Below are 50,012 nucleotides of genomic sequence, written 5' to 3' on the forward strand. Positions count from 1 at the left end.
GGAAAGTGGCTTTGACTGCGGTCATGCATAAACTGGCTCGACAGATTTTTGGTGTTGTAAAATCTGGGATGGACTTTGATCCCAAATTTACAATTCAAAAAAATTGTGTCTGAAAACTTGCTTTTGATCACAGTTCATCCGTGCTGCTATTATTGTCGCTTTGGTATGGAGAAAAAGGAATAATGATTTTTTTGAGTGAATAATGGGGGCTGAGTCTTGGAGTTCGCGACTATACAAATCAGACCAAAATTGTGTCCTAATTGTAGCTCATTTAAACAAAGCACCAAAAGCAAGAATTAGCGCTCTATTTTGTAGGGCGACACCCCCTCCACCACCACGAAAGGTCGCTGCAAATCACGCTCCCCATCCGACAGCACCATCTGGTACGTTCCAGCCCTCAAAAACCGCTCATAATGCACAAAATACGGATAATCACTGCTCTGCTTGCTGAATACCAGATCCCAGCGGTATTGATTAAGACCCTTCTGACCCGCCAGGGGCATTTTCCAAAGTTCCTTACCCGTTCCATCTCGCAAGGAGAGCGTCACCGACTTGGAGCGACCCAACCAAAACGTAATGGGCGTTTTTTCCACCGTCCGGTAATCGGGTTCCCCGCCCAAAGAATTGTGCCAGGGCCTTCTGGCTGCTGGAATCTCAAAAAGGTGATCCTGCTCAGGGGACAAAGTTCCCGCCGCCAGTGCCTGTAGCGGGCGCAAATTCAGTTTATACAAACCTCTGCCATGCGTGGCTACAATCAAATCCATCGACTCCCCGTGAATTTCCAGGTCAGCTACCGCAGCGGCGGGTAGATTTTTTCCCAACAAAGACCAGGTATTGCCCCGGTCAAGCGACACATACAAGCCCCGCAGTGTGCCTACATACAAGACATTGGGCTGCAGGGGGTCCTCCAAAACCACATTCACCGGCTCATCTGGCAAACCAGCAGCGATGCTTTTCCAGTTTGCTCCGTCATCTTCGGAAACGTATAAGTAACTGTGCAAATCATCGTAGTTGAGCCCTGTCATAGCGAGGTAAACCCGCGATTGGACAAAACGAGAAGGGCAAATGCTGCGGATGTAGTTGTTGGCCAAACCCAAAGAATGTTCTTCCCAACTTGCACCATCGTTTTTGCTGACCCAAAAAGCCCCTTTGTCCGTCCCCGCGTACAACAAACCTTTGTTCAATCGTGATTCAACCAGGGCTCCTGCGGCGAAAGACTTTTTCGCGGGGATTGCCGAGAGTGCCAGATTGGGGCTGATTACTTTCCAGGTGTCACCTCTATCTTGACTTTTGAAGATGAAATTCCCACCGTGGTAAAGCGTTTGACCCTGGTGTGGCGAGATAAAATAGGGGGCGATGTAATTAAAATTCAGGGTATCCTTACTGCTTTTGGGCAAGTCCGGTTGGATGGAATGGGTGGTATCAGCGCGACGATCCAGGCGGATGGCCGCACCATGCTGCATGCTGTAGTAGACGATGTTGCCGTCACTGGGGTCTACCTGGCTCACACAACCGTCGCCGCCATCCCAGGGGTCAATCCAGACGTATTTCCAGGAGTCTGGAAAACGGGGCTTGAGTTCAGTAGGTGGACCATACACCGTGGCGTCATCCTGGGTGCCGCCATAGATGACGTAGTTCTTTTGATCGATGGTGATGTCGTAAAATTCTCCGGTCGGGATGTTGTTGTAGTGCATCCAGGTTTGCCCCTTGTCGTAACTCAGGTAAAAACCGCCGTCATTGCCCACCGCCATGTGTTGCGGGTTTTGGGGATTGATCCACAATTCGCACTGGTCAAGGTGCAGCCCTTGCGCCAGACTGGGGTTCATGTGTGTAACCTTGCCACCGATGAAATCAAAGGTTTTCCCGCCATCCAAGCTGTGCGCCAGGCGTACGCCCAAACAAAAAACTTCGTCGTCGTTTTTGGGATTGACATACACATCGGTGAAGTACCAGCCGATACCGGGAAAAATTTTGAAAGGGCCAGCATGGGTTTTGCTCCAGCTAAGGCCACCGTCGGTGGTTTTGTACAACTCGGCTGCTTCGTCGCGGGCATTGTTCAGGTTGTCCATCAGGGCATAGGCTTTGGCAGGGTTGGACTGCGAAACGGCCAGTCCGATCCGACCTACCTTTGGGCCGGATGGCAAACCTTTAGTGCAGGCCGTCCAGCTTTTACCCCCGTCGGAGCTGCGGTACACCCCACTGTTCTTACCACTAATTCCGGGATAGACCTCCCACAGGGTGGCGTACATGATGAGCGGATTGCTGGGTGAAATGACAATGTCATTGGCACCGGTTATCTCGTCTTTGTAGAGTACCTTTTCCCAGGTTTTACCCCCATTGAGGGTGCGGAACAAACCACGGTTGGGGTTTTTAGACCACAAATGCCCCAGAACTGCTACAAAAACGATGTTGGGATCCTTGGGATGGATGGCGATTTCGGCAATGGCCCAGGAATCTTCGAGCCCAATGTGTTGCCAGGTTTTGCCAGCATCAGCGGATCGGTACATGCCCGTGCCCGGCAAGGTAAAATTGCGGGGCTTTTTGAGGTTTTCCCCGGTACCCAGGTAGATGATGGAAGGATTGGAAGGGGCAAGCTCCACATCGCCGATGCTAAAAGACGAGTGCCCCTCAAAGATCGGATTCCAGTCAACTCCGTGATTGACCGTTTTCCACAAACTACCCGAGCCAAACCCTACGTACATGGTACCGGGATGGCTGGGATCCACTTGCACTACATCAGCGCGGGCGGAGTTGAGCATCGGACCGATGGGCACCCAATCGAGCCCGAAGGTGCTGGTATTTTTTAGAGATTGGTACTGGGCAAAGGAGGCCTCCAGCGGGGAACGTGCTTGTTGGGCAAACCCAGTGAGGAAACTGAGGCACAAAGGCACAAAAAAGAGTATAACTCGGCGCATGCGGTGGTGTTTTTTGTGAAAATAACACCGGATTTTGGAAATACCGCAGGATTAGGAATTGTGGGGGCAAAAAATATTCGGTGGGAGCAGGATTGCTGTTTTTCGTAGGCGTGACCTCTTACCTTTAAACAATATCGTGGATAGGGATTTTGGTCCCCTTTCCAGATGTATTTTTGTTTTTTTTAAATTAAAAGTTTAAAATAATTTTCAAATATTAATTTAATGTTTTAAATTCATGCTTTCATCAAACACCTATTTTAATTACCTATGGATTTTACCACCCTCCAACAAATACTTCTCCACCTTGAAGATGGTTTTCGACTGGAAGCGGGCAGATCTGTCAACCGCTACATGACCGTACGCAATTGGCTGATGGGCTTTTACATCGTCGAATTTGAACAAAACGGGGAAGATCGGGCGAAGTATGGGGCGAAGTTGATTCGAAGCCTTACCGACTCAATAAATCGTCCAGGGCTTTCTTTTTCGAATCTAAAACTATTCAAACAGTTTTATCTGGCATATCGTCGTATCGGCCATAAAGCATTTGAAACTTTGAATGCTTTACAAATTGGCCAGACGTCTGGCCAATTCCAACTAATTGACAATCATTTGCTTGAAATTGGGCAGACGTCTGCCCAATCTTACGAAACCGATCCTGAGCTGCTCCTCAACCGCTTGTCATTTTCCCATATTACCCTCATCCTGCAGTTTGATGAACCAGTAAAAAGGGCATTTTATGAGATCGAAAGCATCAAAGGCGGCTGGGGTGTGCGCGAGTTAAAGCGGCAGATAGATTCGGCTTTGTTTGAGCGCACGGGGCTTTCTACCGATAAAAACGCGTTATTGGACCGCGTGCATCAGGGTGCCGCACCATTTAGCCCGGAAGATTTTATCCGCTCTCCTTTTGTGTTTGAGTTTCTTGGCTTGCCCATTGGGGATAACATTCAAGAACGTGATTTGGAAAAGGCGCTACTCGACCATTTACAGCTATTTCTGCTCGAACTTGGTCGCGGTTTCTGCTTTGAGGCTAGGCAGAAGCGGATGCTCATTGGGTCGGAATGGTACAAAGTTGACCTTGTTTTTTACCATCGCTTGCTTAAATGCCATGTGTTAATTGACCTAAAAAACGAGCCTTTCAAACTTGAACATGCGGGCCAGATGAACGGGTACGTCAACTTTTATAAGGAAAATGAGCAGCAAACTGACGATAACCCACCTATCGGTATTTTGCTCTGTACTGCAAAACATGAAACAGTAGTGCGTTTCGCACTCGGCGGCTTAGATGAGTGCATTTTTGTGAGTCAATACAAACTCCATCTACCCGCCGAGCAGGAACTGGAAGCCTTTTTAGAACACGAAAAAGTACAGATGGACATGGCTAGGCGGCGTAAACCACGAAAAAGATCGGGATAATTGGGATATCCCCACCGCCTCAAGCATTCTCATCGCTTAAAATCTACTTACCAATTGGCCGAACTAAGATCAGAAATCAAAGCGTTAAAAGACCTTGTCCAGTCGAAGCCACGGACTTAGCCCCCCTTCAGCGTCACCCGTACCACCTCGCCCGGCTTCACCCTCAACTTACAATACGAATAAACCCGTCCTGACTGGTCTTTGCCTTGTCGACACACCTTTTTCACCCCATTCACCCAAGCCTGTTGGTGTACCCCTGGGAAGCCAGCTTGCCAGTTCAGCGAGGCATCTCCCGCTTGCAAGCGAAGGGTAGAAGTGTGGTTTGCTTCCTGTTTGAGGGCTAACAGCGACTGGCCGATGCGGATGTTTTCCAGGCCAAGGTAGTCGATCTCCGCTGGTAGGTGCGACAAGGTGCTCAGGGCATGCGCACTGGCCTGTGGTGTGATCCCCAACAAGTCGACGACCGTGTTGCGAATCAGCACGTACGATACTTCGGGATAATCTCCATTCCGGCCCGTTGCCGATTGGTAGCTGTGCTGCTGGTTTAAGCGGGTGATGATGTGTTTCATCCATTTCCAGGCGGTTTCATTCTGTTGGTGCAGGAAAAAGGTTTCGGGAATGTAGCTGATGGCTTCGATGTTGTCGGGAATATCGTCTTTGGATTCAAGGCGTTGGTTGATAAAATCGAGGTACAGTTGGGTGCGCGGTACATTGCCCTCGGTCAAGCCCTTCATGGGCATGAACCAGGAGTTTTCTTTGCCCCATCCATCCACTGCTTTCCCATCTGCGGTGTAGCCGCGATTGTAGGTATTTGTGTTTTTGGTGCCCCAGTTTTGGTTGAAAAACGTTTTCAGGTCTGCGGCCTTTTTTGCAAATAATTTGGCCAGTTTGGTTTCGCCCCGCAGGGCCGCCATTTGAGCATAGGCCTCAAAAGCTTTGAATTGGCAAGCGATTCCATCGCCCGATTCGATCAAAGGAGCATCCTGGGCTTCATTGTAGGAGGCGGCACCCTGAAAAATGCCCTTGCCAGTGCCCTCAGCAATGCCATTGGGCAATTGTTGATCGTGTAGAGCAATAAAATCGGTAACCGCTTTGGAGCAGTACTGCCAAATCACTTCATCTTTGAGGTAGCGCTCGTCGCCAGTCCACAAATACAATTCATACGCTTTTTCGACCAGTTCAAACGTTGCGGGCACCTCCCGTACAAAGTTCTCATTGCCCCGGTAATCCAGCAGGAATGGCGCGCCATTAAAGTTGATGGCCCACAATGGGAACCATTTTTTGCCCTCGTCAGCCGAAGCTGCAAAAGCTTTCAACATCGTAAAATTCTCCTCCTGTAAGCCCAGCAGATGGGCGCCGATGAGTTGGTGACAAAAATCGCGGGAATAAAACGCCGACCTTTTGGGGTAACCCGCCCAATAAGTGGGTAGATAAGGAACATTACCTGATCCTGCGCCCCGTTCCCAGACATCCAAGGGGCCAGTTTTTCCGGTTTGTACATAAAACCGAGCCTTTTCTTTGGCCCAATTAAAAGCATCAAGTAATTCCTGTTGGGAAGATTGGATGAGCAAATCTGGCTGAGCAAAGGGAGGCTGAGTAGTGCGATTGTAGCTGTTTTGAGCAAAACAATCCAGGGAAATCCCTAATATACACACCAGTAAAATGAGCAAACAGGCCTTATTCATGCTTTTAGGTTTGTGGCAGTTTTACCAGCCAAGATAAGCAACCTTAAACCATTTCAACCCCTACCCTGTTACCCTTAAACCACAAATCAACTTTCACCCAAAGCAAAAATCAATGAAAACGATCCATATTCTACTGTGCTTCCCCATTTTTTTGGCTCTAACCTCTTGCGGACAGAAACAAGGTTATCCAACGACGGTACGGGCCACTACCAAAGTCCCCTCCGCTGAATTGGCCAAATACCATACGGCAGTTTTTGCAGCGGGCTGTTTTTGGTGTGAAGAAGCAGTATTCGAAAGCATCAATGGGGTGGCCGAAGTCATTTCCGGTTATGCTGGCGGTACCACCCAAAATCCGACCTACGAGCAATCCAATACCGGTACAACCGGCCACGCAGAATCGGTGGAAGTGTATTACGATAGCACGGTGATCGATTACAAAACCTTACTGCGGGTGTATTTTGCCTCAGGGGATCTGACCCAGGTGAATGGCCAGGGACCGGACATGGGATCGCAATACCGTTCCATCATTTTTTACAAAAACCCGGTAGAAAAAGCCATGGTGGAAGAGTACATCGCTACGCTCAACGCTTCAAAAAAATACAAGCGACCCATTTCGGTGGAGGTCGCTGCATTTACCAAATTTTGGGTGGCGGAAGACTACCACCAAGACTATGTGCAACACCATCCTGAAAGTTCCTATGTGCAGCACGAGTCCATTCCAAGGCTGATGCGCGCACAGGCGCAGTTGAGCGACCTCCTCAAACCAGGGAAAGTGCAACATTGATTGCTTTATGGGCGGGATGAGCGCTTTGCGCCTTAGCGCATGTCTGAAATTTCACCTATCCAAGTCCTGTACCATTCGCCTTCGATACTCCCCAGGCGTCAGTCCTACGAATTTCACAAAACAATTGCTGAAATGGCTTTGGTCATAAAAGCCACTTTCCAAGGCGATTTGGACTAAAGGTAAATCTGTGCTGGTCATCAGTTCTTTGGCGTTTTGGATGCGCAGGGTAATCAGGTAATTGATCGGTGATAGTCCAGTATATTGTTTGAACTGGCGCAGGAGATTGAACTTGTCACAATTGAAACGTGTGCACAACTCATCCAGGCAGATTTTGTCTTTTACATGCTGGCCGAGGTAAATTTTGATTTGTTCAAAAATGACCTCCTGGGTGGTTTCGTTTGTAGGGCTATGCTTAGGCCTAAGCGGCTTGGTATGGTGGGCATAAAAAGCCGCTTGCTGCTTGGGCTTACCTACCAGCAAGCGACTTTGATGAGTTGATATAGAGTGTGAGTGTTGAGCCATAAGTGCTGATTTTGAGCTAATCTAGCACATCCATGTCGTGCACCAAGCCGCAAAACCAGCGATTAACAGGCACTTAACTTCCTTATTGAATCATTAACAATTTTTTGTACTTGTTGCGGGTTTCTTCCACATTGTGGTCTAATTTGAGGGCTTGTTCAAAAAAAGCGAGGGCACGTTCCTTGTTGCCATTTTTTAAATAGCCATCGCCCAAGCTGTCGTAAACATTGGCCGAATTGGGGTGTAGGGCTACATTGATTCGAAAAACGCTGAGGGCCGCTTTTTCATGGCCACTGTTCAGCAGATAATAAGCAGCTGCGTTGAGTTCAGTTTCTCCTGAAATCTTGTGCCGGATTTGATTGGCCAGGCCGAGGTAGCTGACGTTTTCATCAGCCAACAAACCTTCTTTGAGCCATTTGTTGAGGTAGGTGTAACTGTGGTAATTGGGCGTATAGGCTTCTTTGCGCAGGATTTTGAGCAAGTCTCGTTCCAGGCTCTCCACGGGTGACTCATTGATGCGGTTGAGTTCCACCCCATTTTCGTAAACGATCAAGGTGGGCACTCTGAAGGCAAACAAGCCCCGGTCTTCGCGGCCCGGACTTTGTTTGTAGGTGCTATCGGCATTGTCGACGGCAATGAGGGTGATTTTTGCAGCTGGCAAAGCAAGCTGATCCAGCACTTTCATCATTCTGGGCAATTCTCTTCTACTATCGCCACACCAGGTGCCAAAAACGATTTTGATGCTGAGGGAAGCCGTATTTTGTTGTTTGAGTTGGGTCGTGATGCCTGGATTGGGCGTATAGTTTTGGTAGCCCGGATTGTACCAGCTGGCATAAGGCGCCTGCTGTAGCGCATTGAGGCCAACAAGGCCTAACAATTTTGGCTCAGGAGCGCTTTGGGCAAAAATAGCAGTGGCAAGCAGGCAAAAAAGAGTGTGCAAAAAAATGGTTTTCATGTTTCTCGGATTGAAAAAGGCGGTGCCTGGGTGCAGTGAGCTTGCAACCCAAGATGCCAGGGTGAATGAATAATTGCTCGGCTCAAATATTCATGCACAGCATCCGGAGAGTCTTGGAAGATATTGCAGTTTTTCCTAACGAATTGTTAACCCAAAATGGAAGGAAGTCTATTACTTTAGCGGCCAATTCAAGTCAATGACCAAGAGCTACCAATCTCCCCATCCCCACTTCGACGTCATCATCATCGGCGCAGGCCCTGCTGGTGCTACCTGTGCTTTACAACTGCGTCATTCCAATTTAAATGTTCTCTTGATTGACAAAGCCAGCTTCCCCCGCTCCAAAACCTGCGGCGATGCCATCACCGGGCGTTCCATCAAGACCCTGTATCGTTGTTGCCCTGAGCTGGTGGAACAATTTCGCGCCTTCCCTCAAAAAACGGAGATCAAACAGACTCGCCTGCACATCAATTCCCACAAACCCGTCGACATCCATTGGGTCAATGAGGCCTATTGTTGTCGGAGGACTGATTTTGACTATGCCCTCTTGCAAGGAGTGCGGCAATATGCGCCCAATGTGCAGGTTTTAGAAGGATTTCAGGTAGATGACATTGTTCAGGACGATGCAGTTCCTGGAAGGTTCCTGGTTGGCAATTCCAGCCAACAACGTTATTTCAGCACCCAATTCCTGGTCGGCAGCGACGGTACTCAATCCATCGTCAGCAAAAAACTGACAAGTACCCGGTTGGATCAAAACCACCACGCTGGAGCTGTGCGTGCCTATTTCAGCGGGGTCAAGGGCTTGCATTTGAACCGTACCGAAGTATTTGTTTTGCCTGAATTTATGCCTGGTTATTTTTGGGTTTTCCCCTTGTCAGAAGATACGGCCAATGTGGGTTTTGGGATGTTGACACGCAGCATTGCCCGGCAAAAAGTCAATTTAAAAGATGCTGTATCTGCTTTCATTCAGGCTTCTCCTGAACTCAGGGGCCGTTTTGCTGGAAGCACCCAGTTGGGGAAGCTGGAGGGTTTTGGCCTGGCTTTGGGCTCGCGGCGTGTCCCCATGTCGGGGGACCATTTTTTGTTGATTGGTGATGCGGCATCGCTGATCGATCCTGCCTCTGGAGAGGGCATCAGCAATGCCATTGTGAGTGGAAAAGTGGCGGCTGAAACGATTGTTGTGGCCTTTAAAAAGCAGGACTTTAGCGCTGATTTTTTAAAAAGCTATGAAAAAAAATTGTTCAAAATCATTGGGAAGGAGTTAAAAACCAGCACCATTCTGCTGCGCAGTTTTTATTTTGCACCAATATTGTTAGATTTTGCAGCCTATTTAATGGCGAGTCCATTTTTTAAACGTTTAGCTAAAAAGTTAATGTAAAAAATGGACCAGTCCAATGCCCAAGGACAAGACACCAGTCCATTTTACTCAATCCGCGTGCTGCATCACCAAATTCACAATGCCGTTTTTGACCGATACGTACATCGCCGACATTTCGTCTCCACTCATCAGCGAGATAACACCTTTACTGATTGTTGATTTGACGTTTTCCTCATCTTCCATCCACATCGCCTTGCCAATCAGGTAAGCTTCCTCGACAGTTATACCTGGATTGAAGCGAATGGTATAAGAAGAGCCGCCTTCACCCATGTCGACTTCCACTTCAGCACCATTGGTGTACGCCACCTTATAGCGATCATAACGAGTTTCTCCTTTGGGCAGATTTACCTTAGCCCCTTTGGCCGGGGAGTGCATTTTCAGGTAGCGCTCCTGGATGGTGCCAACGTCAGAATCGTCGTCGTTGGGCAAACTACCCGGTGTTTTGTATTTAGATAGGTAGCCGTCGAACACAAAACCGGTTTTGCCATTAGCAGTTTTTACTTTCACCCAAAACCCCTTGATGGTGAATCCTGGAAATACGGTCACTGAGTGAGCAGTTTTTTTGAGGCCTTCGGCTTGGACTATCAGTAAGGAACCATACTCTACGGTCAGGATTTTTGTACCTGTTGGTGAGGCTGTTTCGCGCAGAATCAGCCCACTGGCTGCGTGTACGGTTAATTTGTCTCCTGCGGCATAAGTGCCGATGGAAAAGGCAAAAGATGGCAGCAAGATCAGTGTCAAGAACAAAAAAAGTGCATTGTTTTTCATGTGTTACACAAACTTAATTAGGTTGGCAATAGCATTTCGGATATGAATGCTTGGGGGGAAAGCAAGCGCATAAATTTACAAGCTTTTTGTAAAGTAGTAGCTAAGGTAACCCAAAATAGCTAATCACCTAAGCCCTTGACTTTGAATGATTTTTAACGTATTTTTATGCCCGATTACTCCTTGCGAAAGTCTAAATTCCTTCACCTCATTTGTTTTACATAACTTAAAAATACACCTATGAATCCATTCTTGCGTTTTTTGACTCTTGCCTTCTTGCTTTCTCCCTTGAGTCTGATGGCTCAAAGTCCTGTTGGCTCCTGGAAATTGTCCGTTCCTGATGACAAAGGCAACATGATTCCTCTTAAGGTAGACATTTCTGACCAAGGGACCTACACCCTCGATTTTGGCGCTGATGGCTCTGTTGAAACCAAAGGAAAATACACCATGGACGGGGCAAAAATGACTGTTCAGGATATCGAAGGTTCCGATTGCGCCGGAGCAGGGGTGTACACCCTCAAAGTTGAAGGTGACACTTTGACCATGACCAGAGTAAGTGACCCTTGCACCAATCGTGGCGGCCCTGAAGGAGTAATTGTAATGAAAAAGGGGTGAATCTTTTAATTGATTAATCTTTAAAGTTGAATAAAAGACAGGCCGGTTGAATGTATTCAGCTGGCCTGTTTTTTGTATAGTGAGGTTTAAGGAGAGTTAGAAAAAAGCCAGTACCTCTATTGACAAAAAGCAGGTTTTCTTCAGCTTAAAAGTCAGTGCATCACCAATTGACTCGTCGTTTTTTTACAGCATGAAAAATGGCATACTAAGTTTGTTGTTACTGGCTTGTGTTGGCCTTTGTCGAGGCCAAGAAGCTGTAGAACCTAGATTCAACGTCGGGTTTGAACTAGACGCGCTTCCCTACCTCACTGGCGGGTACTTTATCGCTGGCTGGGCTGGTCAAGGCCATTGGCGTTGCCGGGTTTTGACTGCCAATGTCAATAAGCCGGATTGGAGCACGCCTGAAGGTTTTAGCAAACATCATGTCGCGGCCTATGCTGCCGTATTTGACGTTTTTTTGAAACCAGGCTGGCAGGGCTGGTGGATTGGTGCTGGGCCAGTGTATTGGCAGAGCCGCATTCAAACCGATGCCCGGATCCAAACCGCTCATTTTAACAACTTCCTCTTGAATGGCAGTTTGGGGTATAACCTGAAAGTGGGCAAACAATTTTACCTCTCACCCTGGGCGGGTTTGAGCATGCGGATTGCTGGCAACCGCGATGTTCCTGTAGACCAACAATTGTTCACCTTGCCCCTGTTTAACCCTGAAGCTTCGCTGAAACTGGGTTTTCATTTTTAAGGGTGACTAAACTCGTGCATAGGGTAAGCGCGCAACCTGTTCTGTACGATAGTAAGTATCCAAACCACTTACCGCCACTGTGCCTGCCCCTTGCAAGTCCAGGTTGCCTTTTTCATCCAAACAATCATCCGGCAAAATCAGCTCCAACACCTTACCAATGATCAAAATGGTATTGTTCGCCTTGATGTAGTACTCTTCCACGTATCCCAAGCCCATTTTGATATTGGACTCAGCTACAAAAGGTGCTGCAATACCTTCGCGCCACTCAGGCGTAAGCCCCACTGCGCTGAACTCAGAAACACCATCGGGATAACTGGCTGAAGTTTGGTGCGCCGCCTGGACGATGTTTTCCTGCACATGATTGAGGGTAAAAAACCGAGAATGTTGGATATTTTGATAGGTGTGCCGGGTTGTTTTTAAATCGCCGTCTATCGGGCGGGTTACGATACCAATCAAAGGGGGTGCAGAACCAATGTGTACTGCTGAAGAAAAAATGGCCAGATTGGGTACCCCATCCGGGCCTACACTGCCCACCAGGTTGCCACTTTTAAAGCCAGTAATGGCATTGATTAAGGTCAAGCGAGGAATCCGGGGCAGTTTTTCGATGTCTGGTAGTGAAAGGATCATAGTCGTGAACTTAGCTTATAGCGAAGCAATGTCTGTTTGGAAACGGAGATAGGAACAAGCAATATGAATAAATGTTTTTGAAATTATAATCATTTTTTGGACCCAAACAAAATCCCATCCAAACTCCATTTTCCTCCTCCAGCAAACAAAAATAACACCCCGAACATCACGAACATAAAGGGATGTTGGTCCTCATACCAAAACTTCCCATGTCCGATAAAAAAGGTAATGTAGGCCAGGGTTCCCATACAAATCAACGCACCCACCCTGGTGAACAGTCCAAGTGTAAGCAAAATACCCGCCACAAACTCTGAACCTTTGCCGAGATAAACCAGCCAGGTTCCCGACGGGCCTTTAAAATTTTCCCATTCAAGATACCCTTGCATCAGCTTGGCATCAAAAACCTCATAGCCGTGGTAAATCAGCAGCAAACCGAGGGTGATGCGCAGGATAGCAAGTATAGTATCGAGATAGATGGGCGAAGCAGAGAAAAAAGACTGCATGATTTGAAGGATTTATTGGCAAAAGTTAATGCGTAGTTACAAGGTACAACATTGTAGAATACACTGGATTGAACCTTTGCTAAAATTAATGTACATTCCCATAAATTTCGCCAAATGACCTATAGCCAATCAACCCCGTTCAGCTTTATTATTTTTCTGTTTTTTTGTACCTGTATCCTAAGCAGTACAGAAAAATGCAACCAACCCGGTGCAACACTCAATAGTACCGACCTCGCTAAACCTGTGGATGAACTTCTCTTCAGCCACATCAAAGGACTGGGAGACATCTACGCCAAAGGCGGAATCTGGAAGGGTTATGCCTATCATACTTACCGCCAACACCTTGTCCATTTTACAGAAAAAGGACCCGACCGCGCTTTTGTGATCAATCCACCCACTCCGCCCAAAGGTGCCATCCGACTGGATGCCCAAGAAGGTAAAGGGTTGGTGGTTTACCGTTACGACCTGCGCATGAAAGAGGCATACGATCTCGTTTTTGGCCCCGAAGGCAATGGCACCTTTGAATTTACCTTCGACATCGAGGGCACCAACTATTACCTTCAGGCCTATTCCGACGACCTGGCAGAAGAATCGGGCGACACCTCGCGAGCAGTATCTTTTTCCACCCATGAACTGTTTCACCGCTATCAGGACAATTGGGAAGAGGTGCCCGGATCCAAGCAGGATTTTGACAATTTCCCCTTGACCGTTGAGTTACTGGAACTCCAAATTCTTTGCCAGGAAATCATGAAAGAGTTGCCCAGCTACCCCACTGAGATTTCCGCCTTAAAGAAGATTTTGCGCCAATACGTGGCCATCCGCAGCAAAGAAATGGAGCTGGACCCCACACCCGATCAGCTGATCCGCAACCATGAATTGTACCAGGAACAAATGGAGGGTTCACCCAAATACATCGAAACCATGGGCAACCTGCAGTTTTTTACGCAATCTACCGTGCCTGTCCATTTCAGCTATTCCATTTTTGAGTTTTCAATCGAAACCAAAGCTGAGGTAAGAGGCATGATGGGACAGTCGGTGTATTACGGCACGGGGTCTGGTGCCATTTATATCCTCGATCGCCTCGGCGTAAACATCGAAGCGATGGAACAGGGTAAAACGCCTTATGACCTCGCCAATGCCTACCTGAACATGAGCAAATGGGAGCAAGATCAAGCTTTGCGGGAAGCAAAAACGATCAAAAACTGGCCGGAGATTCAGGCGAAAGCACGAGAATGGATGGCTTTGAAATAGGCATATAAAAATTTGGCAAATTGGGATTAACACATCCTTTTTATGTCCCAGAATTGAACTTTTTGTAATTTTCCCCGGCGAATCAGCACTTTGATCACCCGACACCAGGCTGATTCCTTTTTCAACCATGTTCCTATTACGATCAAAATCAACACCATGAAAAGACGTGCTGCAATGAAAAGCCTGGGGGTTGCCCTCGGTGGCCTGGTTGCACTCCCCGCCTGGGCCAACAATTGGACGCCCGAATCCGTTGGTTCTGCCCATTTTTCGGCTGCAGCCGATGAAGCCTTGCTGGCCGAGATTGTGGAAACCTTCATTCCCGAAACCAACACCCCTGGCGCCAAATCGCTCAAAGTACAGCAGTTTGTACAACGGATGATTCAGGACTGTTACGATGACAAAGCCAAGGCCACTTTTCAGCAGGGTTTGACCCAAACCGATACCCTGGCGCAACAAACCTACAGCAAAACTTTTGTACAATGTGATGGCAAACAACGCATTGAGTTGTTGAAAAAAATGAGCAATGATGCGAGCAGCAAAGCTTTCATTGGTCTGGTCAAAAATCTAACCATTCGCGGCTACACCAATTCGGAGTACTATTTGGTGAACATTGCCAAATTCACCTTGGTACCTGGTTTTTACCACGGCTGTGTACCAGTTAAGCAGTAGGCACCAGTCATTTTTATTTTTTGTTAACACCCAAATCAGACGCAAACAATGTCTAACCTCACCATAGATTCCATCAAAAAACGCAGCTTCGATGCCATTGTCGTTGGTTCGGGCATCAGCGGCGGCTGGTCGGCCAAGGAGCTGACTGGCAAGGGCCTGAAAACCCTACTCCTGGAGCGCGGCCCCAATGTGGAGCACATTGTGGATTACCCTACCACCAATATGAACCCCTGGGAATTTGAGCACGGCGGCCAGATTACCAAGGAGATGCGCGATGCCAATCCCATTGCCAGCCGTTGTTATGCGTTTACTGAGAGCGCGGCTCACTTTTTTGTCAAAGATGCTGAGCATCCCTATATCCAGGAAAAGCCCTTCGACTGGATTCGGGGTTATCAGGTGGGCGGAAAATCGCTGATGTGGGCTAGAGGTACGCAGCGCTGGTCTCAATACGATTTTGATGGCCCAGCCCGTGACGGATTTGCGGTGGAATGGCCGATTACCTACGCGGAACTGGCACCTTGGTACAGCTATGTAGAGATTTTTGCGGGCATTTCCGGCAACAAAGATGGCTTAGCCCAATTGCCAGACGGGGAGTTTTTGCCGCCACACGAGCAATCCTGCGTGGAAAAACACTTCACCCAAACGATGGCCAAAAAATACAACGGCACCCGCCCCATCATCATTGGCCGCTGTGCACACCTGACTCAGCCACAACCCATCCACCTGCAACAAGGTCGGGGCAAATGCCAGCACCGCAACATCTGTGAGCGCGGGTGCCCCTTTGGTGGCTATTTCAGCAGCAACTCTTCGACCATCCCTTGGGCGAAAAAAACCGGAAAATTGACCTTGCAGCCCAATTCGGTAGTGCATTCCATCATTTTTGATGAAAAGAAAAACAAGGCAACCGGCGTGCGGGTAGTGGATGCCAACACCAAAGAGATGACGGAATACTATGCCAAAATCATCTTCGTGAATGCGGCTACGCTGAATACCAACCTGATTTTGTTGAACTCCAAATCCAATCGTTTCCCCAATGGTTTAGGCAACGACAATGGCTTGTTGGGCAAATACATCGCCTTCCACAATTTCCGCACCACCATCTCGGGTGAATACGAAGGTATGCTGGACAGCACTACGGCGGGCAGTCGCCCCAATGGCAGCTACATTCCGCGTTTCCGCAACGTGTTCAAGCAGGAAACTGACTTCTTGCGGGGTTACGCCGCTGGTTTCAGCGCCAGCCGCATGACCTACAATGATACCTCTGGAATCGGTGAAGACTTGAAAAACAGTTTGTCGGTCAAAAAATACGGCAATTGGCGAGTAGGCTCCCACATGATGGGCGAAACCATTCCAAAGGAAAGCAACTACGTGGCCCTGGATGGCAAACAGACCGACGCCTGGGGTGTGCCGTTGCTGAAAGTATCGGTGGCCTACGACGACAACGACGAAAAAATGATCAAAGACTTCCACGAACAACTCACGGAGATGTACACGACAGCTGGGTTTACCAACATCCGTACCCACGATGTGCCCAGCAAGGCACCTGGCCTGGATATTCACGAGATGGGTGGTGTACGCATGGGCAAAGACCCCAAAACCTCCCTGCTCAACAAGTGGAACCAGCTACACGAATGCAAAAACGTGTTCGTAACGGATGGTGCCTGCATGACTACGAACTCGACGCAGAACCCTTCGCTGACCTTTATGGCGATTACAGCAAGAGCGGCGAATAATGCGGTGGAGGAGTTGAAGAAGCGGAATTTGTAGGAGAATTTCTCACGGTCAGGTATAACTAACCTGGATTACCCAGGGATTGAACAGAAGTTCAATCCCTGTTGTTTGATAAGTTTGAAATTTAAAGGTAAACCCTTATTTTTGTAGGAAGGTGTACTTGAATGGCTAGAGATAAAATTCACAACGCGGTCAAAAATTCGCTGATCAAAGATGGTTGGACAATAACAGACGACCCACTTGTTCTATTGCCTAATGAAGAAAACATCAGTATCGACCTGGGAGCCGAAAAAATCTTACTGGCCGAAAAAGGGCTCGAAAAAATTGCAGTAGAAATTAAGACCTTTGATCAACCATCTTTAATGTACGAATTTCATCGGGCAATTGGCCAGTACATTGATTATGAAAGTGCACTTATTGAGGCAAATGAAGAACGTTTGCTATTCATGGCCGTATCGAAATTGATTTACCCGCGGCTTTTAAATAGCAAAGTCATTAAACGATCAATTAAACGCATGGGGATGCGGGTAATTGTCGTGGATATTGAAAATGAAACCATTGAATCATGGGAACAATAAATCAGCATCAAAAGGCTGTACTTGAAGTACTTGAGGAGTATCGTCAACAGTTTCATTTGAGCAGCCAGAATATTCGGAACCAAATTCTTGTTGACGAGAAAAATCACCATTATCAATTTTTGTGGATGGGTTGGAAAGGAACTGACCACGTATTTAATGTGGCATTTCATATCGACCTGATCGATGATAAGATATGGATTCAACAGGATAATACTGAAATAGGGGTTGCAAATTTATTGGTGGAAAAAGGTATTCCCAAGTCAAAAATTGTTTTGGCTTATTTCCCTGAAGGACATCGGGTATATACAGAATACGCGGTTGCATAAAGTTATTATTGTAATCCAAACCTATTATTGGATAATCCAATCTAGTGGAGTAATTTGTAGGTTAAAAATTCACCTACACCACTTATGAGATACTCTACGCTACTCATTTTTTTGTTGTTTTGGTTTTGTGCCCAATCCCAAAACGCCACCCGACAAAAAGTCATCTTCGACTGCGACCTCGGCGATGACATCGACGACGCCTTCGCCCTGGCCATGCTCCTGACCAACCAGGACAAGGTGGACATCCTGGGTATCACCACCTGTTACGGCCGCACCAATGACCGGGCCACCCTGGCCCTCAAGTTTTTGTATGAAATGGGTCAGGAAAAAATTCCCGTGTACATGGGCCGCAACACATCTGCTACGAGCGAACGCGCCAATTGGTACGCAGAGCAGTTTTATTGGGCGCAAGGTTTTTCCAAACTCCAACCCAACAAACAAGGTGCAGCTGATTTCATCCTGGAAAGCCTTAAAAAGTACCCCAATGAAGTGGTGATCATTTCGGTGGGGCCCGTTACCAATCTGGGAGATGTGTTGCAAAAAGACCCCAACGCGCTGAAGATGGCCAAAAAAATCTACGCCATGTTCGGTTCTTTTTACGTGAGTTATAGTGGGTATCCCACTCCGGAAGCGGAATGGAACGTCAAATGCGACATTGAAGCCGCTAAAAAATTTGTCAACTCGGGGGCCGATATAGCCTACGCCGGGCTGGACATTACCGCCTTTGTCAAACTCGACAAAACCAAACGCGACCTCCTCCTGATGCGCCAATCCCCGCTGACCAATGCGCTTTCGGGTTTATACGTCCTGTGGGGCAATGAGACCCCTACCCTATTCGATCCGGTCGCCATTGGGATGTTGTTGTATCCTGATTTATTTAAAACCAAAAAAGTCAATGTGAGTGTGGACGACAAAGGCTTCACGAAGGTAGATGAAAGCAAAACGCCAAATGCCGAGGTAGGCGTCTACATCAATACGAATGAGTTCGTTAGTCGGGTGATGAAAGGGTATTTGTTGCAGAATATGGGGCGGAATTGAGTGGGAGTTTTTTTGAGTGAAGAGTTAAGAATACATGACTTTAGAATTTAGAAGTGGGCTACCGCAGCGACCTTGACCATGACTGTGTCTAAATCGCTGCGGCAGCCCACTTCTAAATTCTAAAGTCATGTATTCGGAAATCTTAACTCAAAAGAGTCAACATACTCTAATAAACCATCAACGACCCCGACCCTGCCACTTCAGCATAGTACAGGCGCACTCGAATGATGTATTCCCGGCCCTGAATGAGCCGCAGTTGAATTTTGGAATTTAACCCTGTGCCGCTGTCGTCATCTCCAGCGAGGTAAACTTCTTCCGTAGCCGTTTTTTCAAAAAGCACCATCAAAGTGTCCATTTTCCCAAAGGTCTCAATGGTGTATTTGCGGGAAGCGCTGGGTTTGAAGCGGAAGTTTTTTTGCTCGCCTTCTCCGATGTTAAACGACTGTGAGGCCGAAACTTTGAGTTCAGTGTAATCACTGGTCGTAAGCGGAGGATAGAATTTTTTCATAAACTCCTTGTCCTTGCTGGACAACCCACCCGCTGGATTGATGCCATTTCTGTAAGCAGCAGGCTCCAGAATCAGGCCCGCTTCAAAAGGGTAATGCATGATGGAGTTGGGGTCATGCGTAGAACCCGTCACTTCATCGGCTGGAATTTTCCGGATGATGTTGAAAAAGGTGGTCTGCCGATCCCATTGGTTGGGTGGTGCAGCAAGGGCATCGTAAACGGCCTCTTCATCCCACACAATGCCCGCATTGGGGTTTTGGTGTTCGTGTGGCGCCCCCAGGGTATGACCGATTTCGTGCAAGGCCGTATCGAGGTCATTGCTGATGTCCCAACCAAAATTCATGGTTCTTTCATTGGGCGAGCTGGCAATGTCAATGACGTCCCTGCCCACGTATGACCAGGCACCATCGCCTCTTTTGAAGCCGATCCTTACCTGAGCCTGGTTTTTGTCGTTGGTTTCTTCAAATTCCAGGCCGATACCTAAATCTTTCCAGATTTTGAAGGCTTGTTTTACGGTGTTTTTCTGCGCTGTTGAGCCTTTCCAGGAACTTGGAGAGCCATCACTCGGTCCATTGAAAAAGTAGTACTTTAATTTGGTGCCATTGACCCATTTTCGGTCCGTAACCAGAATCATCCGCTGCCGGTTAGGGCTTACATCTGGTTCGAATTTACGTTCCGGGAGAGGAATCATGGAGCAATAGTGAGGATGGGTGCCTCCTTCATTGGAGGATGTGGGTTTTGATGTTTTTTTTGCCATGAGAAAAAGAAGATTTAACTGTGGCGAAAGGTGGGAATTCACCCGGTTTAAAAAGTGATTTGGATAGGTTGCAAATGTAGGGGGTTTAAGGGAGGGAGTCAATAGAAGAAGGGATTCGGTTTCAATTATTTAATGAGATGCCTATCTCTCACAATTTGAAGCCACTAGCTGTGTAGGCATTACTATTTTTAATAAAAAAACTGAACTCGGTGAGATTTTTTTTAAAACTCATCCTTAATTACTATCTTTTCCTGATCATTTGAAACCTCATACCAACTTCACCCTAAACGTATGTCATATTTGAAGCGAATTTTACTAGCAAGCGCTCAGGTCAATAACAACAAAGAATACTTAGATCATCTGAAAAATGAGCGAGATGGGATTGGAAGGGTGTTGAACGACTCTATCAAAAAGGGAAAAGTAGCCCTACAGCAAGAGAAAGAATGTACTTTTGAAGGGTTGTTCGATAGTTTTAATGCTCCAGACACAAAAGATAAAGAAATCAATGTTTTCCATTACTGTGGACACTCCGATGGTGAGCAATTGTATTTGCAGCAAAATGGAGCAGGGAACCGAATGCTCAGCAACCAGAACTTGGTCAACTTTTTCAACTATCAAAAAAAGCTTGAACTGGTTTTTTTGAATAGTTGCAGTTCAGAAACATTGGGGGAAATGTTGCTTGCAGAATGTGATCATATACAAGCTGTTATAGAAACTACGAGTAAAATCAGTGATTTAACCGCAGCAAAATTTGCCGAGAAATTTTATCAAAGCTTGCATGCTGGCAAAAATCTTAAACTTGCCTTTGATCAAACAGTAGATTCTTTTGCTGACATCAAAAGTGTAGGTTATCGAAGTGTAGAAAAAGGACGTTCGATTGTTAAATGGGATGACCATGGAGAATCAACCTGGACTTTGTCTTTTAAGGAAGATGCATTTGTAGACAATTGGTATCTGATCGAGCGACCCATTCAGCGGTATTTCGAACCTACCATCAAAACCAAAATTCTGGTTATTGTTGAGGACAACCACGAAAATGACAAATATTACCGACTCATCGAAAACCTTTTTTACCAAGATCAAGGCGTTCTGGTTTTTCCGTTTGCAGATATTCTTTTAGAAGACAAGAAAGAGGAGTTCGTGGCCAATGTAGAACAGGTGATCATATTATTGACCGAGGAAACGCCTACTTTTTTCAAAAAATTTGAATGGTTAACCCCCTTATTAACCAAGGTGCCTTTACTATTTTTGGGCTGTACTGGTGACACGGCTAAAACTTTCACCCAAATAGCCAGCCAACTGGAAAGAGAAGACGCTCCAATATTTCCCGGCCCACGTTCCAGCTTGATGAAACTTGCTGCACTCGAAAGCCTTGAATTTGCCTTCAATGAATTTTGTGCTGAAGCTATTTCCAAAAAAATTACCAGCACCAAGGCTATTTTAGCCGATGAATTAGATGATCTTAATTTCACCAAGCAGCGTTTGCCTTTTGAATCCAAAGATGAGGAACTGGCTTTTCGCTTCGGAAAGCACAACCTAATGTTGATTGAAGGCTCTCCTTATTGTGCTCAAGAACTCTTGGTGAAAAAACTGCTACGCTATGCAAACCCAAGGATTGCAGGCAACATTAAACCTAACGTTGTTTCGGTTAAAAGCTACCTTCCTGGAAAATTGACCAAGGAGGATTTATGTAAAATACTAACCTACACTCTATTGTCAGTGGATTTGGATTTAGGTGTAGAGATGATTGGAAAAACAATCCTGCAAAAAACGATGCAACAGGATTTAATCATTGTATTGAACGATGTTTCAAAAAATCAAGGAGATTGTTTAAGCGCGATTAAAGGCTTTTGGAATGAACTAACCTTGCACCTTCAGGAAACTAAACATCGCCTTTTCTTATTCTTCATCCACAAGGAATGCCATGACAGCCAAAAAAATTGGACTACCCAGGGTTTTGTCAATCAGCCCCCCTTGTTTAATGTGCGATCACTAGACCTGATTGAACCACTAAATGAGCAAATCTGGAATGGTTGGCATGCCAGCACTGGGAAACGGTTTCCGAAGGAAGACCTGTTCCATTCGCTCATTCAAGAGGAGAAATCGCAGCAAATTCTGAAAGACCCTTACATGGCCAAAGCCATTGCAGAAATATGTGACTTAATGAAATGTCCGGAAATTTATCCTGCATTGCTTACCATTTAATTGACCGTAAATGAAAGAAAAAAAATACACACCTTATGATGGTCAGGCTTTGGCTACTTTGGTTCAAAATCATAGTTATACCGTTGACGACAGTCGATTCAGAACCGTAGTGCAAGCCCCCAAAAAGGAACTAGTAGAAGACATTGCACCTTATTTTCCCAGCAAAGAGCTCATCGACGCCATTGAATACGCCCGTATTTTGCAGCGCCCACTTTTGTTGCGTGGGGAACCTGGTTGTGGAAAAACCAGGGTAGCCCAGGCACTGGCGTATGAACTCTACCATCAACAGAAAGGTGACAATTACCGCAATCACTACTTTGAATGGTTCATCAAGTCATCCACCAAAGCCAAAGAAGGATTGTACCAATATGATCATTTGGGCCGCTTGAGAGACATTCAGACTTATAACAAGCAAGAACCCATTGCTTACCGCAGTTTCGGGCCTTTAGGTAAAGCATTTCTAGCGTCCAAGCCCGATGCACCAGCCATACTGCTGATTGATGAAATTGATAAAGCCGATCTGGATTTCCCCAATGATTTATTGCTGGAACTGGATGAAAAGCGCTTTTTCATTGAAGAAACTCAGGAGGAAATTCATGCAGAATACCCGCCCATTGTGATCATCACCAGCAATGACGAAAAGGAATTGCCTAATGCCTTCTTACGCCGCTGCGTTTTCCATTACATTGAATTCCCAAAGCTGGAGGAATTGTACCAGATCGCCAAAGCGCGGGTGCTGAGCCAGGAGCAAGAAATGAAAAAATCTATGCCGGATACGCTGGTGGAAAAATTGGTAGATCAATTTTACGAGTTGCATCAATCCATGAAAGCCAGTCCGAATACCGATAAACGGGTTTCTACCAGCGAACTACTCGACTGGCTCAGGCTCGTTCACTACTATTATTTGACGGATAAGTTGCCGCTTGAAAAAGAACAACTTCCCGCCAACGGCCTGCTCTATCCCGAAGTGCTGCTCAAAAGCCTGGATGATTACAAACAATACGCCAAAAAGAAATGAGTTCATCCAAGCCTGGCTTCATCTTGCTACCTTTTTTTAACCGACTACGCGAGTCGGCTGGAATGGAATTGGACATGAACCAGTATTTTTTGTTTCTTGAACTCTTTATGCAAGGTCATGCCAAGGATGAACCTGCATTGTTGAATTTGTGCAAAACCCTTTGGTTGACCAAATTAGAGTACAAAGATATTTTTGAACACTGGTTTAAAGAAGCGGTGAAGGATCTGCGTGAGCAATGGCTTCCTTCCGCAGGCATTGAAAGTGATCCGGAGATCGAAGCGAATATAAACAAGGCTGATCAAAAAGGAAAGCAAGAGGAGACGGATGCTGCTGCTGAACGCAAGGAGGAACAGAAGGCTCAAGGACCAAATCGAGACAATGAACCAAGCAACGAACCAATAACTGGGGGTGAAAAATCAGAACCCTCTTTAAACCTTACTGACGTCCTGCTGAATTTTGAAGAGGGAAAAGGAAAAGCAGCAACAGCAGGGAAAAAAACACCCAAAGAGGTTTCCGAAAAAAACTCAACTTTTATCTTTTCTGACGACAAACATTTACCCATTGCCCCCCGCCGTATGGGCCATCTGTTGCAAAAGCTGCTGATGAACCAAAGTTATCGCCCCGGGAATCAACTGGACGTAGCGGCGATGGTTGAAACCTTTGGAAAATTCCGCTATGTGGACACTTTGTATTACAAATTACAAAGAGTTAGTGAACAAAAGGTGATTTTATTGAGCGATCATCAAGGCTCAATGGCCGCATTTGAGTCTTGGGGTGATTATTTATTTCGCATATTCACTGATCATCCAGCGATCAAATCGGTGGAGCGCTACTATTTTCACGACTTTCCCAGTGCAGTGGAAGATGAGGCGGGCTTTAAATCCTTGAAATTTTATACCAATCCAGAACATACCAGTGCTCATACCCTGGAAAAAATCCTGGGCAATCAAGCGGTTCCAATCTGGTTGGTCATTTTTAGCGACGCAGGTGCGTACCAAACGACCTTGGATCATGAATCGCTACAGCAGTGGATGGATTTTTTTGATGCAATCGCCAAGCGAGGGGTGACGATCAGTTGGTTCAACCCTTTACCCAAACGCAGGTGGGCCGGGAGTTTAGCCAACTATCTTTCATTAATGGTCAAAATGGAAGCCTTTAACCCGGAAGGGACAAGGTCAGCCATTAAATGGGCAAATCATGCAAATAGAAACCGGAAATCTTGACACCATTCCCCGACTGCATTGGGCTGCTTTCCGCCAGGCGTACCCTGGGGATGAGCATTTGCATTTGGCCTGTCATGCTGCCTTTCCGATCGCCCTGACCACCGATTTGTTGTATAAAATCTGGCTTAATTTCCGCAATACGAGCACAGCAGAAGATCCACTTGAATTGTTGAGCACCGTTTCCGATTTGTTGCACTCCGATTTGTGCCGAGAAGTGGGGCGAGACATGTATGAAATGCAACCCGACATTCGGGAGCTTCTAATCTCGACTTTGCAGACCTCGGAAGTCTTTGGCGAAGCCCGTATTTTTGAATTGGCGCGATTTTTACGCGATTACCTGCAATACAACCCGGAGAAAATTCCCACCCTGGCTTTTAAAGAGGCGCAAAATTGGTTGGTGGCTTCTTATCTGGAACCGGAAAAAGCAGCCAAACTAATCCTGGATTTGTTGCAACAAGAAGAAGAAAACCCCGATGCGGGGATTAAAATTGATTATTTCCTGAGTTGGGCCAAAGAACGCAATAAACTAAATCAGGTTTCAAGTAGTACTGGCGATGCTTTATTGACTGCGGAACAAATGGTGCTAGGTATTCGGCAGTATAAGGCGGGTGATTTCGAGGGTGCTTTGGAGCGTTTGAAGCCGTTTCAGGAGCTATTTATGGAAGGTGAAGAAAAAGTTGGGAAAGGATTTAAAACGAAGATTCCGACTGAGGTGTGGAGTGCATTGAGGCCACCTGGATATGAAAGTAAGCCAAGGAGCTTGGCTTTGGAACGGATTGAACAAGTGAAAATAAACAAAGCTAGGAGCTTGGATTTGAGAAATTGTGGATTGACGGAAATACCAACTGAGTTATCGGAGTTACCTTGGCTTGAAGAACTTATATTGAGCGAAAATAAAAACCTAAAAGACATAAGTATTCTAGCAGCTTTGCCCAACCTAAAAATGCTTAATCTCTATGATACCCAAGTAAACAATATTAGCCCGTTAAGCAATCTTGTTCATTTGGAAGATTTGGTATTAGCGAGAACAGCGATAAGCGATTTATCCCCTCTGTCAGGACTGATGAATCTTAAAATATTAAATGCCAATGAAACTCAAATAACAGAGCTTTTTCCATTGATAACTCTTTCGGATTTAACGGAAATAGACATCTCAAGAACAAACGTTGAAGATTTAATGCCTTTGAGAGAATTAAAAAAAATAAAAAAAATAAACTGTTCAGAAACAAATATTCATAACTTATCCTTTGCGAATAATTTATTGTATTTGCAAGAGATTCGAGTTTCCTCTACATTGATATCGGATTTGTCGCCTTTGCAGAATTTAAAAAAAATAGAGCTATTGTATATTGCTAATACTTATGTCACAAATATAACCCCAATAATTCCGCTACTAGAACTTCAATTAACTGAGTTAAATATTGTTGGGTGCGATTTAGATGAGCCTCCAAATGAGATTGCAAATGAAGGAATTGGGGCAATTCTTGAATATTTCAGAAACAAAAATGCTTTAACGGGCAATGTAGGAGATGATAATTTAAAAAAAGAAGCAAGCAATAAATCTGAAAGAGATTCTTATTCGGAATATGGGATACCCATGCTGATTCTTGCGTTTTTCAATGAGTTGGGTCATCATCCACTTCCTAACCTTGCAGAAGAAGCGAAAAGCATCCAAGATTTAATGGCTCAAAGGGTAGCCAAAAAGGATTTCACCATACATATTGATCAATTTGTTTCGAACGAAAGAATACCCGAATTACTTAGCCTTTATAGAGATAACATTGAATTATTTCATTACAGCAGTTATTTTGGAAGCGAGAGTTCGCTTTTTGAAAGACATTCATTTAGCATAGCTAAAATGCTTGGAGAATGCCCTAGGTTAAAATTAGTCATACTCAATGGTTTTGCCACCGGTGGACAAGTTCAACTTTTATTAAATGCGGGAGTACCAGCAGTAATTGCTACAAATTCTGCAATAACGGATAATTCTGCAACTGATTTTGCAATTCAATTCTTTAGGAGTTTAGTTAATGGACATAACCTAAGGGAGGCATTTAAATTTGCAAGAGCCTTCACAATGACGAAGAGTACTCATATTCCTGATATTCAAATTTCAAGAGGCTTAGAAACACATTTAATTTCAGGTGAAAAAGAACCTTTGTGGGGGCTATTTTACAGAGATGTAAAGGTGTTAGATTGGGAATTGCCACAGTCTAAAAGCCAGTTTATAAAAGAGAACCCAAATGATTACCTAATACAAAATTTGATTGAAGCCTTATCATCATATGTTGATAGTTTTCGTAAACTCAATAAACGTTTATTATGGGACGAAAAGCCATCTAGCGCAGATTTACGTAGAGCAGTACTAGAAAATTTTCCTCACCCAATTAGCGAACGAATTCGATATCTCCTTGTTCCGACGACAGAACAGCATGAGTATCGTTTTGATATCTTATCAAGAGGAAGACTTAAAATGATAATTGAAACGTTTGAAATAACATTGATGCTTACGGGGTGCATATATTTAGCCGAATTATATGATTATTTTCTTCGAAGTAAAGATGAAGACATGAAAAGCACTGGCATTAATGAAATACGAAATTTTGTGCGTGCCGAGGGAGGATTTAGCGCGTACAATGTAGTTAATTTAATTATAGCAGTGCACAAAAGTCTGGATAATAGGCGCTTTCGTTGGTTTATAAGCGAATTGAAAGATTTAGGAGATCAGTTCAAAGAACATAATTCAATACTAAGGCAAGAAATCGATTATATGCAGGTTTTAACTTCAAATCAAAATAGCTTTTCGCAAACAAAGGTTGAAGAACAATGCCTTATCGCAGAACGTGCTCTATCAACTATCCTGAGTGAATTGGCATTTCTAAGCACTTATTTAATAATATCTGTAAAAGAAATTAATGTATTAAAAAACAGGCAAAATGAAATTAAGTATAAGATGAACATAGTAAGATTTGTTCAAAGTTTTGTAGGGCTAGAGCCAGAACCTTATATTTCAGATACTCCATGGGAAAATTCTTCTGTAATCATGCTTAAAAAAGATGATTCATCAGATCGATATCTATCTTTGAGTCCATTCATGATTGATCAAAATGCGTTTGATGAAAAAAGCACTACAGGTAAACTTCACATTTTTGTAGGGTATAGTAAAGAAAAAGACACATATGCCTATCAACATGTCTATATGTCTAATGACCCGTTATTATTTATTTCGAATCAAAGAAATTTCCAAATCATCAAGGATCAATTCGAAGCTTTTTCTAAACTTGTATTTGATGAACCCATGAAACAACTTTAAATCCAATCTTTTTCTTACCTTCGCCCCCGCAAAAAAATACCTTCTCAAATGCTTTCAGTTAGCGATGTGTCCTTGCAGTACGGCAAGCGGGTTTTGTTCAATGAAGTCAACATCAAGTTTACCCGTGGCAATTGCTACGGCGTGATTGGTGCCAATGGTGCGGGCAAGTCCACATTTTTGAAAATTTTGTCGGGCGAAATCAACCCCAACCGCGGTTCGGTCTCTTTGGAGCCCAACTGCCGCATGGCGGTGCTCAAGCAGAACCACTTTGAATTTGAGGAGTTCACCGTGTTGGACACCGTCTTGATGGGGCACAAAGAGATGTACGCCATCATGGTGGAAAAAAACGCCATCTATATGGATCCCGATGCTACAGAAGCAGACGGATTGCGGGCAGCGGATTTGGAAAACCTGTACGGTGAAATGGGGGGATGGACCGCAGAAAGTGATGCAGCTACCTTGCTAAGCAACCTCGGCGTAAAAGAAGATTTGCACTACCGCCTGATGAAGGACCTCAACGGCTCCGACAAAGTAAAAGTACTCCTTGCACAATCCCTTTTTGGTGACCCCGATATCCTGCTGCTCGACGAGCCTACCAACGACCTGGATGCCGAAACCATCACCTGGTTGGCCGACTTCCTCGCGGATTTCAAAAATACCGTAATCGTCGTTTCCCACGACCGCTACTTCCTGGACATGGTGTGTACTCACGTGGCCGACATCGACTTCCAAAAAATCAGCATTTTTACAGGAAACTATACTTTTTGGTACGAATCGAGCCAATTGATGCTCCAACAGGCCGCCAATAAGAACAAAAAGATCGAGCAGAAGCGCCAGGAAATGATGGAATTTATCCAACGTTTTAGCGCCAATGCTTCCAAATCGCGGCAAGCGACCTCCCGCAAAAAAGCCCTGGAAAAACTCAACCTGGAAGAGATGAAACCTTCCAGTCGCAAATACCCCTACATCTACTTCCAGATGGAACGTGAGCCTGGGGATCAACTCCTGGCCGTGCGCGACCTCAAAGCCACTGCTTCGGATGGTAGTTTGTTGTTTTCCAATGTGTCCTTTACCGTCAATCAGGGGGAAAAAATCACCATTCTGAGCCGTGATGCCACTGCCATTACCGCTTTTTATCAAATTCTGGCGGGCAAACAAAAACCCGACGCAGGCACGGTTGAATTTGGCCAAACCATCACGGTAGGTTATCTGCCCAACGAAAACCAGGAGTATTTTAAAGCAGGCAACGATACCGATTTGATCAACTGGCTGCGCCAGTATTCAGACAACAAAGACGAGCAATTCATCCGCAGCTTCCTGGGTCGGATGTTGTTTTCTGGTGAAGAGGTACACAAACACTCCAGCGTATTGTCAGGAGGTGAAAAGGTGCGTTGTATGCTGGCCAAAGTGATGCTGGGCTTCCCCAATTTTGTCCTCATGGACGAACCAACCAACCACCTCGACCTGGAATCCATCACCGCGTTGAACACGGCAATGCAAAACTTCAAAGGCAACCTGATCTTTAGCTCGCATGACCACGCTTTGACTTCCTCGGTAGCCAACCGCATCATCGAAATCACCCCACGTGGGGTGATCGATAGTTTGATGGAGTACGATGAGTATTTGGTGTCGGATAAAATCAAGGCGGACCGGGAAAAATTGTATAAGTAAATCATATTATGTTGTTAGCAGCTCCGCTGCTTGTTTTTGTAACCGCGACGGCGCGACGTTATGTGTGCTCTGCACACCTTCACGTCGTTTTACGTCACACTTTTGGCGCAGCCAAATGGACCGTCGCGCCGTCGCGTCGTCGCGGTTATAAAAGATTTGGCGTAGCCGAATCAAAAAAACGTGAGTTCGCAAAAGTAATAAGTCTTTACATACAGCTTATGAGTAAGTAAGATGAAAACAATGCTTAGTTTTGGCCGAAACAAACAAAACGAAGCATGGTTTCCTACACACTACAACAAGGCTTGGCGCGCCTTCGCGCCCTAGCTTTTAGCATCGCACTCTTTCTTCCAATTTCCCTTTCTGCCCAATCCATCCCCCTCCCGGAGCACCCCCGCCCCGACTTCGAGCGCCCCGATTGGATCAACCTCAACGGCACTTGGGCCTTTGAATTTGACAAAAACGATCAAGGCGTAGCTCAAAAATGGATGAGCGGCAGCCGCAAGTTCAGCAAAAGCATCAATGTCCCCTTTCCCTGGGGCGCACCGCTCTCTGGTGTGAGCGACGATGCCGACATCGCCTGGTACCAGCGCGAAATCAAAGTGCCCGCCAACTGGAAAGGCAAACGCACCTTCCTCACCATTGGTGCCAGCGATTGGGAAACCACCGTGTACATCGACGGCAAGGAGTTGGGCAAACACACGGGCGGTTACACTCCCTTCTCCTTTGACCTGACCCCGCACCTGAAATACGATAGTCCCCAACGCATCAACATCCGAGTAGACGACAAGCGCCGCCAGTTCACCCTCTACGGCAAACAAGGTTATGGCAACGCACGCGGCATCTGGCAAACCACCTACCTCGAAGCCCGTGGTCAAAACCACCTCGATGCCCTGCACTTTTCGCCCGACATCGACAACAATAAAGTAAAGGTTCAAGCTTACCTGCCTGCACCCGCCAGCAGCGATTTGCAACTGGAACTCAAACTGGCGGGCAAAACCAGCACCCAGAAAATTGCGGCGGGTGCCTCCAGCCTGACTTTTGAAATCCCCATCGAAAACACCCATTTGTGGACTTTGGACGATCCCTTCCTTTATGATGTGGAAGCCAAACTCAGTGATGGCAAAAACGCGCCGGATGTGCTCAAAACCTACTTCGGCATGCGCAAAATTTCAGTAGTCGACTTGCCAGGTACCACGCACCCCTACATCGCACTCAACAACGAGCCCGTATACTTGCAGCTCACTCTGGATCAATCTTATCATCCTGAAGGTTATTACACTTTCCCTAGCGATGAGTTCATGAAAAACGAAATCCTGCTGGCGCGGGGCATTGGCCTCAATGGCATCCGTACGCACATCAAGGTGGACATTCCCCGCAAATTGTACTGGGCGGATCGTTTGGGTGTGCTGGTGATGTCCGACCTGCCCAACTTCTGGGGCGAACCCGATGCCAATGCCCGCAAGGAAAGTGAATACACCTTGCGCGAAATGGTCAAACGCGACTTCAACCACCCAGCTATTTTTTCCTGGATCGTCTTCAACGAAACCTGGGGCTTGACGACCAAAGTGGAGGAAAATGGCAAACAGCAGAGCAAATACCTGCCCGAAACCCAAAAATGGGTCGTTTCGGTATACAAACTGGCCAAAGAACTCGATCCCACCCGCCTGGTGGAGGATAACTCCATTTGCTGCGGACGCGGTCACACCGAAACCGACATCAACTCCTGGCACGAATATCTACCAGGTTGGGCCTGGGAGGAGCACCTCAAAAACATCGACGCCAATACCTTCCCTGGCAGCAAAAACCACATGGAAGCGGGTTATACCCAGGGCCGACAGCCCAACATCAACTCGGAATGTGGCAACGTGTGGGGCTACGATGGCAGCACCGGGGATGTAGACTGGAGCTGGGATTACCACCGCATGATGAATACTTTCCGCAAATACCCCAAGGTGGCGGGCTGGCTCTACACCGAGCACCACGACGTAATCAACGAATGGAACGGCTATTGGAAATTTGACCGGACGAACAAATACACGGGCCTGGAAGAAATGGTGGAAGGTATGTCGATCAAAGACCTGCATTCCATGATCTACATTTCGACAGGCAACGAAATCAGCAAGACCGTGAAGCCAGGTGAAAGTGTCAAAATCCCGCTCTACGCCTCATTTTATACCAATCGTAAGGATTTGGGGCCAAACCTGACTTTGCAAATCCAGCTCTACGGCTACGACGCCCTGGGCCAGAAAAAAACCTGGATGCGCACCCAGCGGACCATTCCTTACACCCCCTGGATGCAAAAGCAACTGGATTCATTGGCCTTGACTTTGCCCAATGAAAAAGGGCTCGCACACTTGTCTCTGGTGTTGCAGGACGCCCTCGGCAACGACCTTCACCACAACGTCATGAGTTTCATCATGGAAGCACCCGCGCCCCAGAAACTGACTTTGTCCAATGGTAAAACGGCTCAATTGAGCACTGTGGATGCCAAAAATTTCAGTGCAGCCAAGTGGAGCAAAAAACAATGGAATGTATTGGACGGACTCAAGGTGAATGGAGCTGGCAGTGGATTTTTTGAATATACTTTCAAACTGAGTGAAAAACCCAGTGGTACCGAATCCGCTACCTTTATTGCCGAATTGGGTGCCAAACAACTCTTTGTCAAAGACATCGATAAAGACACCAAAGTGGATGTCGACTACATGCTAGGGGGCCGCGTCGATCCCAGCCTCAACCCCAACTCCTACCCTATGACTGATGAATACCCTGCGCCCAGTTCGGTGAATGTAAGCATCAACGGCGTATTCGCTGGCCGGGTGGATTTGGCGGATGATCCTGCTGATCACCGAGGCGTATTGTCCTGGCATTACCAACCCAAGGTACGCAAATTGCAGGAGGCGGGTTCTTATGGGTATCGGGTAGCGATGAGTATTCCTGCTCAAGCGCTGAACATTGCCAAAGCGACGGGAGAATTGGTCGTGAGATTGGAAGTACCCGAGGCGATGCCGGGTGGTTTGGCGGTGTATGGGGATAAGTTTGGACGGTATCCGCTGAATCCGACGGTGGTGTTGGTAAAAGAATAAAATCGTTCTTGATTTTCAAATCACTAAAGCGACATTTTTTTAGCACAAAGAAAACCTCAAGGCAGCACAAAGGACACAAAGTTAGGCGTTGACAACGCTTCGCTTTGTGTCCTCATTGCTCCCTCTTTTTCCTTTGTGCTATCAAAATGTCGTTTTGGTTGTACGCTTAAAAACCAGGGTGACTGATATTAAAACTCCACACGTCGATATATATCACCCAATCTCAGCTCAATTCCCAATGATTTTAGTGAAACCACCCCTTCCAATCCAACAAACTCCTCCTCTTGCCACAAGTTGCTTTTGACCTTGTAAAAAGTAAGTACTTCGGGTTTGTCTTGCCTCACCAGTACATATTCTTTGAAAGAAGGTAAACTCCTATATTCCAAAAACTTCTGTTTCCGGTCGTATTGTTCGGTTGTTTTGGATAGAATTTCAACCACCAGAATAGGGTTGGTGATGGCTTGGGCTTCTTCTTTGGCAATCAATGATGTCTCAGCGACCACTAGGGCATCTGCATACACGTAGAAGTTAAATTTTGGCAGGTAAATTTTTTGATCACTACCAAATACCTGAAATTTAGGTTTATCCTCTAATGCATTGTCCAGGTATTTGCTCAAATTTTGGGCAATACGATTGTGATTGATGCTACCTCCAACCATTAGAATAATGTTTCCATCCCGGTATTCATAACGTTCCCCCTCCCGTTGCTCTTGAGCGAGATATTCCTCAATGGTCCAAGTTTTTTTAGCTTCCGCAAGTGCAGACATATCTGGTAAAATTGTGTTGAAAGATAACACTATTGGAACACTAAAGCAATGTGCAGAATGAATCCTACATAAAATTATCTCTACGAAAAGCCCTTTTTCCCTTATTTTGCCCCCAAAATCAGATCCTCACCATGACCTACGAAAATCTCCTCCTCACCGAAGAAAATCACATCCTCCTCGTCACCTTCAACCGCGAGAAAGCCCTCAATGCGCTCAATACCCGCACCATGCAGGAATTGAACTATCTTTTTGCCGAGGATTTGCCCACGCGTAAAGACCTGAAAGGTATAGTCCTGACCGGTGCAGGTGACCGCGCCTTCGTCGCTGGAGCCGATATCAAGGAGTTCCTGGATTTGGGCAACAAAGGCCAAAACATGGCTCAATACGGTCAGGACACTTTCTTTTTGATCGAACGTTTTCCCAAACCGGTAATCGCAGCCGTGAATGGCTTCGCATTAGGTGGCGGCTGTGAATTGGCCATGGCCTGCCACTTGCGGGTAGCTGGAGAGAAAGCCCGTTTTGGTCAACCCGAAGTCAACCTGGGCATTATCCCCGGTTATGGTGGTACTCAGCGTTTGACTCAATTAATCGGAAAAAGTAAGGCCCTGGAATTTTGTATGACGGCGGATATGATTGACGCCCCGGAAGCTTATCGTCTGGGCTTGGTCAATTACGTAGTGCCTGCAGGAGAGGAAGTAAACATGGCCAAAAGCCTGATCGAAAAAATAGGCACCAAAGGCCCCATTGCCATTGCCAAAGTCATCGAATCTATCAATGCCTATTTTGAGGACGGCGTCGACGGCTTCGCGTACGAAATCAAAGCCTTTGGCGAAACCACCACAACGGCTGACTTCCGAGAAGGGGCGAGCGCTTTTGTGGAAAAACGGGCGGCGGACTTTAAAGGAAAGTGATGAGTGATAAGTGATGAATTGCTACCGCCGCGGCATTGTCAAAGTTGCTGCGGTAGCAATTCATCACTTATCACTCATCGTTCATCACTAGATTGTTGCTTTCTCCTTATGTTTCAGCACCTGTTTTTTGATTTTTTCAGCGGCGCTAGCCAGAGCTTGTTCAAAGGTTTCTTCAGCAGATTCGGCAAAAAAAGTCGTCCCGGGCACCTCCAACTGGATTTCTACCACTCGGCTAGGCTTGTGTAAAAAAGGATTTACCTCATCGCGAAGAAACACTTTAGCACCAAGGATACGATCGTAAAAAGTACTCATCTTGTTGAGTTTATCTTCGATCATTTCCTGAATGTGGTCAAAAATTTGAAAAGGAGCTTGGATATCAATTTTCATTTTTAGGGAATTTTATGTAAAAAAATCTGTTCTTGTCGTTAATTAACGAGCGTGTGTCAAAAGTAAATGGCTAGAACAGCCCCTCGTTTGACTTTTGTTGCAACTTTTACTGATTTTCATCAACCCCCAGTCTAATCGCTTATGAAAAAGAAGCTTACACTTTTTTTCGTCCTATATACACTAGGGCTTCAAGCACAAAATTTAAGTGGCTTTTGGGTAGGAACGGTCATGCAGAATGGTCGACCCAACGTTTTTTCCTATCAACTGGACCTGCAACAGGAAGGAACCACCTTGACAGGCAAAGCGATTTCCATAACCCAGGATGGAACGGCAACCGCTGAATTTTCCATTGCTGGCACCTGGGAAGGCGGCGGCAAACTGGTATTGCAAGAGTTGGCTCAAGTCACCCCTAAAGGTGGTGGCTGGTGCCTCAAATACGCCAACCTGCGCCTCGGCACTACTGGCGATGGCATCTGGGTGCTTCAGGGTGGCTGGTTGGCCGACAACTGCTCACCGGGCACCATGCGCCTCGTTAAGGAATCGGACAGCAACCAGTTGGATGTGGGTGCCGATACCTTTGTTCCTGAAGGGATCTGGACAGGCGAGCTCTCCCAAACCGATCGTTCCTATGAGTTTTACTACGAGTTGGAGTTAAAAGAAGGTGGCAAAGGTTTTGCCAAAATCATGTCGGAAGAAAATGGCGGTAGCGCCCGGCAGTTATTGAACTGGAAACTCAATGAAAGCCGTGACTCCCTGATCATTGAGGAGCAAGGGGTCATTGAAAAAACCGACCCCGACTGGCGTTGGTGCATCAAAAAACTCAAACTTCGGCTCGACGAAGACGTCAATCGTTTTGGTTTCCACGGCGTTTGGGAGGGGCGGATGGATGCCACCGAAACCCAAAAAGCCGGTGCCTGTGCCCCAGGAAAAGTATACCTGGAAAAGCCCATTTTGGACAAAAATGTAAAAGCAAGCATTCGCAATCTGCAAACCCAAACTGCCCTCAGCAACCAAGGCCGCAAACTCAAACTCCAACGCACCATTGAAGTGAAATCAACAGATTTGACCATTAGTGTGTGGGACAATGGCACCGAAGATGGTGATGTGATTACGCTATTTTTCAATGGCCAGCAATTGGCCAAGCAGCACCGCATCTCCAAAAACAAGTCGAATTATCGGGTCAAGTTGTCTGGTGATGAAAACTTCCTGATCCTGCACGCTGATGACCTGGGCAGCATCAAACCCAATACTGTTGCCGTTTCGATCAATGATGGACAACGGGAACAAATCTTGGTCATGAGCGCTGATTTTGAGGAGAATGGGGCGGTGTTGATTCGGAAAATTCAGCAGTAAAGGGTTTATATCATTGCTTAGGTGTTTCCTTGAGTGCCTTAGGTTTCTTAGGTGGTGAAAAAATACCCTGCTTCGCAGGTCTTTTTCTTTTTTTACCACCTAAGAAACTTTAGAAACTATAGACCCACCTCAGTTATGCATCAAAGATACTTGGTAGTTATGGCTTAGCAGTCCTTTTCAACCACATATAAACTGGAATCCCAAGCACCAACAAAATCAATCCACTCCCAATCGTCCCCCAACCTGTCCCGATTATCGCCGCCAAAACCAGACCAAAAGTCAGCATCGAGCGCAGCCCCAAAAGCCAATGCGCCCTCCAACTCAAGTTCCCTTCCCGCCACAAACATCCTAATTCGGCCACAGCACTGAACAAATAAGGAATCAAATTGGCCAGCGTCGCCAACAGGATCATTTTTTTGAATTGCTCTTGCAAAGAGTCGCTGTAATTCAAAAAGACCATCACCGACATCAATACACTCGACAGGATCAAGGCCTGAGCTGGTGCCCCTCTCCTATTCTCGCGGCCAAAAAAAGCAGGAAACAAGCCATCCTTAGCCACTGTGTAAGGAATTTGGCCCTGTAATAAAATCCAGCCGTTCAACGCGCCCAAACAAGCCAGGGCTGCTGCTGCCGCAATCGCATAATAACCTGGCATGCCCCACAAAGTTTTGGCCGCATCCGCAAAAGGAGCGGCCGAAGATTTCAACTCTCCCTGACTCAAAATGCCCATTACGGCAGAGCAGGAAGCTACAAAAACCAGTGCCGAAAAAACCGTACCCCACCAGGTGGCCCGGCTGATGTTTTTTTCAGGATCATGGATAGAAGTGGCGGGGACTGTGGCTGATTCTACACCCAAAAAAGACCAGAAGGTCAGGGCTGCGCCCTGTAAGGCCATGCTTCCGAGAGAAAAAGGTTGAGGATCTACCGCCCAATTGCTCCATTGAAAATGAGTGAAACCCCAAGTACCCAGTAACAAAATGGGCAAAAGCCGCAAAATAGTTGTCAGAAGCTGAAACTGGGCTGCCTCTCGTACGCCCCGCAGATTGATCGCGGTAGCTACCCATATAGAAGCCAAACAGGCCAACAAAGAATAGGTAGAGTTACTCCCAAGTACCGGAAAAAAGGGAGTAAGATTTGCCACAAAAGCAATGGCAATGGCTGCGTTGCCCGTCCAAAGCGAAATCCAGTAACCCCAGGCTACGGTAAATGCACTTAAATCTCCAAAGGCTACCCGAGTATAGGCATAAGGGCCTCCATTAACCGGGATTTGACGGCTGAGCCGGGAGAAGGTGTGTGCCAAAAGCAAAGCCCCCGTTCCTGATACCAACCAACCCAACAAACTAAAATGGCCAAACACGGCCAGCGTAGCGGGCAACAAAAAGATACCTGAACCAATCATGTTGCCCGCAACCAGGGCAATGGCGGGCCAAAGGCCGATTTGTGGAGTTTTCAAACCTGGCCAGTTTTGAGGAAGATAGGAAAACGGATGTCTAATACCTGCCCTTTCGGCCACCAGGCCTGTAGTTGCGGCTGAAGTTGCGCTACGGGGTCTTCATTGTTTTGCTGAATGTATTTTTTGACACTCGACCAGGTGCCCAAATACCCACGAAATTGCTCCAGACTCCAGCGTTTGTGGATGGAAAACTGAGCTTGCTCCACTTCCGCAAAGGGAAAAGGTATCTGGGCGTAAGCTTCGTCAATGTGGTGCCGCTCGGCGTCCCAGTAAGGGCCGATGATGGAGCGGTAAAAATGTTGAATCCAGGGATCAATTTCAGGATGAACGCTCAATAGGCCATAACCCCAAACCGCCAATAAAGCTCCCGGTTTAGCTACTCGCCCGACCTCCGCATAAAATGCTCCGAAGTCGAACCAGTGCAAGGCTTGTGCTACTGTGATGAGGTCAAATTGATGTTCGGCATAAGGGCTTTGCTCCGCCCGACAAACGCTGTATTGAACCCGAGGATGTGGGGCCGCTTGTTCGATTTGGGCAGCGCTCAGGTCGCTGGCCTGCACCTGATTGAATCGTTCGGCGAGCACCAGAGCTACCTGTCCATTGCCAGTGCCACAATCCCAGGCGCAATCAAAATGTTTGACCCGGGCGTAGAGGTAATGGTACAATTCGAGGGGATAGTCTGGCCGGAATTGAGCGTATTGAGCCGAGGAAGTGGAAAAATTATCAATGGATGCTTTCATGGCTAGGCTGATCTTTGCGGAAATTAGTACTTTTTGGGAAATTTCAGCGCGGAGGAACCTTTTATCCTTCAAATTTGTACTGCCTCCGTTTTTAAACCTAACAACCTTCTAAGCATGAGTAAGTTATATACCGAGTTCGCCGAAGTGTACCACTTGATGTATCAGGGACTGATTGACTACGATGAAGAATTTGAGTATTACCAAAAAATCCTGGCCGATTTCAACGCTAAATCCCTGCTGGAAGTAGCCTGTGGCACCGGACAATTGGGACGCCGTTTGGTCGAAGCAGGATACAGCTACCAGGGCCTGGACCTGAGCGCGGACATGTTGAATTTTGCCCGGGAAATTTTACCCGAAGGCCAATTCCACCAGCAGGACATGCGCTACATCCAAGTCCCCGATACTTTTAATGCAGTGCTCAGTACTGCCCGGAGTGTTTCCTACCTGCTGAAAAATACCGATTCCTTGAGCACTTTCCAAAACATCAAAAAAGTACTCAAACCCGGCGGTATCTTGGTTTTTGATTTTATCGACGCCAACACCTATATTCCCCATATCCAGGCCAATCCAAGAGCAGTTCATGAGGTAGATACCCCAAAAGGGAAATTCAAAAGGGAAAACCATTACCAGTACAGTTTTACCGATAGCTGGTGTTTTACCTGGAATGCTGAGTACTTTAAAGAAAATGGTGGTCTCTATCACTCCATTGGGACTGATGAAACCCAATTGCGCTCATTTACGGAAGACGAAATGTGTTTGTTGTTGGAGCTTTCTGGCCTAAAAGTTTTGGAAGTGTTGGAGCGGCCCTCGTACGCTTACACTACCAAAGTGGCGATTGCGCAGAATGAGTAATTAAAGGTCCAGCAATCGCAATGCTTCTCGGGTAGTCAGGGCTGATAATTTATGGCCTTGCACGAAGCTTTTCACCGCTGCTGGATTCGTCTTGGAATATTCCCTTAAAGCCCAACCAGCCCCCTTCTGTACAAAAAACTCCTTACTATCCGCCCGGCGCAGTACGTTTTTGAACAAGCGCTGGGCGTCCGTTTTTTGCTTATAGCCCAATTGGAAAATGATGGCGGCACGTTGATACCAGAAATTGTCGCTCTCTATCCAGAGGTCGGTGTATGGCGCAATCTGTTCTGGGAAGCGCAAAAACAGTCCTCCGGCCAGTTTAGGGGCCAAAAAATCCACTGAATCCCACCATGAATGCTGGCCAATCAAATCCTCGAACACATCCAAAAAAGAAACATCCAGGGTTTTTAATTTTTTGCTCAAAGCATCACCCACGAAATAGTGCAACTCGCGGTACTCTGAATCAAAACAAGCCTGGCACAAAGCTTTTAAGGCTTCACCCTGAGGCAAACCATGTTCAGCAATGAACGCTGCAGCCAATGCTCGTCGTTGTGGCGTTTTGATGCCGTAATAAGGAAACTGCTCCTTCATGTAGCGCGACATCCCTTCGGCGTTGGCAGGATTGCTGTGTTGGAGGTACACTTTTCCCAGTTTCTGGACGTATTGGTTTACTTCGTTCATTTTTTTGAATTGCCTTGGATGTTCGGTGTTTTCGCTGTTTTTTAATCAAAAATACATTTTTTTCAAAAAAGACTTGACATATTACTCAATCCATCGTAATATTGCGATGAATTTAATCGTAAAATAACGATCAATGCGAAACGAACAAGAATTAAAAGAACTGGTGCACAGCAAATACAGCGCTATTGCTCAATCCACCAGCAAAGCCAGCGGCTGTTGCGACACCTCATGTTGTGGCCCCAGCGACGAAGTGTACACCCTGATGGCAGATGAATACACCCACCTGGAGGGTTACAATCAGGATGCGGACCTGGGCCTGGGCTGCGGGTTACCCACTCAGTTTGCCAAAATCAAAACAGGTGACACCGTGCTTGACCTCGGCTCAGGAGCGGGCAACGACTGCTTTGTGGCTCGCCATGAAACGGGAGACAAAGGCCTCGTAATCGGTGTTGATTTTTCAGAAGCCATGATCACCCGTGCCCGGGCAAATGTAGCCAAATTGGGTTTCCAAAACGTTGAGTTTCGTCATGGAGACATCGAAAATTTGCCAGTTGCCAGCAATTCAGTGGATGTGGTGGTCAGCAACTGTGTACTGAATCTGGTGCCCAATAAAGCCAATGTTTTTGCTGAAATTTATCGTGTGCTCAAACCCGGAGCTCATTTCAGCATTTCGGACATCGTGATCGAGGGTGATTTACCGCCCTCCCTGCAAGAAGCAGCTGAAATGTACGCAGGCTGCGTCTCCGGTGCCATTCAACGCCAGGACTACCTGCAACTGATCGAAAAAGCTGGCTTCAAAAACGTCACTTTGCAAAAAGAAAAACCTATCCTGCTGCCTGACGAACTACTACAACAATACCTCTCCCCTGCCGATGTTGAATTGGCCAAGGCTAAAATGGGTGAGATCATGAGTATTACAGTGTACGCAGAGAAGTAAATGTTGAGTCATCCCGAATATAGATTGCTAAAAACACCTAGAACCACAACTTGATTCAATCTGAATAGCTGCAATCAGGGTATAAAATTCGGGATGACTCTTTTTTACTGCTTCGATTTTAGTTGTGGCCGAATCATATTTTCCGGCGACAACACTTCATCCAGTTCTGCCTGGCTGAGTAGATTTTGCTCCAAAACCAGATCATAAATGCTCCGATCCTTGGCCAGTGCTTCTTTGGACAAAGCCGTACAAATTTCATAACCCAATACCGGATTTAAGGCCGTCACAATACCAATGCTGTTTTTGACCATGTCCCAACAGCGTTTTTCATTGACAGTGATGCCATCCACACATTTGGTACGCAGGGTTTGCATACCATTTCGGAGAATGTTTATGGACTCAAATAAGCAGTGACCAATGATGGGTTCAAAGGCATTGAGTTCCAATTGTCCTGCTTCAACGGCCATGTTCACCGTCAGGTCATTTCCCATCACCCGGAAAGCAATTTGATTGACCACTTCTGGAATTACCGGATTGACTTTGCCCGGCATAATAGAAGACCCCGGCTGCATGGGCGGCAAATTGATTTCGTTAAAACCAGTCCGTGGTCCAGAGGACAACAAACGCAGGTCATTGCAAATTTTCGACAACTTGATCGCCAAACGTTTCACCGCAGAAGAAAACATAATAAAAGCACCCGTATCCTGGGTTGCTTCAATCAGGTTTTTGGCTTTCACCACTTTAAAGCCTGAGATATCCCGCAAGTGCGCGATTACCAGGCGGCCGTAGTTGGGAGACGTGTTGATGCCCGTACCAATCGCGGTACCGCCCAGGTTTACTTCCAAAAACAGGTTGGTATTGTTTTCGATCCGGTCGATTTCTTCTTCCAGGGTAACAGCGTAGGCTTCAAATGTTTGCCCCATCGTCATCGGAACTGCGTCCTGCAATTGAGTGCGTCCCATTTTGATGACGTGTTGGTACTGCTCCCCCTTACTCCGAAAACTGTTGATGAGGGCTACCAGCTCCATCAACAACCTGGATTTACTTTTGATCAAAGCCACTTTTAGTGCCGTTGGGTAGGCATCGTTGGTGGATTGCGACATGTTGACATGGTTGTTGGGGTGGCAATGGTCATAATCCCCCTTTTTGTAGCCCATGATCTCGAGTGCCCGATTGGCAATCACTTCATTGGCGTTCATATTGGTGGAAGTACCTGCCCCGCCCTGGATCATGTCCACTTTAAACTGATCGTGAAATCGACCAGCGATGATCTCATCACAAGCGGCTACGATCGCATTTTTGATTTCATCAGATAAAAAACCGAGGTCGTAGTTGGCCAAAGTAGAGGCCTTTTTCACCTCAGCCAGCGCTTCGATGAACTCCGGAAAAAACTGCATGGTTACGCCACTGATTTTGAAATTTTCCAGCGCCCGCTGGGTTTGAATCCCGTAATAGGCATCCACAGGAAGGTGTTTTTCACCCAGCAAATCATGCTCAAGGCGAATGTTTGGATTGGCATTTGAAATAGCCATAGTTTGGTATAATTTGGTCAGAGTTGAAAATTGAGGCAAATTTAGCCATTCTTTTGGGCGAAATGTTTTATTGAAACCTAATTTTACGGAAAGAAGAAATCCGAATTTGAATTTTGTTGCTGGCAGACAATTATGAAAAAAACCATTTTCCTTTATGGCATTGCTCTAGCTGTCTTGTTGGGACTTTTAAAAGCGATCGAGTATCGTTTTTGGGTGCGTGACCTCAGTATGGAAGTATATGTGACCATTGTTGCCTTGTTTTTTTCAGCACTGGGCATCTGGGCAGGTTTGCGCTTGACCAAAGCACGTACAAGTATCCCAGCCAGCCTTCAGTTTGACTCTCCCACTCCATTTGAAGTAAATCCAATCCTGCTTGAAAAATACAAACTCAGTAAAAGAGAATACGAAGTATTGACCCTCATCGCAGCAGGTTATTCCAATCAGGAAATTGCCGAGCGCTTGTTCGTTTCGCTCAATACCATCAAAACCCATTCCTCCAACCTCTTTATCAAACTGGATGTAAAGCGTCGTACTCAGGCAGTGCAAAAGGCCAAAGAATTGGGTTTACTCTAGTCCTACTTTCGGGTGGTTTTGACTGTTTTGCACAGATTCATACTTTCGGGTGATGCATTTTTGAGCTTAATCTGCGTGATTTGAGCCATTGTTTTACGAAAAAAAAACACCATGTTCAAAAATGCGCTCACTTTTGGTTCCATTAGCGGGGCTATGATCATCCTGCTGTTTGTCATCTTTAAACCCTTATGGTACCAGGATGCACAACACATCAACCTCAAAATGGGAGAAATGCTGGGGTACATCTCCATGCTGGTTTCTTTGTCAATGATCTTTTTCGGAATAAAATCCTATCGCGACAAGCACCTGAATGGGGTCATTACTTTTAAAAAAGCCTTTCTGATTGGATTATGGATTACCATTGTAGCTTCGGTAATTTATGTTGTAGGCTGGTGTATTTATTACAACACCTCCGAAACTATGCGCAATTTCCCGGAATTATACCTCAACTACATGCTTGATGACCTCAAAGCATCAGGGGCAAGCGCAGCCAAAATTGCAGCAAAAGAGGAGGAGTTTCGGTACAATATGGAACTGTACAAAAATCCCTTTTTTATGGTCACCATCACCTTTTTGGAAATATTTCCAGTTGGGTTGATCATCGATCTGATCAGTGCATTATTGTTGCGAAAAAAAGTTTCCGTTGCCGAGGTATAGAGAGCAATGGGTAGCTTCAAAAAGAAAGCCCGCAAGAGCAATCTTTGCTCCTACGGGCTTTCACTTCCATGATGGTTTGGGGTAAAACCCAAGCCTTATTTCACAATGGTAATGTCACCTTTGATGATCACCCCATTAGGAATATCCAATCGCAAAATGTAGTAATAAGTACCAGTTGGCAAGTCTTGTCCAGCCGTATTGGTACCCTTCCAGTTGTTGACATAAGGCTTAGCCCGGTATACGATGTCTCCCCAACGGTTGAAGATGACGATTTCGTTGTCCTTGTATTGTTCTGGTTGAACTTCAAGCACTTCAAATCGCAATTCATCGTTGGCACCATCCCCGTTAGGCGTGATACCAGTTGGAACTGAGAATTGGTAAGTATTATCCGATTTAACCTGGATTTTTACGGTTGCGGTGTCACACAATTCGATACAGATTTTGTTACAAACCTGGTAAACGAATTGATCGGATCCCGAGCGGCCAGGCAAGCCCCGGTAAACCACGCTACCACCATTTATGGCATCAACAACCCCCAAACTAGGGCCCTTCGCAACAGTTACCACATAGCCAGCTGTTCCACTAATTTTTTGATCATTGGCTACTACATTGATTGCCGTAGTTGGTTTGGCTGCAGTAGCTACGAAGTTGTCCAGGCGGTCATCCGTTGCAACTGGTGCAGTTTCCCGTATGATGTTTAAACTATCCCGGCTATAGTTGGGGCAGTCTGCAGTAGACAAAGACCAGATGAAGCGGTTGTTTCCATCTTTCAATCCCAGTGCCATAGTACTGGCCAGGGATGCCATTTCGATGGTAATTCCGTTTGGTCCGGTCCATTGCCCGGTGGTACCTGTTGGCAAGTTACCGACCAGTGGCGCTTCATCGTTACAAGTAGAAGTATCCCGACCTGCAGAAGCCCTTGCTAAAGAGTTGTCCAAAGAAACGGTAACAGTAGACTCACTCGTACAACCATTTTCGCTATTGGTAACCACCAGTTTGTAAGTACCTGGTGCATTGACCTGCGGAGTCAGGGTATTGTCAGGTGTAATGGTTCCGTTGCCACTTCCCACGGTCCATTTGTAGGTAATCCCCGTACCTGTTGCCGATCCTGCGCCATTAAGTGATACTTTCACCCCTGCGCAAGCGATTGGCACGGGAGTAAGCGCCTGAGCAACTGGTTTTTGCGAATTGTCGGTAATGGTGGTCGTTGCTTTGGTTGAGCAGGAGTTCTGAGTATTTAAAATAGTCAACTCATACGTACCTGCTTGGGAAACGCTAATCTGTAATGGATTGGCGCCAGGTGTTACTGCTGCTCCATCAGGGCCCTTCCAGTTAACCTGAAAAAGTGCACCTTGGGAACCAGTAGCCGTCACTTGTACCGATGGCGTTTTACAGGTAATGGCCGGAGCCTGGGCAATCGAAGCCTGTGGAGCAGCCTTGTCCGCCGTCACCACCAAGCTATCCGCCCGGAAACAACCATTTGAGGTATCCCGAACGGTAAGAACGTATACCCCAGCCTGAGTGATCTTACCCTGAAGGGCATTCGCTGGAGTTGGAGCTACCCCTCCACCTTTTGCAGTCCAGGCATAAGTAAACTTGGTTCCTGTAGAAGAACCTGTTCCGTTGATGGACAAGGTATCCGACTTACAACTCAGGGTTTGATCTGCTCCCGCCTGTGCTACCGGACGAGCCGTATCAGCCGTAATTTGTGCCAATCCTTCGCCGATACACCCTGTGCTGGAATTGGTTACTTTGATGGCGTAAGATCCTGCCCGGTTTACGCTGGAACTAATACTTGTTGCTCCACTTACGATATTGCCATCCGCGGTGGTCCACTCAAAGCTATAATTGGCTGTTGCAGGGCTAACACTCGCTGTCAGGGTCGCATTTGGTGTTTTACAGGTTATTTTCGGCAAATTGGCAATGGTAACTTGTGGCAAGGCACCATCCTGGGCTACAACTGCGGAATCAACAACTGAACAACCACTCAAGGTATCCAAGGCAGTTAAGCGGTAGGTACCAGCAGCCGTAATGCGCAAGGAAGTAGAATCTGTGGCGTAGGCCTGACCATCCTTTGTCCAGGTAAGGCGCAGATTTTGGCTTCCCCCTGCAGTACCGCTCAAAGACAAGCTTGGGACCTTACAAGTTAGGGTTCCCCCTGCACTAACGTCAACAGTAGGGGTGGTTTTATTCTCCTTGACCACCACAGTATCGTTGGTTACACATCCACTTGCGGTATTGGTAACAGCCAGGAAATAAGTACCCGGTGCTGTTACAATCGCACTGAGTATGGTATCCGTACCAACCTCAAAAGCACCACCCGTACTGGTCCATTTTGCCTTGTATTGTGGTGTATTACTAATGGTAGTAGTCAGTACAGGTTTATTCGTTTTGCACGAAATATCTACATCCTTTGATCCAATAATGCTTGGATAATCCGGACTCGGTTTCACCAGAATAGTATCGATGTCCAAACAACCATTGGCCTCATCAACCGTCCGCAAGCGATAAACCCCCTGCTTGTTTACATCAAATTTAAGGTCTCTGCTTAGGATGTTATTGTTTTCATCCAACCACTCATAAATGACGGGGGTCCTGTTTTGTGATTTACTCGCATCCAGAGTCACAGTTTCCCCTTTACACCCCAAGAAAAGGTCATCACCGGCATTAGCATTAGGACGGATTTGAGCGTTTTTCACTTCTACTGTATCTACCGCCAAACAACGGGTGATGGTATCCCGAACTTCCAGAGTATAAAAACCTGGGTTTGTGGCTTTGGGATTGAGTGAGCTTATTTCTGTTGGATCGATGGTGGTACCTACGGGGCCACTCCATTTGTATTTGATGGTAGTACCTTGCGTGGATTTACTTCCATCCAGGCGGAGGGTATCCCCTCTACAATCAAGGAACACATCATTTCCTGCATCAGCGAGTGGAATAGGGGCATTGCGGACTTCGATGGTATCTGACCCCGTACAACTTGTAGTTTTATCAAATACATTAAAAATGTAAATGCCTGGTTCACTTACTATAGTGAAAGCTTGATCTCTCAAACCCTCTATTTCACCCGTAACAGCCTCCCATAAATACCCGATATTCGAGCCTGTTGCACCACTTCCATTTAAACGAATGGCACCACGGCACCCTTTGATAGTGTCTCGTCCGGCGTTTGCGAGCGGAACTGTGGCATTTTCGGGAATATCAAAAGTATCTACCCGAATAATGGCTTCAGTACCTTGTCCGCTAAATATCCGTAGCTGTACCTGCCCTGCGGGCAAATTGATGGCTTTTTGGGTAAATTGCAGCGGTGCATTTTGGCCCAATACTGTCCAAGTGTAAAAGAAGCCTTTATCTGCACCTTTACCATCTACAGCTTTTACCTGAATAGTTCCGTTGCTAAGCCCAGGACAAGATACCTGCGTAATGAGGGTATCAACTATCAGGATGGTATCTTTGATACAAACTTCACCAGCTTTAGGGAATACACTACCAACTCCATCCAGGGTAGTTACTGAAGGGTTGGGGCTATTGTTGATGTCAATTTTATGGCATTCGTTGACCCCATCGACCAATTCAAAACACATGGTGAATATGGTGGAAGAATCAGCGAGATCTTTACCGGATGGATCGCTATAATCAACCGTCATTAAACCTACATTCGCCGAACTCACATCCAGGCTAAATCCGGTCAATCCATTGGCTGGAGTTGCCGAAACAAATTTCAGCGCCGTTGGCCAGTTGACTTTGAACTGGGTGGAGGTTACTTTTTTAAAGCTCTCCACTTTAAAATCAACACAGACGGTATCTTTAATGTACCCGGTATTTTCACCCATCAAAAGGAAAAACCCAGTTGGATTCAGGATGCAAAATTCTGTAGGCGCCCCGGTAATTCCAACGTTTTTACCATTAGAAGTACTGAGGATAGCTTGGCTTTCCAGCGGAAAATCCAAGATTTCAATGTTGTTATCGCAATTATCCTGAGTTCCCAGCTCTCCTGGAGAAGGTCCGATTATTTTATAACATACTTGGAAAATAATGGTTCCTTCAGGAACAGTAATAGGAGTTTGAGATTCGTAGTTGAAGGTTAATGCCCCACTTTTAACCCCTGCAGAATCAAAATTGGCATTAAAGTCCAATCCTGGGAGTCGTGTGGTATTGAGGTTTTTGACCTGGGTAAATTCAATATCGGCAGGTTCCCAGTTCAAGGAAAACTGAAAGTCAATAACGTTTTGGAAATTGCCCACTGCAACATCTGTACAAATCTCGTCATTAGGTTTTCCATTTCCAGCCGTAAGTACAACTCTTACCCCCGCAGGCTGCTTGATTTGTACTTCACAGTTGCTAGGTGCCAATCCTATATTGATTATACTTCCTCTTTGGTTGATAATGGCGGTGTTGCGGTTCAATTGAACAGGTGCCTCCAGAATGCTATCTCCAGGGCTGGTACCGCCTAATCCAATTGCTTTGAAACAAACTGAAAAAACCTCCTCTCCAGGGCCAACGTTGGCCGTGAGGTTACCCGCTGCCGCCCAATTTAAACCCAAAACACCATTACTTACGTTGCTAGTGTTAAAAAGCCCATTAGCCAAACCAGGTACCTTGTTGCCAGCAGGAATAGATACTCGTACAAACTGTAAAGCATTGGCATTCCATTCCGTGAGGAAGTTCATGGAATTAACATTCGGAGTTCCCTGTGGAGCAGTCACCTTTACACACACTTCCTGATTGATTTGCACAGGAGCACCACAATCCACAGCTAATTTTAAGCCAGGAGGATCGCACTGGTCAATCTCAACGAAAGTGGATACTCCAACAATTGGAATTACCTCTCCTTCTCTTACGGTGTTGATAGCCTCCTTTTTGGTTGGAGAGTCCGAGAAAGAGACCTCTGCCAGGTCGGATCCACAAGGGCCGATGATTTTAAAAAAAACTTGAAAAATAGTGGTACTATCTTTTAGGGTAGTTCCACTTCCCTGAGGATCGATGTAGGACCAGGAAACAGTTAAATTCCCTTTACCTATGCTGCCTTGGTTATCATTGGGGCGTCCGAAGCTGCTTGCAGAAAGGTTGGTCAAAGTTTCCAATGGCACCACACTGCTGAACTCCAAAAGGGAGGTATCATAGTTCATTGAAAACTGACAACTGGTCAGGGCATCAAATCCACTTACTTTCACGTTGATGAAAACAATGTCGCCAGTAGCACCTGTCGCATCAGTGGCGAAAAGACGAATCGGGCGAACACCAACAGAAACATCTCCTACGGTTGAATTAGGGTTGTAACCAATCGCATTACATTGATTGACGCCAAAAAAACGCTCAAAAATGATGGGATTCAAATCACCGGTAAAATCCCGGTCTTCGGTTGGCCCAACACTGGTGGCTTGACCATATTTACCAATGACTTTAAAACATACTTCAAAAATAGTTTCAAAGTCATTGAGGGTAATCGAATTGGCCTCAGTACAAGGTCCTGGCGACCAGTTCATGAACAACAAGCCCGATTTAGCACGACTTGAGTTAAAATCAGAAGCGTCCAGGCCGGGCAATTTACCACTAACCCGCACTTCCTTAAATTCCAAAATTGTGCTATCCCAGCGAATGGGTAATTTGACAAAAGTGATGTCGGTAAAGTCTTTGACCGTCACTTGGATACAAATCTCTTCACCAGTGTTTTTAACACCGGAAGAAAAGTTAACCGAGGGCCCTTGAGCCCAGGTCATCATTTGAACAGCCAGGATACAACCCAGCAGAGCAAGAATTTTTTTCATGGAAGAATGAATTTGGGACATGTTGTCCATTTTCCAGTCTTAATTCAATTCATGGAAATGAACTGAGCGATCAATTTTGGAATGACAAGGTTAAGTTCAACTCGTGGGTAGCTCCAGTGGAGGGGCCAAATGTACTGAAGTTGTAATCGAAACCATAGCCTAAGCGGAAAGTATTGTTCAACCCGGCATTTTCACCAAGTACAAATCCCGTTTCCAGGTGTACGGCTCCTGCTGAAGAACCACCCGCACCAATCCAAAGTGCCGTTGGCATTTGGTAACGGAGATTGAGATCAACGTTGACCGGTGCGTTGGGTGTATATTTCACCCACATTGATGGCTCGAGAAAACCGTCGTTGCGGAAAAACTTGTAATACCCGATTTGGCCATAAAAGTGTTGAACCCTTTTGGTAAAAAACTCGCCCTGCTCGTTGGTGAAGGTGAGATCCAAACCAAAAGCTTGTGGAACGGAAAGACCTGCGTAGAAATAGTCGTCAGAAAATCGACCTCCAACTGCTTTGTAGAAAAACACACCCACACCTACATCTGGGAACATTTGCCCCTGGTCTACTCCTGAGAGCGCATCGTTATCGTCGCGAAGTTTAATTTCCGAAGAACGAACCCGGTATTGCACCATTCCGGCAGTAAGGCCAATGGACAAACCACCATATTCAGGGTCTTCGGACAATACCCCGGCAATTCGACCATAAAAACCAGTAAACCCAGTTGGCCCAGTTTGGTCGTTGATCAATTGACCGCCAAACATCATCGATACTCCGCTACCTCCCGAATTGATGTAGGAAGCGCGCAAGGTTTGTGTTTTAGGCGCAGCTCCCCCAAAACCAGCCCACTGGCTACGGTAAGAGGCCCCAACACTGATGTTGTTTCCATATGCAAGAAAATCTGACTCAACCGCCGCCGGGTTGATAATGGTCTGATTTTCACGATACTGAGTGAACAGGGAAAGCTGTTGAGCGAATGAAACAGCGGTCGTCAATACAAAAATGACAAGTAAACATACTCTGGTCATGGGACGAGTTTTTGAGATGGCCAAAATTACCAAAATTCCCTTTGCTTGGTTGTTAAATAATTTTCAGCCCCAAAAATATCTTTTTTTTACGTATTTGAATTATTTCCAC

Annotated in this window: 39 protein-coding genes; 23 read left to right on the plus strand and 16 right to left on the minus strand. The window is 46.2% G+C overall.

Features of this window, described 5'->3' with window-relative positions; all coding sequences use genetic code 11:
• Positions 1–296: 296 nt before the first annotated feature.
• On the minus strand, positions 297–2,915 hold the full coding sequence (locus SFV55_RS16580; RefSeq protein ID WP_320030644.1) for a VPS10 domain-containing protein: 2,619 nt from the start codon (positions 2,913–2,915) through the stop codon (positions 297–299).
• Between the two features lie 267 nt (positions 2,916–3,182).
• Here SFV55_RS16580 and SFV55_RS16585 point away from each other — a divergent pair, with 267 nt between their 5' ends.
• Positions 3,183–4,328: a PDDEXK nuclease domain-containing protein gene (locus SFV55_RS16585; RefSeq protein ID WP_320030645.1), complete on the plus strand. Its 1,146-nt coding sequence runs from the start codon at positions 3,183–3,185 to the stop codon at positions 4,326–4,328.
• Positions 4,329–4,444: 116 nt separating this feature from the next.
• Here SFV55_RS16585 and SFV55_RS16590 read toward each other — a convergent pair whose 3' ends face one another.
• Positions 4,445–6,013, minus strand: a complete 1,569-nt coding sequence (locus SFV55_RS16590) for a hypothetical protein (protein ID WP_320030646.1) — start codon at positions 6,011–6,013, stop codon at positions 4,445–4,447.
• 112 nt (positions 6,014–6,125) lie between these two features.
• On the opposite strand from SFV55_RS16590, the gene msrA reads away from it, so the two are divergent.
• A complete protein-coding gene (msrA, locus tag SFV55_RS16595; protein ID WP_320030647.1) occupies positions 6,126–6,797 on the plus strand; it encodes a peptide-methionine (S)-S-oxide reductase MsrA in 672 nt (223 codons plus the stop codon).
• A gap of 51 nt (positions 6,798–6,848) precedes the next feature.
• Here msrA and SFV55_RS16600 read toward each other — a convergent pair whose 3' ends face one another.
• Both SFV55_RS16600 and SFV55_RS16605 read right to left on the minus strand, forming a co-directional pair.
• Positions 6,849–7,319 carry an AraC family transcriptional regulator gene (locus tag SFV55_RS16600; RefSeq protein ID WP_320030648.1) on the minus strand — a complete coding sequence of 157 codons (471 nt, stop codon included), beginning with the start codon at positions 7,317–7,319 and terminating at the stop codon, positions 6,849–6,851.
• Positions 7,320–7,401: 82 nt separating this feature from the next.
• Positions 7,402–8,271, minus strand: a complete 870-nt coding sequence (locus SFV55_RS16605; protein WP_320030649.1) for a tetratricopeptide repeat protein — start codon at positions 8,269–8,271, stop codon at positions 7,402–7,404.
• A gap of 196 nt (positions 8,272–8,467) precedes the next feature.
• On the opposite strand from SFV55_RS16605, the gene SFV55_RS16610 reads away from it, so the two are divergent.
• Positions 8,468–9,646 (plus strand): geranylgeranyl reductase family protein, encoded by a 1,179-nt coding sequence (locus SFV55_RS16610; protein WP_320030650.1) that lies wholly within the window; start codon positions 8,468–8,470, stop codon positions 9,644–9,646.
• Between the two features lie 48 nt (positions 9,647–9,694).
• Here SFV55_RS16610 and SFV55_RS16615 read toward each other — a convergent pair whose 3' ends face one another.
• Positions 9,695–10,414: an SH3 domain-containing protein gene (locus SFV55_RS16615; RefSeq protein ID WP_320030651.1), complete on the minus strand. Its 720-nt coding sequence runs from the start codon at positions 10,412–10,414 to the stop codon at positions 9,695–9,697.
• A gap of 237 nt (positions 10,415–10,651) precedes the next feature.
• Between SFV55_RS16615 and SFV55_RS16620 the strand changes: the two genes are divergently transcribed.
• On the plus strand, positions 10,652–11,026 hold the full coding sequence (locus SFV55_RS16620) for a hypothetical protein (RefSeq protein ID WP_320030652.1): 375 nt from the start codon (positions 10,652–10,654) through the stop codon (positions 11,024–11,026).
• 190 nt (positions 11,027–11,216) lie between these two features.
• A complete protein-coding gene (locus SFV55_RS16625) occupies positions 11,217–11,765 on the plus strand; it encodes a hypothetical protein (protein ID WP_320030653.1) in 549 nt (182 codons plus the stop codon).
• 6 nt (positions 11,766–11,771) lie between these two features.
• Here the strand turns inward: SFV55_RS16625 and SFV55_RS16630 are convergent, their stop codons facing one another.
• On the minus strand, positions 11,772–12,392 hold the full coding sequence (locus tag SFV55_RS16630; protein ID WP_320030654.1) for a flavin reductase family protein: 621 nt from the start codon (positions 12,390–12,392) through the stop codon (positions 11,772–11,774).
• Positions 12,393–12,481: 89 nt separating this feature from the next.
• Complete coding sequence (locus SFV55_RS16635) at positions 12,482–12,895, minus strand: DoxX family protein (protein ID WP_320030655.1); 414 nt, start codon at positions 12,893–12,895, stop codon at positions 12,482–12,484.
• A gap of 114 nt (positions 12,896–13,009) precedes the next feature.
• Here SFV55_RS16635 and SFV55_RS16640 point away from each other — a divergent pair, with 114 nt between their 5' ends.
• The 6 genes from SFV55_RS16640 (at position 13,010) to SFV55_RS16665 (ending at position 18,488) form a co-directional block, all read left to right on the plus strand.
• Positions 13,010–14,146 (plus strand): hypothetical protein, encoded by a 1,137-nt coding sequence (locus SFV55_RS16640; RefSeq protein WP_320030656.1) that lies wholly within the window; start codon positions 13,010–13,012, stop codon positions 14,144–14,146.
• 156 nt (positions 14,147–14,302) lie between these two features.
• Positions 14,303–14,815, plus strand: coding sequence for a gluconate 2-dehydrogenase subunit 3 family protein (locus tag SFV55_RS16645; RefSeq protein WP_320030657.1), 513 nt, complete (start codon positions 14,303–14,305; stop codon positions 14,813–14,815).
• Positions 14,816–14,863: 48 nt separating this feature from the next.
• Positions 14,864–16,582, plus strand: a complete 1,719-nt coding sequence (locus tag SFV55_RS16650) for a GMC family oxidoreductase (RefSeq protein ID WP_320030658.1) — start codon at positions 14,864–14,866, stop codon at positions 16,580–16,582.
• Positions 16,583–16,710: 128 nt separating this feature from the next.
• Entirely contained in the window at positions 16,711–17,124 is a 414-nt protein-coding gene (locus tag SFV55_RS16655) for an element excision factor XisH family protein (RefSeq protein ID WP_320030659.1), read from the plus strand.
• Positions 17,112–17,450, plus strand: a complete 339-nt coding sequence (locus SFV55_RS16660) for a XisI protein (protein ID WP_320030660.1) — start codon at positions 17,112–17,114, stop codon at positions 17,448–17,450. Before SFV55_RS16655 ends, SFV55_RS16660 begins: the two co-directional genes overlap by 13 nt.
• 84 nt (positions 17,451–17,534) lie before the next feature.
• On the plus strand, positions 17,535–18,488 hold the full coding sequence (locus tag SFV55_RS16665) for a nucleoside hydrolase (RefSeq protein ID WP_320030661.1): 954 nt from the start codon (positions 17,535–17,537) through the stop codon (positions 18,486–18,488).
• Positions 18,489–18,654: 166 nt separating this feature from the next.
• On the opposite strand, the gene SFV55_RS16670 is transcribed toward SFV55_RS16665, so the two are convergent.
• Positions 18,655–19,752, minus strand: a complete 1,098-nt coding sequence (locus SFV55_RS16670) for a M12 family metallopeptidase (protein WP_320030662.1) — start codon at positions 19,750–19,752, stop codon at positions 18,655–18,657.
• Between the two features lie 300 nt (positions 19,753–20,052).
• Between SFV55_RS16670 and SFV55_RS16675 the strand changes: the two genes are divergently transcribed.
• The 6 genes from SFV55_RS16675 (at position 20,053) to SFV55_RS16700 (ending at position 32,265) form a co-directional block, all read left to right on the plus strand.
• Positions 20,053–21,957 carry a hypothetical protein gene (locus SFV55_RS16675; RefSeq protein ID WP_320030663.1) on the plus strand — a complete coding sequence of 635 codons (1,905 nt, stop codon included), beginning with the start codon at positions 20,053–20,055 and terminating at the stop codon, positions 21,955–21,957.
• 10 nt (positions 21,958–21,967) lie between these two features.
• The gene (locus tag SFV55_RS16680) at positions 21,968–22,975 is read left to right on the plus strand and encodes a MoxR family ATPase (RefSeq protein ID WP_320030664.1); all 1,008 of its coding nucleotides are present in this window, start codon (positions 21,968–21,970) and stop codon (positions 22,973–22,975) included.
• Entirely contained in the window at positions 22,972–24,198 is a 1,227-nt protein-coding gene (locus SFV55_RS16685) for a hypothetical protein (protein WP_320030665.1), read from the plus strand. The genes SFV55_RS16680 and SFV55_RS16685 overlap by 4 nt, the downstream gene beginning before the upstream one ends.
• Positions 24,173–27,511, plus strand: a complete 3,339-nt coding sequence (locus SFV55_RS16690; RefSeq protein ID WP_320030666.1) for a leucine-rich repeat domain-containing protein — start codon at positions 24,173–24,175, stop codon at positions 27,509–27,511. Before SFV55_RS16685 ends, SFV55_RS16690 begins: the two co-directional genes overlap by 26 nt.
• A 48-nt stretch (positions 27,512–27,559) precedes the next feature.
• On the plus strand, positions 27,560–29,182 hold the full coding sequence (locus SFV55_RS16695) for an ABC-F family ATP-binding cassette domain-containing protein (RefSeq protein ID WP_320030667.1): 1,623 nt from the start codon (positions 27,560–27,562) through the stop codon (positions 29,180–29,182).
• A 275-nt stretch (positions 29,183–29,457) separates the two neighbouring features.
• Positions 29,458–32,265, plus strand: coding sequence for a glycoside hydrolase family 2 protein (locus SFV55_RS16700; RefSeq protein ID WP_320030668.1), 2,808 nt, complete (start codon positions 29,458–29,460; stop codon positions 32,263–32,265).
• Between the two features lie 188 nt (positions 32,266–32,453).
• Here the strand turns inward: SFV55_RS16700 and SFV55_RS16705 are convergent, their stop codons facing one another.
• Positions 32,454–33,032: a Uma2 family endonuclease gene (locus SFV55_RS16705; RefSeq protein ID WP_320030669.1), complete on the minus strand. Its 579-nt coding sequence runs from the start codon at positions 33,030–33,032 to the stop codon at positions 32,454–32,456.
• A 131-nt stretch (positions 33,033–33,163) separates the two neighbouring features.
• Here SFV55_RS16705 and SFV55_RS16710 point away from each other — a divergent pair, with 131 nt between their 5' ends.
• The gene (locus SFV55_RS16710) at positions 33,164–33,943 is read left to right on the plus strand and encodes an enoyl-CoA hydratase/isomerase family protein (RefSeq protein WP_320030670.1); all 780 of its coding nucleotides are present in this window, start codon (positions 33,164–33,166) and stop codon (positions 33,941–33,943) included.
• A gap of 87 nt (positions 33,944–34,030) precedes the next feature.
• Here SFV55_RS16710 and hpf read toward each other — a convergent pair whose 3' ends face one another.
• Positions 34,031–34,330, minus strand: a complete 300-nt coding sequence (gene hpf / locus SFV55_RS16715) for a ribosome hibernation-promoting factor, HPF/YfiA family (RefSeq protein WP_320030671.1) — start codon at positions 34,328–34,330, stop codon at positions 34,031–34,033.
• Between the two features lie 141 nt (positions 34,331–34,471).
• Between hpf and SFV55_RS16720 the strand changes: the two genes are divergently transcribed.
• Positions 34,472–35,683, plus strand: coding sequence for a hypothetical protein (locus SFV55_RS16720; protein WP_320030672.1), 1,212 nt, complete (start codon positions 34,472–34,474; stop codon positions 35,681–35,683).
• A 157-nt stretch (positions 35,684–35,840) separates the two neighbouring features.
• Here the strand turns inward: SFV55_RS16720 and SFV55_RS16725 are convergent, their stop codons facing one another.
• Together SFV55_RS16725 and SFV55_RS16730 are read right to left on the minus strand one after the other, a co-directional pair.
• Positions 35,841–37,136, minus strand: a complete 1,296-nt coding sequence (locus SFV55_RS16725) for an amino acid permease (protein WP_320030673.1) — start codon at positions 37,134–37,136, stop codon at positions 35,841–35,843.
• On the minus strand, positions 37,133–37,876 hold the full coding sequence (locus SFV55_RS16730) for a class I SAM-dependent methyltransferase (protein ID WP_320030674.1): 744 nt from the start codon (positions 37,874–37,876) through the stop codon (positions 37,133–37,135). The genes SFV55_RS16725 and SFV55_RS16730 overlap by 4 nt, the downstream gene beginning before the upstream one ends.
• A gap of 114 nt (positions 37,877–37,990) precedes the next feature.
• Here SFV55_RS16730 and SFV55_RS16735 point away from each other — a divergent pair, with 114 nt between their 5' ends.
• Positions 37,991–38,728, plus strand: coding sequence for a class I SAM-dependent methyltransferase (locus SFV55_RS16735; protein WP_320030675.1), 738 nt, complete (start codon positions 37,991–37,993; stop codon positions 38,726–38,728).
• Here the strand turns inward: SFV55_RS16735 and SFV55_RS16740 are convergent, their stop codons facing one another.
• Positions 38,729–39,409: a DNA alkylation repair protein gene (locus tag SFV55_RS16740; RefSeq protein WP_320030676.1), complete on the minus strand. Its 681-nt coding sequence runs from the start codon at positions 39,407–39,409 to the stop codon at positions 38,729–38,731.
• Between the two features lie 133 nt (positions 39,410–39,542).
• On the opposite strand from SFV55_RS16740, the gene SFV55_RS16745 reads away from it, so the two are divergent.
• On the plus strand, positions 39,543–40,346 hold the full coding sequence (locus SFV55_RS16745; protein ID WP_320030677.1) for an arsenite methyltransferase: 804 nt from the start codon (positions 39,543–39,545) through the stop codon (positions 40,344–40,346).
• Positions 40,347–40,450: 104 nt separating this feature from the next.
• Here the strand turns inward: SFV55_RS16745 and aspA are convergent, their stop codons facing one another.
• Positions 40,451–41,878 (minus strand): aspartate ammonia-lyase, encoded by a 1,428-nt coding sequence (gene aspA, locus SFV55_RS16750; protein ID WP_320030678.1) that lies wholly within the window; start codon positions 41,876–41,878, stop codon positions 40,451–40,453.
• Positions 41,879–42,010: 132 nt separating this feature from the next.
• Here aspA and SFV55_RS16755 point away from each other — a divergent pair, with 132 nt between their 5' ends.
• Positions 42,011–42,451, plus strand: coding sequence for a helix-turn-helix transcriptional regulator (locus SFV55_RS16755; protein ID WP_320030679.1), 441 nt, complete (start codon positions 42,011–42,013; stop codon positions 42,449–42,451).
• 111 nt (positions 42,452–42,562) lie between these two features.
• Positions 42,563–43,108, plus strand: a complete 546-nt coding sequence (locus tag SFV55_RS16760) for a DUF4199 domain-containing protein (protein WP_320030680.1) — start codon at positions 42,563–42,565, stop codon at positions 43,106–43,108.
• Between the two features lie 95 nt (positions 43,109–43,203).
• Here SFV55_RS16760 and SFV55_RS16765 read toward each other — a convergent pair whose 3' ends face one another.
• Together SFV55_RS16765 and SFV55_RS16770 are read right to left on the minus strand one after the other, a co-directional pair.
• Positions 43,204–48,876 carry a gliding motility-associated C-terminal domain-containing protein gene (locus SFV55_RS16765; RefSeq protein ID WP_320030681.1) on the minus strand — a complete coding sequence of 1,891 codons (5,673 nt, stop codon included), beginning with the start codon at positions 48,874–48,876 and terminating at the stop codon, positions 43,204–43,206.
• Positions 48,877–48,946: 70 nt separating this feature from the next.
• On the minus strand, positions 48,947–49,903 hold the full coding sequence (locus tag SFV55_RS16770) for a PorP/SprF family type IX secretion system membrane protein (protein WP_320030682.1): 957 nt from the start codon (positions 49,901–49,903) through the stop codon (positions 48,947–48,949).
• Between the last annotated feature and the right edge of the window lie 109 nt (positions 49,904–50,012).

Origin of the sequence: Haliscomenobacter sp. (assembly GCF_033763495.1) — a bacterium.
Lineage (GTDB): Bacteria > Bacteroidota > Bacteroidia > Chitinophagales > Saprospiraceae > Haliscomenobacter.

Coding starts and splice junctions, on each gene's coding strand:
- SFV55_RS16580 (WP_320030644.1), bottom strand. CDS start 2,915: ATGCGCCGAGTTATACTCTTTTTTGTGCCTTTGTGCCTCAGTTTCCTC.
- SFV55_RS16585 (WP_320030645.1), top strand. CDS start 3,183: ATGGATTTTACCACCCTCCAACAAATACTTCTCCACCTTGAAGATGGT.
- SFV55_RS16590 (WP_320030646.1), bottom strand. CDS start 6,013: ATGAATAAGGCCTGTTTGCTCATTTTACTGGTGTGTATATTAGGGATT.
- msrA (WP_320030647.1), top strand. CDS start 6,126: ATGAAAACGATCCATATTCTACTGTGCTTCCCCATTTTTTTGGCTCTA.
- SFV55_RS16600 (WP_320030648.1), bottom strand. CDS start 7,319: ATGGCTCAACACTCACACTCTATATCAACTCATCAAAGTCGCTTGCTG.
- SFV55_RS16605 (WP_320030649.1), bottom strand. CDS start 8,271: ATGAAAACCATTTTTTTGCACACTCTTTTTTGCCTGCTTGCCACTGCT.
- SFV55_RS16610 (WP_320030650.1), top strand. CDS start 8,468: ATGACCAAGAGCTACCAATCTCCCCATCCCCACTTCGACGTCATCATC.
- SFV55_RS16615 (WP_320030651.1), bottom strand. CDS start 10,414: ATGAAAAACAATGCACTTTTTTTGTTCTTGACACTGATCTTGCTGCCA.
- SFV55_RS16620 (WP_320030652.1), top strand. CDS start 10,652: ATGAATCCATTCTTGCGTTTTTTGACTCTTGCCTTCTTGCTTTCTCCC.
- SFV55_RS16625 (WP_320030653.1), top strand. CDS start 11,217: ATGAAAAATGGCATACTAAGTTTGTTGTTACTGGCTTGTGTTGGCCTT.
- SFV55_RS16630 (WP_320030654.1), bottom strand. CDS start 12,392: ATGATCCTTTCACTACCAGACATCGAAAAACTGCCCCGGATTCCTCGC.
- SFV55_RS16635 (WP_320030655.1), bottom strand. CDS start 12,895: ATGCAGTCTTTTTTCTCTGCTTCGCCCATCTATCTCGATACTATACTT.
- SFV55_RS16640 (WP_320030656.1), top strand. CDS start 13,010: ATGACCTATAGCCAATCAACCCCGTTCAGCTTTATTATTTTTCTGTTT.
- SFV55_RS16645 (WP_320030657.1), top strand. CDS start 14,303: ATGAAAAGACGTGCTGCAATGAAAAGCCTGGGGGTTGCCCTCGGTGGC.
- SFV55_RS16650 (WP_320030658.1), top strand. CDS start 14,864: ATGTCTAACCTCACCATAGATTCCATCAAAAAACGCAGCTTCGATGCC.
- SFV55_RS16655 (WP_320030659.1), top strand. CDS start 16,711: ATGGCTAGAGATAAAATTCACAACGCGGTCAAAAATTCGCTGATCAAA.
- SFV55_RS16660 (WP_320030660.1), top strand. CDS start 17,112: ATGGGAACAATAAATCAGCATCAAAAGGCTGTACTTGAAGTACTTGAG.
- SFV55_RS16665 (WP_320030661.1), top strand. CDS start 17,535: ATGAGATACTCTACGCTACTCATTTTTTTGTTGTTTTGGTTTTGTGCC.
- SFV55_RS16670 (WP_320030662.1), bottom strand. CDS start 19,752: ATGGCAAAAAAAACATCAAAACCCACATCCTCCAATGAAGGAGGCACC.
- SFV55_RS16680 (WP_320030664.1), top strand. CDS start 21,968: ATGAAAGAAAAAAAATACACACCTTATGATGGTCAGGCTTTGGCTACT.
- SFV55_RS16685 (WP_320030665.1), top strand. CDS start 22,972: ATGAGTTCATCCAAGCCTGGCTTCATCTTGCTACCTTTTTTTAACCGA.
- SFV55_RS16690 (WP_320030666.1), top strand. CDS start 24,173: ATGCAAATAGAAACCGGAAATCTTGACACCATTCCCCGACTGCATTGG.
- SFV55_RS16695 (WP_320030667.1), top strand. CDS start 27,560: ATGCTTTCAGTTAGCGATGTGTCCTTGCAGTACGGCAAGCGGGTTTTG.
- SFV55_RS16700 (WP_320030668.1), top strand. CDS start 29,458: ATGGTTTCCTACACACTACAACAAGGCTTGGCGCGCCTTCGCGCCCTA.
- SFV55_RS16705 (WP_320030669.1), bottom strand. CDS start 33,032: ATGTCTGCACTTGCGGAAGCTAAAAAAACTTGGACCATTGAGGAATAT.
- SFV55_RS16710 (WP_320030670.1), top strand. CDS start 33,164: ATGACCTACGAAAATCTCCTCCTCACCGAAGAAAATCACATCCTCCTC.
- hpf (WP_320030671.1), bottom strand. CDS start 34,330: ATGAAAATTGATATCCAAGCTCCTTTTCAAATTTTTGACCACATTCAG.
- SFV55_RS16720 (WP_320030672.1), top strand. CDS start 34,472: ATGAAAAAGAAGCTTACACTTTTTTTCGTCCTATATACACTAGGGCTT.
- SFV55_RS16730 (WP_320030674.1), bottom strand. CDS start 37,876: ATGAAAGCATCCATTGATAATTTTTCCACTTCCTCGGCTCAATACGCT.
- SFV55_RS16735 (WP_320030675.1), top strand. CDS start 37,991: ATGAGTAAGTTATATACCGAGTTCGCCGAAGTGTACCACTTGATGTAT.
- SFV55_RS16740 (WP_320030676.1), bottom strand. CDS start 39,409: ATGAACGAAGTAAACCAATACGTCCAGAAACTGGGAAAAGTGTACCTC.
- SFV55_RS16745 (WP_320030677.1), top strand. CDS start 39,543: ATGCGAAACGAACAAGAATTAAAAGAACTGGTGCACAGCAAATACAGC.
- aspA (WP_320030678.1), bottom strand. CDS start 41,878: ATGGCTATTTCAAATGCCAATCCAAACATTCGCCTTGAGCATGATTTG.
- SFV55_RS16755 (WP_320030679.1), top strand. CDS start 42,011: ATGAAAAAAACCATTTTCCTTTATGGCATTGCTCTAGCTGTCTTGTTG.
- SFV55_RS16760 (WP_320030680.1), top strand. CDS start 42,563: ATGTTCAAAAATGCGCTCACTTTTGGTTCCATTAGCGGGGCTATGATC.
- SFV55_RS16765 (WP_320030681.1), bottom strand. CDS start 48,876: ATGAAAAAAATTCTTGCTCTGCTGGGTTGTATCCTGGCTGTTCAAATG.
- SFV55_RS16770 (WP_320030682.1), bottom strand. CDS start 49,903: ATGACCAGAGTATGTTTACTTGTCATTTTTGTATTGACGACCGCTGTT.